Source organism: Salinivibrio sp. MA440, assembly GCF_001996265.1.
In the GTDB taxonomy this organism is placed as follows: Bacteria; Pseudomonadota; Gammaproteobacteria; order Enterobacterales; family Vibrionaceae; genus Salinivibrio; species Salinivibrio costicola.
This window is the reverse complement of record NZ_MUFI01000011.1, coordinates 1-56541: the sequence shown is the minus strand read 5'-3', so window position 1 is coordinate 56541 and position 56541 is coordinate 1. Positions and strand designations below refer to the sequence as shown.

The following is a 56541-nucleotide window of genomic DNA, read 5'->3' as shown; positions in this document are numbered from 1 at the left end:
ATTATTGGCGGCCTACCGGAGTATCGAAAAGTTTAGTCGTCAATCCGCGTTTAAAACATGGGTTTTCGCTATTTTAAAGAATAAAATCATAGATATACTGCGAAAAGGTCAGAGGGAAATCAGTGTAAGCCAACCTGTCAGTGATGAATCAGATGCATTCGATGAAGTGCTGTTCACTCAGCGCGGATATTGGCATACTGATGAGCGCCCAGAGCGATGGTCGACACCAATGGAGTCAGTAAAAGATGAGCAGTTCTGGCTGGTCTTTGAAACGTGTTTATATGCATTACCTGAAAACTTAGCGCGCGTTTTTATGATGAGAGAATTTGTCGAGCTAGAGAGTGATGAAATATGTCAAAATTTGGCGATCACCACGAGTAACTTGCACGTTTTACTGTATCGAGCACGACTAAGATTGCGAGAATGTTTAGAAAACAAATGGTTTCGAGGAGCACGGCAATGATGATGAACTGCCAACAAGCCACTCGCTTACTGTCTGACGCTTTGGATCGTGAGCTGACAATAAAAGAAAAAGCAGCGCTCACTGTTCATACATCGATGTGTTCGGGGTGCCGTCATTTTGGTAAGCAAATGGGCACAATCCGACAAATCAGTAAGCAGTTTGTCAATGGCGATAGTCCCGACAACAATCAAGACTCATAACCTCCCAACCTCCGCCGACAGTTCCCAGTTATCATTAGTCACATAATGTTTTGCCATATCTTATTCGTGACGCACGTATGAAAAACCATACAAATTATCTTATCTCTTCTACAGTAAACAATGATTACCAAAAATAATGTCAAAATATGTGTAAGAAACGGATAGGTATACACGACAAATCAGTAGAGACAAGGAAACAGTCGCAAGCCGTGATGAGATTATGACCATCACATTGCGCACTCTCTTTCTCTATCTTATTGATTCAAAGAAAATCGTTAAAGACAATGGAGAGATATGATGAACAAAGCCATAGTTTCAGCGTCACTAGTCACTGCTCTGAGTACCGCATTAGTCATGGCGGCAGCGCCTGCTGAGGCGTCGGGAATGAAAGACAAAGAAAAATGCTACGGCGTTGCCTTAAAGGGACAAAATGATTGCAAAGCCGGGCCAGGAACCTCATGTGCCGGTACATCAGTCAGAGATTATCAAGGCAATGCCTGGTCACTGGTGCCTAAAGGGACCTGTGAACAAACAGCTTCGAAAACGTCGCCAACAGGGTTTGGTCAGCTGGAATCCTTCGAAGAAAAGAACGCGTGATCACACGATGACTGCGACAACGCTATCCCGCCTACCTCTGTCTGTCGGGGTTGGTTTGAAACCTGAACATGTTCAAACCATCCTCGATACTCAGCCTGATATTGGATTTTTTGAAATCCATGCTGAGAACTATATGGTGGCTGGCGGGCCATTTCATCATCACCTCGAACAGATCTGCGCCCACTACCCGCTTTCGATTCACGGTGTGGGATTATCGATTGGCGGGGAAGACCCGTTGGATGACGCGCATCTAGAGCGGCTATCTACCTTAATTGAGCGCTATCAGCCAGCCGTTTTTTCTGAACACCTTGCTTGGTCTTCTCATCAAGGTACGTTTTTAAACGACTTACTGCCTGCCCCCTATCATCAAAAAACACTATCACGGGTTTGTGACCATATTGATCGTGTTCAAGAAAAGCTAGGTTGCAGAATGTTACTCGAAAATCCCGCCACCTATGTGGCGTTTTCTGACTCCACATTGGCTGAGGAAGACTTTATCGGCGACATTATCAAGCGCACGGGCTGTGGTTTACTGCTTGATGTCAATAATGCCTACATCTCTTGTGTGAACCACGGACACAACATGGCTTCGTATCTTCAAGCGTTACCCTTGCATGCAGTCGCGGAGATCCATCTTGCCGGTCATGCCGCGGATGTGGACTCGATAGGTGCCACGCTTTTAATTGATAGCCATGACGCTCCTATTAGCCAAGACGTGTGGCATTGGTACCGTTTTGTGATTGAACGCATCGGACCCACGCCGACCTTGATCGAGCGTGATAATAACATACCGCCATTTTCCGTCTTAGCGGCGGAAGCGAAACACGCACAATCTATGATGATGCAGACGCGGGAGAAGGCATGAGCATAAATCGACAAGCCCAATGGATGACTGATCTTTTCGCCTCAATGCCCTCGTGTCCAGAAGGATTAACAACATGGAATGGATCCGATCCCACACAGCGTTTTGCCGTCTATCGAAACAATGTCATTGTTTCCTTAACGGAGGCGCTTGCTGATAGCTTTCCAGTGGTTCAAGCGTTAGTCGGCGATGATTTTTTCTTTGCAATGGCTCGCGAGTTTATTCGCACACATCCACCAAGCTCGCCTGTTTTAGTGTGGTATGGTGCTGAACTTCCTGATTTTATCTATACTTTTCCGCCCGCGTCTAGTCTGCCTTATCTGGCTGACGTGGCACGGTTAGAGTGGATGAGAGTGGCGGCATGGCATGCCGAAGATGCTACCCCTATGGCACAGGAAGCGCTAGCAGCATGGCTTGCCAATGGTGATGCATTAGCGCAAACAACGATTGAACTACATCCTTCTTTATCGACTTTTCGCTCTCAGTATCCAGTCGCTTCTCTTTGGGCCGCGCATCAACATGAGACCGTCAATCTCTCTCACATTGATCTTGCAGTATCGGAAGCGGTTGTATTAATCAGACAAAATATGCGCGTAGACATTACACGCTTTGATCACCACACAGTTCGATTTATCTCACTGCTCAAAGAAGGGTTGTCCTTTGCTGATGCTGTGCAGCGGGTCGGTGAGCTTGAACTTTCTGACACCTTAGCGTGGCTGCTAAAAAATGAATGTATTGTCAATGTGCGACCTATGAGAGAGTGACTTATGTTATTAATCCTTGTGAGATGGATTCAATCATCCATCACCTTATTTACATGCATACCCAATACACTCATCGCGTTACTCGCGCGTTTTTCTATTGCGGCTATTTTTTGGAAATCAGGCCAAACGAAGATAGAAGGACTGTCGATTGACCTTATTGCTGGTGAGTTTGAATTAGGGTGGCCGCGTTATTCTGATTCATTGCTTGCTCTATTCCGCTATGAATATCAATTGCCACTCATTCCACCGGAGATCGCTGCCCCCATGGCCGCTTTTGCCGAGCATTTATTTCCACTGCTTATTTTAATAGGGCTTGCTACACGGTTTTCTGCATTGGCGTTACTTGGAATGACAGCGGTTATACAGGTATTTGTCTACCCAGATGCATACGCGACACATGGTGTATGGGCGGCCGTTTTGCTTTTTTTAATTGCGCATGGGCCAGGTCGCATTTCCGTTGATCACCTTTTGAAACGCTGGTTTGTTGCGAGGTAAAGCATGCGTATAAAGTTTTCGTACTTAGCCTTGCGAGCGTAGAAATCACCTGTAGTGGGCACTTACTAGGCCTGCTTCATTGAATCAGCTATTATTTCTCTACTACTGACATAACGAACAAGACAAACGTGGCCGTTAAGCTTCGTTAAGCTTCGTTAAGCACCTTGGTCATAAAGTGCAGTGCATGATCAACAGGATAGTCCGTCAATGTCATTTGGCACTGATAACCCTGCTTTTCATAGAAGGGTCTGGCTTGAAAGCTGAAGGTATCGACAAACGCCATTTTACAGCCTATGTCCTTGGCATATTCTTCCAGATTATCTAATAGATGGCTGCCGACATGACGATGGCGAAAAGCATCATCGACCCAAAGGTATTTAATCAATAGCCATTGGCCCCAGGTATTGGCAACAATGCCACCGATGCGCTCATCATTATCATTATAGGCGTAGCCGGCAAGCGTGCCCTCAGGGAGACCGGCTAAGAAGGGGGCGTTGCTTTGTTTTAGCCCCTGACGGATAGCGGTAATATCGTCATCACTCGGGCTTGCGTCCATGCGGTATTTCATTGTCGTCCATTTACTTACCAATCAGAAGATTGGGATAGTATGCCCTTTGTGTTTTCGCCAATCTGTGCCAAGGCGCACTCTATTTGGCTTTACTCTTCATCAATCGGCTTGGCAGCGACTGAGCACTGGGTGGTCACGGTCAGTTTAGGCCAATGGGTTAACCATTGTTTTTCTTCAATACGCTGCTGAAAAACCGCCCATGGCCTTGCCGGGTTATGGCTCAGCTTCAACTCGAACAGCGACTGAACCCCAAACGCGGCAATGATCTCACAGCGCTGATTCATATCGAGACGGACCGCAATGGCCGTTTCTTTTTCAGGCCAAAATCGCATGGCGTCCAGGGTGCCAGCATACGCGGGGTCTTGGTGCTTTTCGTGCATCCGTGCTTGGTTACGGACTTGCCAGGTAATCTCTGGCATGGTTTTTTGTAGTAACCCTTGAAGATATTGCTCACGCTCACGACTGGTATCGCTCGGATCATAGTAGATCACATCGATATCATTCAGCGCACTTGGCGGATATTTATGCATCGCATCCCAGACAAGGTTTCTCACAAACCCGGCGGCGATATAGCACTGAGGCAAATTGAGAGACTGAACACATCGTAATGCTCGCATCCTCATAGGATCTGCTTCAATTAAATCAATTAAGGCGCGACGATATATCTTCTGGCATAAAAAGAATTGATGCTGGTGGCGTTTACGGATCCGACGGCGCTTCATGGATTAATCACCGTGGCGGATGTGTTCATAAATTGAGCGTGATACATGGTAGTTGTACTGCCTGGCAATTTTTTGGGCCCAAAAAAGCTGTGGTAATTCAAATAGCACTAAACCAACCAAAATCAGAGCGAAATATGGCTGGCTCATCACTAAGCCAATAATGGCGATTACCAATAACGTACATTCTACGATAAACAACCGGTACTTTCGCAAGTAAAGATGATGGAATCCCCCTAAGAAAGCCCAATTGAGTACCGCATAGGTGTCTGGATCTTTCAGTTGTCTGGTTTGCTCGGCAAAATAGCGTTTTTTCTGGCTTGGGGTTAAGCCATTCACTTGATCACGCAGCAAGGCTTCCTGTGTTTTCAGCTCTTGCCATGGTTGCGTTATCCGCATCTAAGGCACCTCATCGTGAATTATTTCTACTGCATCGGGATCATTACAACGACGAATGCGCGCTAAGCCGAGTTGCCAGCCGCGAAGTGCGCCGTACTTTTCGATCGCTTGGCGCGTGTACTCCGAGCAGCTCGGCTCGAAATTACACGCAATATTGAACCGTTTCTTTGATCCACCTTTAGCTTGGTAACGATGGATTAAAGTAAGCGACAAATACTTGAGCATTAGCGACCTAGGGTGACAATCACAGCTTCACGTTGCCAAAATAGCATATAACGTTTCTTTTCAATCACTTGAAAAACAACCTGCCAGCCATCTTGCGCGTATTGATTGAGTTCAGCTTCGAGGCGTTGCAACGGCAAGCCACTTGAGCCCAGCAATAAGGTGCCGCAACCACCTTCAACAATATGAACGACTTTGTACTCGGTAAACTTGCTCATCAATATTCTCCCTCTCCGAAACAAAAATGCCGCCTTGAAGGCGGCATCAGAGATTACCAGATATTCACCCGCTGATCTTCGGGTAAATACATGCCATCACCTTCCTTAATATCAAAGGCTTCATAGAATGCAGGGACATTGCGCGGCGCACCGAGCACGCGATATTGCGGTGGCGCATGCGGACCCAGCGACACGCGCTCACGCAGGGCATCTTCACGCATCTTCATTTTCCAAATCTGCCCCCAGCTGAGGAAGAATCGCTGCTCGCCGGTATACCCGTCCATCACTGGAGACGATTCACCCTGCAACGATTTTTGATAGGCGCGGAAGGCGGTGGTCAAGCCGACTAAATCACCAATGTTCTCACCCAAAGACACTTTGCCGTCAATGAACAAGTCCGGCAATGGCTCAAACTGGCTAAATTGCTCGGCCAGCTTTTGGGTGCGTGCATCAAAGCGCGCCCGGTCCTCATCCGTCCACCAGTTTGATAGGTTGCCATCGCCATCATAACGCGAGCCCTGATCATCAAAACCGTGCCCCATTTCATGACCAATCACCGCGCCGATACCGCCATAGTTCACGGCATCATCCGCATTCATATCAAAAAACGGCGGCTGTAAGATCCCGGCGGGGAACACTATCTCGTTAGCAGTTGGGCTGTAATAGGCGTTGACCGTTTGCGGGGTCATACCCCACTCTTTGCGATCAACTGGCGCACCAATCCGCGACAGCATATCTTGATAGCCCCAGCGTGCGGCACGTTTGCTGTTGCCAACCAAGTCATCGACGTTAATAGTCAGCGCGCTGTAATCTTCCCATTGCTCTGGATAGCCGATTTTAGGCGTGAATTTACTCAGCTTATCCAATGCTTTCGCTTTGGTTTCATCGCTCATCCAGGCTAAGGACTCAATCGAGTCTTTAAACGCGGCACGCAAGTTATCAATCAAGGTTTCCATACGCGCTTTGGCTTCTGGCGGGAAATAACGCGCGACATATTCTTGGCCAAGCGCTTCACCCAGCACCCCTTCGGTGGCTTGCACGCCCCGCTTCCAACGGTCACGCTGCTCAGGAATACCGTTGAGGGTTTTGGAATAGAACGCAAATTGACGTTCAACCAACTCATGATTTAGGCGCGGTGCAAACGCATTGAGCGTGCGAATGGTTAGATAATCTTGCCACGCTTGCAAACTGGTTTGCTTAAACACCTGCCCTAGCGCCTCAAAATAAGACGGCATGCGCACCACTACTTCATTGGCTTTGTCGATGCCCGCGCGCTTGGCAAAGCGTGCATAATCAAACTCGCCCATCAACTGGTTGAGCGCCTCAATGGGCATTTTATTATAGGTTGCTTGCGCGTCACGGCGTTTAGCGCGTGTCCAATGCTGTTCAGCCAGCGTTTTTTCCAGCTGATAAATCCGATCCGCGCGTTGCGTGGCCTGATCGTAGCCCGCTAAGGTCAGCATATCTTCGAGATAGCGTTTATAAGCAGTGCGGATACGCTCAGCGTCCTCGGTGTCTCGGAAATAATAGTCTCTATCCGGCAAGCCCAACCCGCTTTGGCTCAGATACAGGGCGTTATAGTCAGGATTTTTCGCATCGGCCCACGCATAAAAACTAAACGGGATCCCAACGCCAACTTGTCGCAAATCGGCCATCGCGTAAATCAGCGCAGGCTTCGAGGAAATCGCCGCAATACGATCAAGCTCAGGTTTAATTGGCGTGACCCCTAGGGCATCAATTTTATCTTGGTCCATATAGCTAAGATAAAAATCACGCAGCTTTTGCTCGTTGGAGCCAGGCTTGAGATCATCACGCGCCACCAGCTCATCAATGATGCCTTTCAGACGCTTTTCATTCTCTTCCGCTAGGATACGGAACGCACCATAGCTGGACATATCACTGGGGATTTGGGTTTGGTCGTACCACGTGCCGTTCACGTGACGGAACAAGTCATCTTGCGGACGAACCGATCGATCAAAATCTTGTAGATACAGACCGGATTCGCGCTGTACTTCAGCGTGTGTGGTGTTAGCAGCGTACACCTGCCCAGGCACCAGGCTCATCACGCCTAGTGCAAACGCGACCCCCATCGCGGCTCGCTTAAATCGCACTCGGTTGACTGATTTATTTTTCATCATTCGTTTACCTAATTCCTTCCATAACATGGCTCAAGCGACGTAATCTTGCCGATTCCCGAAAAGACATGCGCTGTTCACGACATAAGGTCTCGATAGAGCACCACACAGTGATAATCACGCCCCTCGTCTTGCTCGGGTTCAAAATGGGTAATACGACAAAACCCTTGCTGATACCAGAATCGAAACGCGCGAATGTTCTCGGCATAAACATTCACCCCCATGCGTCGATAGTCCCCATAAGCTTGCACGGTTTCAATCACGCTCGCAACCGCTTCGCTGCCATAGCCATGCTTTTGATATCTTGGAGAAATAGTGAGCATGGGCAGCCAAACACTCTGTGTATCCGGCGCATTGAGCGAGATTTGCAGATAGCCGATATCTTTACCGTCATGGGTTTGAATGCGACGAAGATAAAAGGCGTCTTCCACATCAGGCGCCTTTTTCTCCGCACTGTCGGCAATCAATGATTGATAGGTGGATAACGACCAAGACTTAAACGTGGGATCTTGATATTGCAGATGCTGATTTTGCTCAAACAGTGCTTTAACGCGCTTTGCATCACTGTACTCAAACGCACTAAAACATAGGCGTTCAGACCGCCATGTTGCTGGGAACATGTTCCTATTCCTATTTTATCAGCGCATACATTGATTATTATCGCGCTACGTACCTTATCCAGACTGCATATTACTCGTTTCGCTGCCAGTGGTAATCCATTTGCTTGGCCACGCGCTGGGCTAAGTCCTCGCTGTGCAGATCAGCCACCAGCTGCAAACTCATATCAATACCCGCAGAAATACCCGCGGAGGTAAGATATTTTCCATCCCTCACCCAGCGCTTACCTGATACCACGCTTAATGGCGGATAGGCACGGCTGAGGTCGTCCATGTCTTCCCAATGTGTGATCACTTTTCGACCATCGAGTAGTCCGGCTTCTGCGAGTATGAACGCCCCCGTACAGACAGAGGCCATACATTGGGTGATCGCATCTTGTTGCTTCACCCAATCGATCACCGACGGGTTGGTGACTTGCTCATGGTGAACGCCGCCGACAACCAGCAGCAAATCTAGTGTGGGATGGTTGGCGAGATGATAATCCGGCACGACACGCAAACCGCCGCGCGCGAGCACAGGTGAGTCTTGTTCAGCAATCAGTCCAACCTGCCAACTGTCCGCGCCTAAACGTTTTGCAGTGCTAAACACTTCATAAGGCCCGGCAAAATCGAGCACCTCTGCGTGCTCATACACATAAATACCAATATTCATCGTTTGTCCTTACATCCATGTAAGTTTAAGATTCTACTAAGCACTCTGTTTTAAATACTTCTTCACCTTTTTTAAGGCCATTTGTCGTTTTAATGGCGAGAGATAATCGATAAAAAGGTTTCCAGATAAGTGGTCGATTTCATGCTGCATAACAATGGCAAGAAAATCATCGCGCTCTATCGTGATCGATTGACCATTGCGATCAAGGGCCGACACCACAACAGACGAGTATCGCTCGACATCTGCATAATAGCCGGGCACGGATAAACAACCCTCCTGACCAATGGCTTTGTCAACGCCAGATACAACCACCGGATTAATGAGCACTAAAGGGTCATCCCGGCGTTCAGAAATATCGATGACGACAATCGCCTCTTTACGACCCACTTGCGTGGCAGCCAATCCAATACCGTTGTCAGTGGCATACAACGTCTCAAGCATATCATCAATCAACGTCTGTACGGCGGTAATATCCGTGACTGGCTCTGCTTTTATGGCCAGCCTTGGATCTGGCGCGGTAATGATTTCTAACATACGGGCTATCTATTTCACAGGTTAAGGGTGAGGAGGAATAAACTTATCAAAGCGACTCTCCATACAGGCACTGATATCGGTGGTAATAAACTCCCCCTGATAATACAAACTGAAAATGGTGGCCGGTGAAGGACATGCTTGTGCTTGGCTCAATATCTCTAAATGATGCACTTCAAGCGGGATACCACGCTGCGCACAGCTTTGTTGTAGCGAGTTCAGCACATGGTATTCCGCATAAGGACAACGATGGGAGTAATACACCACACACCCTTCAGTTGATACGTTGGCGGTATGAACGGATTCTCTAAATTGCGGTATTTCAGCTGCATCATTCAACGGATAATACAACAGCACAAAGCCATTAGGGGCCTCATCCGCCACGTTGAAGCCTTGGCCTTTTAACCATTTTGTATCGCTCATAAAGTGGTATTTCTTTTTACCGACCACGGCGACTAGGCCTTGCTTATTTTGCTGTTTAGCCGCCTCAATGGCGTCAGCTAACAGTTGCTTGCCGTGTCCATGCCCTTTGTATTTCCCAGAGACCCAAAAGCAACCCAATGCCAGATAACCATCCGCTTGTATGGGCTGCCAAGCGGTCTCTGCTGGGCCATATTCGATAAAGACTTTGGCGCGTTCATCTAAACGGCGAAAACGGTACCCGTGCTGATACTCCTGCTTTAGCCACTGCTTTTTCGCCTGATAGCTGGCCTGGCACTTTTTATCCGAGAACGCGCAGCAGATATGCGCATCATCCAAGGATGCTAGGGTTAAGGTTAAGTAGGCCATATTCACCTCCACACAGGTGTATTGATGGTATACCTTTTAACCTACCTTAACCGCATGGATGATGACTCCGCCTTGGTCACAAAGCCATCAATCTTATGAGGACGTCGCTGCGAGGCGTGTTTTCTCTCGCACCGATAAAAAAAGCATACCGATGCTGGCACACATAGCCATAGCGATAACAAGCGACCAAGTCACCGAATAACCGAACGTGTCGATGACATAACCAATCAATACAAAGCTTGGCATCAGCAATAAGCTACGCAACGTGATCAATACCCCTTGAATACGACCGCGATGACTCGCCGGTGAGTTGTTGGCAAGATATACGCCTTCTTTGGTGAGGACCAACACCTCGCCAGCGGAAAGAAAAAACCACGCTAAAAAGTGAACGGGGATCGTGGGTGCCAACATCACAAGCCCATAACCCAGCACAAATAAGAGTCCTGAATAGGCCAACGCCATCGTCTCAGTATGTCCAGATGTCGCGCGAAGCAATAGCGGCGTGATGATCACCACCAACACGCACGCATACGTCATCAATTGACCAAAACGCACGGGCCCTTCTTGGCCAAATAAATGACTCAAATAAAGCGGGCTAGCCATTGTCATTTGATTCAATGCAAACCAAAGCATGCCACAAAACAAAGTGAACACAATGAGATAAGGACGTGATTTAAGCACCGACCACACACTGCCTTCTACCGCGCGCTCAAGGTCAGACTCAGACTCGGGGACGGCTTGCTCGGTCACATTGACCAAAAAGGCAACCACAAGAATACCCACCAAGACGGCAAGCCCGTTACCAAAGAAAATCCACTCAGTGTGCTGCCAAAACAAATAGCCCGCTAAGATGGGGCCAATCGCTGAACCCAAGTTATAGGCAAGGTAACTAAGCGACATCACCGCATCGCGATTGCCTGCGTGAGATAAATCGGCCACCAATGCATTACTGGCCGGCAACGCCACACCAATAAAAAAGTACGCGGCGAATAATAACGCCGGCACCATCACCGGGGCATCGGGTGCAAACCCGCACACCAGCAGCAAGATAGCGCCGACACATTCCCCCGCCACCATAGTGTTTTTATGGCCTACCCAATCAGAAAGCTTGCCACCAATAAAACTCCCCAGCAGATACAAGCCAGTAATACTCATCGCCAATGTACCCGCCAGCGACGCGGAGTAGCCGAGCTTATCGGTAAACAACAACACGAGGAAAGGAATAATAAAGTTGCCCATCCCGAGGATCATGCGGGCCAGTGCAACGTAGTAAATATTGCGGTGCAATCCTTTATACATCGCCACCGCAGAAATAATCTTGTTGATTGTCGTAATCGTTAAACGTCCGTGTTAAAAAATCAGCACATAATGTACATGATTGATAAATTTATAAAAACTCGTTATTCACTAACGACCAATGGTGCGGCATGAGCTCGCGCACAGTTTTAAAAACTAGCTGGTTATCTGGCGTAGAAATCGCGGTTTTTACACGATTATTGTGCCCAAAAGAGGCAAATACGTGGCTTGCGCTTTTCTGTTTTTCGAAAAAATAAAGCCTTTAATATGGTGGCTACGTTTCGACCTCTCCAGAGACACACCGATGGATGATAACGCTCGGCAATTGCTTGACCACCTATGCCTCGGCTATGACCAATTGGCCCAACGTCACCAGATGCGCGCTTTTCCAGAGCTCTCCACCGCTATCAAGCACCCACTCGGCTATTGTCTGGTTCACTGTCCGATCGGTAGTCAGCGATTATCGATTGTTTCGCTACAATTTGCCACCAGCGTTCGCGGCCAAGGGGTGCTGACGGCGTTTATCGACTATATTCAAGCGCATCCGCATCACTACCGCGGCATTGAAGTTGCCACCATTCAAAATCAAAGCTTAGCGAAACGGCTACTGGCATTGGGTTGGCGATATAAGTCTGCCCTAACCAAGCTATTTCGCGCCAACACCCCCACCTTGGTGCATGATTTCTAATCAAAATACGGAAGTTTTCGCTAAGTCGGGTTCCTATTATTGACAACTTTTTTTCTTTCGCAAGGTATTACAAGTAAGCGTCAAACCCAGTTCGTCAAGCGACGGTTACTTAAAGCAGACTTCCGCCCAACGCGCTAAGCCCGCGGTGACTGAGCCAAAGTAGTCGCTACTCACCACAGGAATGTTCGGCAGCTCTGCTTGGACAGCTTCCCGCAAGAAAGGTGAACGCGCCGAGCCACCTGTCATAAAAATCACGTCAGGCTTTACACCGGCCTGCGCGACCACATCGTGCACTAAGGCGATCATCTTACGTTTGGGCGCCTCAATCGCATCAATCATGTTATCGCGCGTTACATCAACGTCCACGCGCTCGGAGAACAGTTGAATGCCCGCTCGGTAAGCCGCTTGATCCGACAAGGCAATCTTTGTCTCTTCCGCACGACGGACAATGTTGTGACCTAACGACTCGTGATATACCTCAAGCAAACGGGCCAGTTTATGTGGCTCTTGCGCTTGCTTGTGCAGCCCTTTGAGCACCGCCAAGTTTTCAAACGCATAGAAATCGTTTTGCGCTTGTACGTTGTTAATCGCGATGGGGTTGGAAAACTGCGTAATCGGCATCTCAATGCCAGATTCCATCTTACTGCCCATCCCAAACGGGAACATCATTTGTTTGAATGCCAACGCAATATCTAGGTCATTGCCGCCAATACGCTGACCTTTGTGCGCTAACAAACTTGCACTACGATCGCTACTACCGCGCCATGATGGCCCCATCTCAATCAATGAACAGTCTGTGGTGCCCCCACCGATATCGACCACAAGAACGATTTGGTCTTCGCTCAGTGTCGCTTCATAGTCCAGGCCGGCAGCGACTGGTTCAAACTGAAATTCAACCTGTTTAAAGCCCGCCCGCTTAGCCGCATTGAGCAAAATACCTTCGGCTTGGCGATTTGCCACCTCGCCTCCACGGCCTTGAAAGTTAATCGGCCGACCGATCACCGCATCATGAATACTCTGTTGAGTTTGGTGTTCGGCTTGGGTTTTGATGTTATCCATCATTGCGCATACGAGGTCTTCAAAAAAGCGCAGTTGGGCATCACGTAAACCTGACGCGCCAAGGAAAGATTTAGGGGATTTCACGTAGTACATATCACGCGGATCATCGAGATAACGATCGAGCGCCGCTTGACCAAACGCCATGTCCTCCGCCTCAAGTTCAATGCTTTCCTCTCGGTTTACATGGATGGCGCGGCGTAACATCTGCTCGCCAATCGTATCTAGCGGCTTGATGCCCCGATGACGAAACAAATACTCAGACACTGATTCGCGCGTAGGTGCGGCAAGGGAGGAAGGAATAAACGTGCTGTCCCCTTCTAGACGCAACAGCGTCGGCTGACCGTTTTCAATCTTCGCCACCGAGCAATTTGCTGTACCATAGTCAAAGCCGATATACATAAATGCCTCTCACCGCAGAAAAAGTCGGCAATGCTACCTCAACCGTGGCGGGATTTCTAACATCCGTGTGCCCAAGCCAATCTGACTATCTGGGCCCGTGCCCCGCTATCCATTGTCATCTTGGTGAACCTGAATTACACCTTGTCGGCAAAATAGGCCATGACTTTTGCAGTCGTCATAAATTATTTTCCACCATCTCTTTGATGGTTCTTGCCTTAACAAAATGATCTAACTGATGGGTCTGTATCCACCAGGTTGCAGCTTCCATCAACTGCTCGGGATCGTCATTTTTGTTTTTGAAGAACGCATAAAATGACACACCGACATTCTCACCTTTCGCTTTGATTTTTTGCTCACATACCGCTAGGATTTTCGCTCTCATACGCGCCCACTTCTATCCTTAAATGAATAAGTTCTGTTCTAATTCTAAAAGGCGCTTTTTCAGTGACAGACCGCCACCATAGCCAATAAGCTCCCCTTGGGTGCCGATAACCCTATGGCAAGGAATAATAATCGCCAACGCATTTGCCCCGTTGGCATTGCCAACCGCACGTACTGCGGCTTCATTACCAATCGATACTGCCAACTCTTGATACGTCACCCTGTCACCGTATTGAATGTTGCTTAATGCATTCCATACCGACCGTTGAAAATCGGTACCCGCCAAAAGTAAAGGAAGGTCGAAAGTTTTTCGCTCACCCAAAAAATATTCCTCGAGTTGAGCTTGAGTAGCCACTAAAACATCATCGCTCTTTTCTACAAAATCAGCGTTAAGAATCCGTTTAATGCGCTCATCAACGGCACTTCTCATTTTGCGATACCGGAAGTCACACAAGCAAAGCTTACCTTGATACGAACCAAGGATAAATTCGGCATAAGGATGTTTATAATACTGGATATTTATTGTGTTCATTGTGTCTCTTATAAATGATTTATCCATACCAATATGGATACTTGTCTTATCTGTTTTAACTTCTACGTTAATTACCCCTAAGTGTTTCTAAAATTCTCACACCATCGCTTTTGCAGCCACTGTAACCACCAAAAATCGTGGGTATCTTATGGGCATTTCGCAGTTGAACCCACGAATCCCTAGTTGCTTAAGAAAAGAATGCATTTATGGTTGATATAATCAAACCCAATGCTGGTGCGAACAAACATAGAATTGCAAGAACGAATAGTACGAGAATACGTTTCCAAGACTTTGCTGCTTCTTGGGAAAATTTAACTGTCAACCAAGAATCCGAAGCAACTAACATTGTATCTTCCTGATTCTTTATATGCTTCTGTTTGTCATAAAGTGACATAGGCTAGACTCCACCTACCTACAGATGCTAGCACACGAGAGTCGGTGCTAGCTCCTTCTGTTTGTTATGTTTATTTTTCGTACAACTCTAAGGGTAAACCATCTGGGTCTTTAAAAAAGGTAAATCGTTTACCTGTAAATTCATCAACTCGAATTGGCTCAACATCAATTCCGTGTGATTGTAACTCGTTAGCTGTCGATTCCACCGAGTTAACAACAAACGCCAAATGCCTTAAACCTTGAGCTTCTGGGTTACTTAATCTGGACGGTGGCTCTGGAAAAGAAAACAGCTCAATTTGTCCACCATTTGGTAACGCTAAATCTAATTTGTATGAATCTCGGCTTTCTCGATAATTTTCGGCAAGGATCTTGAGACCTAATATTTCAGTATAAAATGACTTAGATCGTTGATAATCTGAGCAAATAATCGCTACATGATGAATACTTTCTAAATTCACAACATTCTCCGATTTGAACTTTATCCGAGTAAACATAACGCCCAATTAAGTTGTGAGCAACGCTGCCACCTTACCCAAACACTCCACCGGAAACACCAAACTGATTGAAACCGAAAGCGCCGAGCGTTGCGAATCAACTTGAATTTCTTGTTAGCCTTACTGTGTCAACGTAGCGATTATGCCCGCCCCTCCGATAATACATGAAAGTACAGCCCATAAAGTTGCTGGATGATATTTCCATAAATAACGGAAAGTACTGCTGTACTTCAACGAAAATTTATAGCCACGGGGCGTAAAGTTAAAAACCACGCAATCATCACTCTTAAGCAGGTCATTTTTGACAAAACCATTCAAAACAGTGCCTAAAACAGTTTGGTTAGTCTCCGCTAAGTTATGCTTGTCCTTAATCGTATTGATTAGTTCAACTAATTCTTCGCTAAGCTCTGGATACAGGTGGTGAGGGGTAAATGGATGGCTGTTTAAAGCACTATCATCCTTATGCCGAGAGTCATAGTTACTAAATAGAAACTTCAATATTGGCTTCGCATGCTCATGACTAACATTTACCGAATTTTTTCTTTGTTGCCAAACTACAATCCCCCTTGTAAGGCTAACATTGTATTAGTGCGCGTGCTCGATTTGTCAAAATCGTTATACGCCCTGTTTTATCCATAACGTCATGATACGCATGCAGTTTTTCCATCTATCTCATCAAGCTCTCTTCGGTGATAGTATGCATGCCGCCTATCCCGGTTGAGGTATTCACATTATCCCCGCGCTTGTACTTTTAACCGATTGATTATTCGTGTTTTTTATTTTTTCGCCTAGGGAAAGTGTGAATCAGTCATGAGAAAGCGTGCATCCATGTGGGTGCTTTTGTTGCGTTCCACGCTACCGCCCTTCGGTTGGCGGCGTCCAAAAGGCCATGTAAGGGACAGAAATATAAGAGTTAGCGTACCAGAGTGCAGAATAGCTGTTTAGGCATAATCGCCTAAAATGTTGGCGCAGTCAGGGTTTGGGGAGTTATGGGGGGGATATAAACGCAAAAAAGCCGCTGACTGAGCAGCGGCTTTTTAGTATGTGGCGGAGAGATAGGGATTTGAACCCTAGAAGGGCTATTAACCCTTGCCGGTTTTCAAGACCGGTGCTTTCAACCACTCAGCCATCTCTCCGGAACGGGGCGTATAGTAGAGGCTACTCAGTGCGATGTAAAGTGTGTTTTTACTTTCTCGCGCTTAAGTGCTGAAATTATCAGCAAACACCTATTTGAATAGGTTTCCCCTCTGCCACCCCGTTGCTTATTTAACCAAAACGACCATTGATATAGTCAGACGTCAGCTTATGCTCAGGATCATTAAACACTTTTTGTGTTGTGTTAACTTCGACCAAGCTACCAAGATGGAAATAAGCGGTGCGATCAGACACACGAGCTGCTTGCTGCATGGAATGCGTCACAATCACAATGCTGAAGTTCTTCTTCAAATCCGAGATCAGCTCTTCAATCACCCCAGTGGCAATCGGATCGAGGGCTGAACACGGCTCATCCATCAAAATAACTTCCGGTGCGACCGCAATAGTACGTGCAATACAAAGTCGCTGTTGCTGACCACCAGACAAGCCGGTTGCCGGCTGATCCAGACGATCTTTGACCTCATTCCACAAACCGGCACGTGTTAGCGATTGCTCCACCAGTTCATCCAAGTCAGTTTTACTGTCGACTAAGCCGTGAATACGCGGGCCATAAGCAACGTTGTCATACACGGATTTAGGAAACGGATTAGGACGTTGGAACACCATGCCGACTTGTGAGCGCAATTCGACAATTTCACTCTCACGGTGGTAAATGTCAGTGTCTCCCAAAATGATGTCCCCCGTCACCTCACAGCCCGGGATCGTATCATTCATACGATTTAAGCAACGCAAGAACGTCGATTTACCACAGCCTGATGGCCCAATCATCGCAAGCACTTCTTTCTCGCCGATATCAAGGCTCACATTTTTAATCGCCGGCTTAGACCCGTTGTCATAATTAACGAACACATTTCGTGCTGTCATGCGTGGCATATCAACAAACGGAATACCACAGGTTTCACTCGGTGCTTGTGTGCTTTGTGGTGCGGCTTCCACTACATCTTCAGTCATGGTTAGGTTGTTCATTGTTGTCGTCGTCATGATTCTCTCTCCCGACTTACCAGCGTCGCTCGAGACGCTTACGCATAATCACCGCACAGGCATTCATAAAGGCTAAGAATGCCAGCAGTACCATGATTGCGCCTGAGGTGTTTTCGACAAAGCCCTTTTCAGGATTCTCTGCCCATAAATAGATTTGCACGGGTAACGCTGTGGCCGCATCAAGCGGACCGGATGGCACATCAACGATAAACGCGATCATCCCGATCATCAGTAGCGGTGCCGTTTCTCCGAGTGCTTGTGCCATCCCGATAATGGTACCGGTTAACATGCCTGGCATCGCCAATGGCAAGACGTGGTGAAGCACCATTTGCATCTTAGATGCACCCACACCCAAAGCCGCATCACGTACCGAGGGCGGAACCGCTTTAATCGCCGAACGACTCGATATAATAATCGTCGGTAATGTCATGAGCGTGAGCACTAAGCCACCAACGACTGGCGCCGAGCGTGGCAGATCAGCAAAGTTCAAGAAAACAGCCAGACCCAGCAAGCCAAACACAATCGAGGGCACGGCTGCTAAGTTGTTAATGTTAATTTCAATAATTTCGGTAATGCGATTACGTGGCGCAAACTCTTCCAAGTAAATCGCGGCTGCTACACCAATCGGGAAACTCAACGCCAGTGTTACCAACAAGGTGTAGAAAGACCCAACAGTCGCGCCCCAAATGCCCGCTAATTCAGCATCACGGCTATCACCATTGGTGAAGAAGCGCGTGTTGAACACGGTGCGCACGCGATTATCATCCTCCAGTTGGTTAAACCAGTTTATGTGCTTGTCTTTAAACTGACGATTTGACTCTGGGAGTTTGCCGTCGATGTTGCCTTTGTTGAATTGGTTGACGTTATCACCCGCCAATGCCCAAATCTCAATCTTTTGTCCGACCAGATCGGGGTTTGCGGCAACACGGTCACGCAAATCATATTCCGCGCCCGTAGAGATAAAGCGAAATAGATCACGTTTATCGCCCCGCGAGGTCACCTCTGGCATCGCATTAAATATGGCCTTCGCCAATACCGAACGATAACTGAGGTACTCCAATGTTTCATCGTTCAGTGGTTTTCCCTCAATGCCCAAGCTTTGCTCACTGAGATCAACCGTTAAACGGATTTCGGTGGTGTAAAACGCCGTATACCCTTGGGAGACAATCGACCCAATCAGCAATACCAAAAAGGTGAAGGCGAGAAAAATCGATGTCATACCATACCAGCGGAAACGCTTTTCTTTTCCGCGACGTTTCGCAAGGCCTGCTTTTACCCTAGCACGCTTCTCTTGCGCAATTTTTTCGATTTTATCAGTCATATTGTTCTCGATATTTTTTCACGATGCGTAGCGCCACGAAGTTGAGCGCTAGCGTCACAACAAACAGCGTGAGGCCCAAAGCAAATGCAGCCAGCGTTTTAGGGCTATCGAACTCTTGGTCACCGACCAACAATGTCACGATTTGAACCGTGACTGTGGTCACCGATTCCAAGGGGTTCGCCGTTAAGTTAGACGATAATCCCGCCGCCATCACCACGATCATGGTTTCACCAATTGCGCGTGATACCGCCAGCAATAAACCACCGACAATGCCTGGTAACGCGGCAGGAATCACAACCTGACGCACGGTTTCAGAGGGGGTAGCGCCTAGCCCTAATGAACCATCACGCAGTGACTGAGGCACGGCGGATATCACATCATCGGACAGCGAGGAGACAAACGGAATGATCATAATGCCCATCACCGCACCAGCTGCGAGTGCACTTTCTGACGATGCACTGGTAAAGCCGATCGCATGAGCAACATCACGAATAAATGGCGCCGCAACTAACGCTGCGAAAAAGCCGTAAACCACTGTCGGGATCCCCGCAAGGATCTCTAAAATAGGCTTAACAATGCCGCGAACACGGGGCGACGCGTATTCGGCCAAGTAAATGGCACTCATCAACCCAACCGGTGCCGCGATACACATGGCGATGAATGAAATCATCAAAGTGCCGGTAAATAGCGGGATCGCACCAAAAGAACCACTCGAGGCTTGTTGATCTGCACGCAGTGCAATCTGTGGCGACCATTCGGTGCCAAAGATGAACTCGGTCACGGGGATCATTTGGAAAAATCGCATCGCTTCAAACAACACTGAGAGCACAATGCCGAATGTGGTTAAGATTGCGAGGGTTGAGCAGAACAATAAAAAGCCCTGCATCACGTTTTCGACCCGATTGCGGGCACGTAAACGCAGTCGTAGCGAGCGCCAGCCAAAGGCTAATCCCGCCAACGCAAGTGCAGTCATTGCGGTGAATCGTAATGTGGTCCCTAAATGGTTCAGGGTTTGATAATGGTCCGCCGCAGCCAACAAGACAGCATCGTCAGTTTGGGTGATGCCACGAGCAATATTACCGATTTGACTGTATAACAAATCCGCATTGCCGAACTGCGTGACGTACGTATCGGAAATTTGTGCCATCACCAAACTGTGGATCAAGTTCGGTTCTACCGCTTGCCACAACAATAAAAGAACCAGTGCCGGAATCGCCGCCAAAATGGCGACATATGAGCCGTAATAGTTAGGTCGAGAATGCAGTTTGCTCAAGCCACCAGCCATGTTGGCAAGCTTAATAGAACGCGTTCGAGCAATAAAAAAGCCGGAAATTGCAATAATAGCAATCACGGTCATCAGCATGGGTGTTGTCATTGTTCCTCCTGAACACGAATAAAGGGGGTACGTGACACGTACCACCCTTTCGTATTCACAATGCGCTTACAAGTTTGGTTTTAAATCGACGGCAGCACTGCGTACTTGTTGCCACTCGTTTTCACCCAGTGGAATAAGGCCACGGTCAGCGAGATATCCCATGCTGCCCATTGCTTCTTCTGAGGTGAACGCTTTCACATAATCGGTCAGGCCAGGAATCACGTTCTCATGCGCTTTTTTAACGTAGAAATACAGTGAACGTGATACGGGATACTCGCCGGTACCAATGGCATCAAATGTTGGCAGAACACCCGAGATTTTAGAGCCTTGTACTTTGTCTGCGTTTTGCTCAAGGAAGCTGTAACCGAAGATGCCAAGCGCATCTGGGTTTGCTTCAAGCTTTTGCACAATCAAGTTATCGTTTTCACCGGCTTCGATGAAAGCACCGTCTTCGCGCATGCCGTGACAAATCGCTTTGAATTTGTCTTCGTTACTGTCTTCAAGTGCTGCGACTTCGGGATACTCGGAGCAGCCCGCTTCCATGGCTAGCTCAACAAACGCATCACGTGTCCCTGATGTTGGTGGTGGACCTAGCACCTCGATTTTGGTGTTAGGCAGTGATGGGTTCACGTCTTTCCACGTGTCATTGGGGTTGTCGATAAAGTTGCCGTTAGCGTCTGGGACGGTTTTAGCGAGTGCGGTGTAGATATCTTTTAGGGTGAGATCATACTGTTGCGATACTTTCGAGTTTGCGATAGCGATACCGTCATAACCGACTTTGATTTCGACAATCTCGTCGACGCCATTTGACTGACAGCGTTCAATTTCCGAGCTTTTGATTTTACGTGATGCGTTAGTCACATCTGGGGTGTTTTCACCGACGCCCGCACAGAACAACTTAAGTCCACCGCCTGAGCCAGTCGATTCGATTTTTGGTACTGAATATTGCGACGTGCGACCGAAGCGCTCAGCAACAACAGTAGCAAAAGGGTAAACAGTAGAAGAGCCAACGATGCTAATGTAGTCACGGCTTGCAGCCGTTGCGCTACCTGAGGCCAGCACGGCCATTGATACTGTCGTCGCTGCAAAGAGAGCTTTAAGTTTCACATCAACCTCCAAGTCGATTATTTAAGTTAGTGCTGTGTAAATCAATTTATCTACACATAACGAAGAACTCGGTTAACGGGGAGACACATTAAGCGCACAAAGTGACAGTTCCTTTATGCAATGATGAAGGTTTGATGACAGCCAGAGGCATTGGTAGCACACTCAAAAGTTGCTCAAGGTGCGCTAGCGCTGCGCGCGGAAGTGGCTAGGATAGATGAAACATCGATAACATAGCAGCGAGATAACATCACAATTGAGATGTTAGCTGCGAACAATTTGGATAAAGAAGGCAATGACAGATGCTAACCACAATGAGGACACACGGTTGAACACTGATGCCAAGCCATTGGTACTCTTTTTGTGTGATGGAAAATACGGCGCGTCGTTAATGGCAGCCGCAATGATGAAAAGCAAAGCGAACAGTTTTTTTGATGTGCACTGTTATCACACAACGCAAACCATGAGCACCGATAAGGCCGCACAAGCGCTGATCCAGTTTCAAATATCGACTTACGATCTGGCGCCGGCGCCATTGGATGCGCTGACACTCGACTATGTCGATTATTTAATTGCTCTGAATCCCGCATCGGTACAATCGGGCCTGCCATTGCCAAGCTACGGCAAATTTATTCCCTGGGATGTGACCGAAAACAGCGACGCCGGGCTTGCTGCCGTTTTGCGTGCTATCAACCAAAATGTGAATTACTTTCTCTCTCTGTATTTATTTCGATAAAAAATGCGCCACTTAGGCGCATCTTTTGTTGTTAACACGGCTCTCACAATGAGCCTTGGCTTTTCGGTTTATAGTCTAAACGCTTGAGCCTGCTCACTCATACTCGCGTTTTCTTTTTCTAACCGCTCGTACGCTTGGCGCGTTTGCTCTGCCGTTTCAGCCAAAGACTCCGCCGCACGGTGAATTGCTGCAACGTTTTGGTTTAAATCAGCGGCGGCAGTGGTTTGTTCTTCGGTCGCCGTCGCAATCGCCCCTGTCATTTCTGACACCTGCTGCGTTGACGCATTGATGGTCTCAATCGCCTCTGCCGCGCGTTTGGCGTCATCCAATCCTTTTTGGGTTAATGTTTGGCTGTCACTCATCACCTGATAGGCCTGACGCGCTTTGGTTTGCAGCCCTTCGATGATTTGATTAATCTCATCGGTTGATGACTGCGTCTTGGTTGCCAAACCGCGCACTTCATCAGCGACCACAGCAAAACCGCGACCTGCTTCGCCGGCGCGCGCCGCTTCAATTGCCGCATTAAGGGCAAGTAAATTCGTTTGCTCGGCAATGGTACTAATCACCTCTGAGACCTTACCGATATTTTCACTGTCTGCGGTTAACGCTTCAATCACTTGCGACGCTTCGTTAACTTGATCTTTCGCGGCCACGCTTTGCTGGTAAGACTGTTCAAAGGTTTCTCGACCTTGCTGGGCATACTCGCGCGATTTATCAGTGTGCTCGGCCGCCGCGACCGTATTACTCGCCACTTCCCCAAATGTTGACTCCATTTGTGTCATAGCACTGGCGAGCTGTGATAGCTCACTACGCTGTTGCTCAACACTGTTGACCGTATCCGTCACCTGAGTCGAAAGCTCGTTACTGACCGTTTGTAGCCGCTGTGTGCCTTTTATCAGCGAACCAATTAAGTGGGTGATACTGCTTTGCATCTGATCGAATGTATTGGCGGCCTGTCCTAATTCATCACGGTTAAACTGAGCAAGATCGAGCCGTTGCGTCAGATCGCCACTTTCTACCCGCTGCATTTGCGTAACCAGTAAGGACAATGGTCCGCGGATACGGTTTTGGAGTAAAAGTGCAACGATAACCATCAACACGATCAGCGCGACAATTACCGCTATCCCTATGATAATCAGCTGTTCGATTTTCTTAGACTCTTGTGCTTTGATGGTATTGGCCTGTGCTTCTAGATCAGCTTGTAACGACGCTAGGTTATCCACTATTTGATCAAAAGGCGCTAACATTGGCCCAAGCATTTTGCGTCGAGCGTCGTCTATTCGCCCATTATCGATTAGACGAATATAATCATTTTGCATCTCGCGATAGCCATTCAAACGTGTCTCAATGGTGGTGACTTCATCGCTGTTGCTATCTCGAACCGTCAGCGTTTTCATATCCGTCAGCGCGCCACGTACCGATTCGTCATTGCGCTTAATTTTCACCAGGATGTCGCGATGCGCTTGTTTATCATCGGTTAGGCCATAATCGAGCGCAAAACGGCGGTAGGTTACCGTGTAATAGCGTAAATCTGACACCGTGCTGAGCAAACGCACATTGCGCTCGACAACGTCATTGAACTGGGTTTTAACTGAGCTAATTTCACTGAACAAATAGGTGCCACTCAGGGCGACTGCAATCCCGAGCGCAATAAACACCGTCCGCAAATACTGAATAATTGTCATAGATTCCCCATTACCCTTAAATACCATCACTAAATTAATTGTTTTTCTGCGCCAAGGGTAACGGATACGGCCAATAGTTGTAATAGGTTCAGCCAACTATGTAAAAACAAACCAACTAAAAAAGAACCAGCTTAAACGTATTAATTTGCAAAGAGCAGCAACGCATGAAAGGCCATCACACTAAGTGTGAGCCGATCGCGCATCGTTTGGTACCCCGCTGGCTGATCGTTTTTTTGTTGGCGATATCGAATCCACCGTTCGGTAAGCCACACTAAAAAGTAACCTGCCGTAAGCACGCTTACGGTCAGGGATAGAGGTGTCGCCCCTTTGACCAATGCGCCCCATGCAAGCAAGGCGAACACATTACTGAGTACCAACGCATACCGACTCAATGTAGGAGGTGTGTTATCCAGGCCGTTCCCCCACAACACGCCGGATAAAAAGCTTAAAATCACGGCACTGTAGGTAATAAACAATTGTTCGCCAGCTAAGCCAAAAACTGTCAGCCCAGTCCAACTGACCCCGAGGGCCCCCGCGAACGGTAATAGGCCAAGATAGCCTAAATTCAACATGGTGCGATCCGCTGACGATGAACGAACATCGGGTTGGGGCATTGTTTTACTCCTACTCATAAATCAGTTCAGCTAGTTTATACGGTATCACTGCCATGATGGCTGATAGCTCGTGTCGGTTTGCTGCTTTTCTCATCACTTTGTACTTCACTACCGTGATAAAAGCCTCTTTTTTTTGCAAAGAAAACGCACCTTGCGTAAATTGTTGCGCGTTTTGTTGTTTAAAAAGGAGTTACTCATGTCAGCACGAAGTACGTCGGATGCGAGCAATGCCAGCACATTGCAGCATCCGTTTGCCGATTGCGTCACCCAAACGGGGCCGTTTAAGGGCGTTCATAAAAATATGATGATCGCCGCTACCCTTCTGGTTTTCGTCTTCGTTTTTTTTACCGGGTTTAACACGCACCTAGCAGCCAGTGTGTTTGCTGCTGCTCGTGGATGGGTAGAGTCTACGTTCGGTTGGTATTACATGTTGGTGCTTGTTCTCTTATTGGCCGCCAGCTTCATTATTGCAGTCACCCGTTTTGGTAATATTCGTTTGGGTGACGACGACGATCGCCCCGAATTTAGTACTTTTTCGTGGCTATCGATGTTATTTTCCGCCGGTGTCGGTGTTGGCATATTGTTTTTTGGGGTAGCCGAACCCACGCTCTACTTTGATACAAGTGGTGCGTTCGGCTACCCCAACAACCCATATGCTGATATGGCAGGCGCAACCACCATGGGATTTGATCGCGCGGCCGCTGCTCTGCGTGTTACTTACTTTCACTGGGGCTTTCATGGCTGGGCCGTGTACGTCATTGTTGGCCTCGCGCTGGCGTATTTCTCGTTCCGTAAAAAACTGCCGCTCGCGCTGCGATCCACCATTTATCCGCTGATTGGCGATCGGATCTACGGCCCCATTGGCCATATCACCGACATCTTGGGTGTCCTGGGCTGCGTATTCGGTGTCGCCACCTCGCTCGGGTTAGGTGTCAGTCAGATCGCGGTGGGGCTCGATCGCTTATTTGGCATCGACCCGGGTGTCATGACTCAGGTTATCCTGATCGTTTTGATTTCCGTGGCCTCAATCATGTCGTCTCTGTCTGGCGTCGGCAAAGGGATCCGCATTATTTCCGAGTGGAACATTATCGTCTCGGCATTGGTAATCGCTTACTTCTTATTTGGCGGTCCAACCACCTGGTTGCTCCACGTCTTTGGTGCTTCACTCAGTGACTATTTGGTCGGTTTTATCCCAATGGGACTGTGGTTTCCTGAAACGCCAGGCCCAGCCGCATGGCAAAATGCCTGGACCATTTTCTACTGGGGTTGGTGGATTGGCTGGGCGCCCTTTATTGGCTTATTTATTGCCCGCATTTCTCGCGGACGTACCTTGCGTGAGTTTGTAGTTTGTGTGCTTTGCGCGCCAACGCTGATGATTTTTGCCTGGTTGGCCATTTTTGGCGGCAATGCGTTGCATCAAGAGCTTGTTGCTGAGACGGGTGTCGGTACAGCGGGAATCATTGATTTGGTGAATGGCTGGGACTTGCCTGCGGCATTGTTCGCCACAGCCGATGGCATTACCGGCGGCGGTATCTGGGGTTGGATACTGAACGCCATGATGATCTTTTTGCTGTTTAGCTGGTTTATTACCTCGTCCGATTCCAGCACCTTGGTGCTCACCACCATTCTGTCGATGGGCAATGATGATCCGCCGAAACGCTTCCGTGTTTTCTGGGGCACTATGATCGGCGCCGTCGCCGCGGTGCTTTTGGTCGCAGGCGGCTTAAGAGCCTTACAAACGGCCAACATGGTGACTGCATTACCTATCAGTGTATTGGTGATCTTAATGACCATCAGTGTGATGAAGTCTTTACTGGCAGAGCCGGTTGGCAAGCCCACCGCCTCGACGCCATCACAAGCGAATCACTAGACCGGTTTCATCGACCAACGAAAGCGCCACCTCATACGGTGGCGCTTTTTATTCGAGGTCGTCTTATTCGAGGTCGTCGTCGCTTTTATGGGTTCGTACCATCCACGGCCATCGCCAGCACACTGACCGGATGCAAGGCTTCCAACGGTGTGTTCTCTTCAATTTGCCATTTGCAGGTTTCACAATCGGTGATAGCAAAGTCGGCTTCTGCAGCTCTAATCTGAGCAAACAAACCACTACCGATGGCAATCGAGGTTTGATAGTTCTCGGTTTTAAAGCCATAGGTGCCTGCCAAACCACAACACTCGCTATCGAGCACAACCACGTCTAACCCGGGGATCATCCGCAATAGCTCAATGGTGAACATCGCATTGCCACTGCGCTCCAAGTGACAAGGAGTGTGATACACCACCCGTTTATTGATGGGTTTTAGCTTGGGCATCTCGCCATTCATTGCCGCTTTGAGTAAAAAACGGGTCACGAAGCTAATTTGTCCTGCCACATGCTGATTGTCGACGCCCAATACATGCGGATACTCTTCTTTGAGTGTCAGCGCACACGATGATGACGTCGCGATCACTGGGCGCTCGTCGGCAACAGAATCGGCAATCATCGCGGTATTGGCGGTGGCATTACGTCTTGCTTTATCATAAAAACCGTTAGCAATTAAGGGGACACCACAGCATTTGTGTTTCTCTAATAGCTGAACGCCATAGCCCATCGCATTCATTACTGTGACCAAGTCTTTGCCGAGCTGCGGATTGTTAAAATTCACATAACAACCGTGAAAATAGCTGACTTGTTTGGGGTATTCAGCTTGTGCCGCCGTTTGGCTTTTCATCCAGCGGCGGAAGGTACCAAAAGAATACTTAGGCAAGGATTTATGTTTATCTACCCCAATGGTGGCATGCATCACCGCTTTTACCGGTTTTAGATCCGTCATCGCATTCACAATCGGTGCCACCGGGTTCGCCAAGGTACCAAATAAATCGGTGTGGCTGAGCACGTAATCACGCATCAACTTAGGATTGATGTTTTTCTCGCCATGTTTACCCCGTGCCACGGCAATGATATCACCAATTTTCACCCCAGAGGGACAGGCGGTTTCGCAGCGTTTGCAGTTGGTGCATAGTTTGAGTAGGTCGTCATAATACTCTGGATTTTTGATCCGCAGACGCTCGCCGTCCGGCCCACACTCTTTGGGGCCCGGATACGCCGGATTCACTTTCGACACTGGGCAGTACACAGTGCAGACGGTACACTTGATACACTGGTCAAAACTGGTGGGCTGCGGTGCATGGTCGCGATATTCTCTCTGTTTAAGCCATTCAGTTAACATATGGCCTCCTTAGCGTTTGCCATCACGGCAAGTGCTCGTTGTGCCGCGGCGTAGCCTGTTGCAACCGCAACGCCTCCGCCGCAACCTTCAAATACGGGATCGTAACCACTGAGTACTGCCCCACATACAAACAAGTTTTGACAACGTTTTCCGCGCGCGGTAGGCCGCAGTTGGTTATCCGTGTTAATACCGAAGGCCATAAAAGGATGACTTTGCTGGCTGAAAAAGTCGTCATTGCGCCATTCGCTGCGGTCAGGGCTTTGTACCATATCTAACCCCAGTGTTGGCTCGCTAACTTGGGTGCGATCCGCATTCAAGCCGCGGCTAAAATAGCTTCCCGTCGCCAAGATCACTGCCTCTGCGGTTAACGGAATATCCTCTAACTGACGGGTATGTAATGCGGTGAGGCGGCCGCTGTCGTCAAACTCGCCGCTGGTGACTTGATCACCGCGCAGCAACATGCCACCTGCACTGGCAAACGCGCGCTGCAGCGCCTCTTCTATTCGAATCCCGAGTAACGAAGGCGGCATGGTGGGCACTTCATGGAAGCAACGATCGGTGCGCTGTTTAAGTGCATCCATACCCTGCTCGCCCGCGACGTTGGCAATGATAGCAGGCAAAATCACGAGCTCATCCGGTCCAGATTGCGCGATTAACTGGTCGCACAGGCTGTCAAAGGCGTTAGGCTCGGCCAGTAAGCGTGACAGATCAACCGAGCGCAATTCATTGCGGTTACGGCGCAAACGCTCCGCACCAGGAATCGAAAGCGTGATGGTGCGACTCGGGCAGGAGGCAAAATCACGCTGCGCGGTAATAGTGTCTTTGGCTAACGTCGGTTGCGCATCGCGATAGCCGTCAATGGCGGCAAAACAGAGACCCGAAAAACGGCGCGGGCCACGATGTTGATACACGTGCCCTTGCGATAACCACGTCGGACGCACGGTGCCCAGCGGCGTGATCCGGCCATGATTGGCGTTGTCTTCTTGATGATACAAACACACTTTTTGCGCACTGAGTTGCTGTTGGAACCAGGTTAACGAATCGGTGATCTCATCAAGGCTCACCTTGGCATAAGGGTGCTCAGGGTGCTGGCGGACCAATTTGGGAATCGCCTCAAACGGTTGGGTAACCGGCTCACCATTAGGAAAATGGCCCAGTACATCAATTGAACCCGAGGAAAAATGCAGTGCACTTTGTCCCGCACTGATCATTACCGTTTTTTTGCCGGCTTCCAATGCACGTATCGCTGCCGTATACCCAGCAATGCCACCGCCAATCACCGCAATATCATAGTGAATCATTGTGAGACCTCCTGATCGACAGCTTGAGTGGACACTTGCTCATTCATTTCCGTTTTTGATTCCTCGCTCGACGACTTAGGCACATCACCGGCGCCAAATAATCCTTGATAAATCCAGTAACTAAATTCGGCTTCGCGTAAAGCGTCCCCCCAGAAGATAGGCTTGACGCCCTTCCAGCGCTCTTCAAGAAAGTCCACCAGCAGCCCAGCACTCGCTTGCCCATCTAATCCTCCGCACTCACTGAATAAGCTGGCGGCGCGATAACTGCACAACTCGCCCTGACACGGCCCCATTCCAAGACGGGTGCGACGGCGTAAATCAGTGATGTTTTTTGCATCCAACGATTGAATGGCATAATTCACCTCGCCTTTGGTCACCATTTCGCATTCGCAAATCACCGCTTGGCTGTCGTCACTTTCATCCAAGAAATGGCTGACGCGTTCGCCATGGCGATAATAGGCGGATTGATAGACGGGTTTGACCAAGCTTGCACTGGCTTTGCTGATCCCTTTGGAGGGCTCAGAGCCCGGTAGCGGCCGTGTCGCGGTTTGGCAGGCATTGCGGTTACCCAGTTTTTCAGCCACCAAATCTGTGGCTTGCTCGGCCATCAGTCGATAGGTCATGAGTTTGCCACCGGTAATGGTGATCAAACCGTCAAGGCCATCGCGCGCTTGGTGGTCAAGCAACACGATGCCGCGGCTGATATTACGACCACTGCCATCATCGTCCACCGAGACCAACGGGCGTACGCCTGCATAAGCCCGTAACACCCGAGTATTGGCCATGATGGGAGCCAGCTTGGCGCCCTCGCGCATCAGCACATCCACTTCTTGTGGCGTCACCGCCAACTTATCAATTTGGTCGTACTCAATATGCTCGGACGTCGTACCAATTAAGGAAATAGTATCGCCAGGCACCAAGATGTCCGCATCGGCCGGTTTGCGACAGCGGTTGATCACCCGATTATTAATACGGTAATCGAGGATCAGCAGTGAGCCCTTGGCAGGAAACATTTTGATGTTGAGATCGGCATACTCACAGATAGTCTGGCCCCAAATCCCTGCCGCATTGATCACTTGCTGGGCCATAATCGAAAAGCGCTCACCCGTAAGAGTGTGGATACAATGAACCCCTTGTACCGTCGCGCCTTGGCGAATTAATCCAGTGACTTGGGTATGATTAAATACCTTGCCGCCATGCTCTTTACCGTCTAACACATTTGCCGCACACAAACGAAAAGGGTCAACCGTGCCATCGGGCACTTGCACGGCGCCTATCATCGCCGGGTTAGCATTGGGCTCTAGAGCGAGCGCCTCATGCGGTGTGAGTTTTCGTGTCGGAATACCGGCTTTATCACAACTGGCGATAAAGGTGTCTTGGTAGGCCAGATCGTCTTCCGGCAAGGTAATAAACAGCCCCTTGGTATCTTCCACGCAATGACGCGCCACGGATTTAAGAATGGTGTTTTCTTGGATGCATTCGCGTGCCGACTCGGTATCCGTGACCGCGTAACGAGCCCCAGAGTGCAACAATCCATGGTTGCGACCCGAAGTGCCTGCCGCAATATCGTCACGTTCGAGCAAAATGCACGAGATGCCGCGAAGCGCACAATCGCGCATGATGCCAGTGCCGGTCGCACCGCCACCAATGATGACCACATCCGTTTCAATATAATGGCGAGTTGGCATGGGGCCTCCTTGTTACTTTATCGTAACCAGAGTGTGGCATTTCCCGTGCAACAATGACGGCGACAACATCACACTATGCGCGAAAGCGAAAAGGAAACTGCGGCTTGTTTGATTTAGGACAAACTTTTCAGTGGCGGATAGCGCGCGAATGGTGACACGGCAAATGAGCACTACAAGAAACCAGGCCACGTTTATCCGCCACTTGAGGAAAACACCTAGGGATAGCATGGTCGTGAAAAAGAAGACAAAGAAGACAGAGAAGACAAAGGCGCCATGTTCGAAAACGCGCATTGTTAATACATTGTGTATTTATTGGCTATTGTTGCCCGACCTCAAACGTTGTCGAGTCATGGTGGCGCGATAACACAGTGCCACCACGAAGCATAATCCCGCCGGAAACAACAAGGCCGTAAAGTGGAAATGCGCAAATAACGCCGCCCCTACCACGCCGCCAACAATAAACCCCGACGCAATCAGTAAAAACAGCATCAGTTTACGCTTATCAACGCGGTTACCGCGCAGCTTGCCGCCCAACATTAAGCCTAAATCGGTGACAATACCGGTTAAATGGGTTGAGCGTACAATCGCACCACTATAGGTGGTCGCCATCGCATTTTGCAGGCCACAAGCCGCCGATGCCGCCAGTTGACCAATGGCAAGGCCGCGCGACAAAAAATAAAACGCCACCACAATTAACCCGGCTTCAACAAAGAGTGCCGAGTCATAATGGCGGCCCAGCTTTAGCGTGCTGCCATGCAATAAGCAGCCGGACACCGCAGCACCAAGGAAAAAGGCCAACAATAAGCCACCCAGCTGAACAACGTGCATCCACTGGCCCGCAAACAGCCCCGAGCCAAATTGCGTCGCAGTGCCTGATACGTGTGAGACGGCTTGGTGTTCAAAGCCCAACAAGCCGATCGCATTGATGGTGCCGGCGATCAGTGCCAACACGAACGCCCCGGATTCAACCCACCGAGGCAAACGGGTAATCATTGGCTTTCCTTGCGTTAGTTAGTCGATGACGATGCTGGCGGGTCGAGCCTATCAAGTTGGTTATGACGGATCATCGCTTGCAACTCTTCCACATAGGCCTGCCCACGCTCAGAGTAGCGCCCTAACCCATTGGCGAGCACCGCGCCTGAAAGCGTTTTGTTTTGCTCTCGCAGACGGGCGCGGATCTCGCGTAGTCCTTGATATGCGGCATGGGTATTAAGGTTGTTGATATAGCTTTCTACCGAGGCTTGTGGCCCTTCAAACGCAGCCACTTCATGGGTTTTGCCTTCCGTTCGCTGCTTAGGCACCAGACCACACCCTTTGCTGAAACACCACTGCCCAAAGTAGTTATTGCCTTCACGTGCAAACCGCGAGGTGCCCCACGCACTCTCATTGGCTGCCTGCGCTAACACCAGCGACGGCGGAATGATATCCACTCGTTGGATCAGCGCCATCCAATTCGCTTCCTGGCTAACATCAAAGTCTGCTAACTCGTACTGATTCGCCAGCGCTTGGACGCGTTTTGTTTCTCGGCTACTTAACGCATTTTTACGCGCATGCCATGCCAACAATGCGGTACGATCGGCCCGTATTTGGCTATTAATCATATTGACAACGGGCGTGAAGTAATCAAAAAACGCCTGCTTGCGCTCTGCCCCCGCGGCAAAAGATTGGAAATCAGGAACAAGGGGAGCTTTGGGCTGCTGAAGCGAGATCAAAATGGTGATAGCCACAGCAACAATAGCCATGCCAATCAAGACAAAGTTACGATGTTTCATGATGCTCCTGATGTTGTCGATGTGAGCGGTATTATACGCGAAATACCCGTTGGCGACGAATACCGCCCTCTCAACGTCATACTGGCAGTGCCACATCTATGTTAACAGGGAAAAATCACCCGAAAGCACGCCCCACCTAAATCACTATGGTCAACCTCAACATGGCCGCCGTGACGAGTGACAATTTGTTTAACGATCGCAAGCCCTAAACCATAGCCGGAACGCTTTTTATCGCGGGAACGATCCGCACTGTAAAAGGCATCAAAAATAAACGGCCAGTGTGACGATTCGACCCCCTCACCATCATCGTGTACCGCGATCACCAGCTGAGTGTCCTCACAATAGACACGCACGGCTATTTGACTGGTCGCATACTTCTCCGCATTACCGATTAAGTTTGTGATCACTCGCTTGAGCAGGTGAGGGTCGGCCTTAACACTGGGCAAATCTTGTGGTGCATCCAAACTCACGGACTTAGTGCTCAGCGCTTGCCAACGCGGCCATTCATCGTGTAGCCACATCGATGTATTCAATCTCTCCGGGCTAAAAGGTGTATTGGGGTGCTCGACACGAGCCAAATAAAGAAGCTCATCAATCAACCCTACCATTTCGTCGGTATCTTCGACGATACTGACGATTTTCTGTTGCTGCTTGGGGCTCAGTTGGCTCTCACTCAACAATTCAGCTTGCCATTGGATCCTAAATAAAGGAGAGCGCAATTCGTGCGCAACCGCATTGGTTAGCGCTCGACGACTACTGACCAAACTAGCAATTCTATCGGCCATATGATTAAAGGTCGCGTTTAAACTACCCACGGTATACTGACTCTTTGTTGACGCCCGCGCTTCTAGATTTCCGTTGGCAAATTGGAGAGCCGCTTGCTCGAGTGACCGTACTCTGCGGCTGAGAAACCGCACCATGAAAAAGCTATAGAGGGCGAAACCAAAAAAGAGAAAAACAAACAGCAGATCTTCATTAAACTCAATTGCCCCGTGTAACTCAGAATCTACCGCGTTTCGTAAGCTATAGATTTGCTCCTTATCGGCGAGACGGAACCATAAGGTTTCGTTTTTATCGTCAAACACCGCGGAAGGATCGAGTTGGTGGGAAAATGCCACATTCAAATGAGACGGAATCGTGCCAAGCTTGTGTACGGATAATGAATATTCGACGTTATTGGCATAATCCTTTAGCGCGTCTAAAGCCTCTTGTGTTCCGGCCTGTGACTCAATCAACGCTACCATATCAACGACACTTTCAGCCTGTCGCTTAGCCAAGGTTACTTCATAGTTTTCCGTCAGTTCATACACGAGGTATTCGTAGGTTAATGAACTCACCATAAAAATGACGATCAGCCCAAAGAAGAACTCTAAATATATCCGACGCATTGCTCACCACTCATACAGACTTCTACTACGCACTTACCATGCATCAGGCACAAACAAGTAACCTTTTCCACGCACTGTGATAATTTTCTTGGGGTTGGAGGATGTATCACCCAGCTTTTTTCTCAAGGTCACAATTTTATTATCTATAGTTCGGTCAACACCGTCATACTCAATACCTCGTAACGCACGCGTTATCGTCTCTCGTGTGTGCACCTCGTCAGGTTGACTGGCCAGGTGCCAAAGCAATGCAAATTCACTGTCTGTTAATGCGATAGGCTCATCATTTAATGAACAGTAGCGTCTTGCCTCATTGAGCGCCAACACACCATAATTAAGAACACTGGGTTTGGATACGAGCACTGCAACGTCGTCTCTAAGCTGGCGTAGTTGCACTCTTACCCGAGCCATCAGCACCCGAGGCTTAATCGGTTTACTGATAAAATCGTCCGCGCCCACCTCTAGGGCTGCCACATGGTCAAAATCATCATCACTCGCGGTTAGCATCACAATTCTTCCTCTAAACCCATCACGGATTTGTCGGCAAATTGTCAGTCCATCGTCACCGGGTAGCATTAGATCGAGTAGAACCAGGTCAGGTTGTGCGGACAAAATGTATTCATCCGCTCCTGTCCCTTCAGCAAGTGCCGTGACGCGATAATCTTGTGAATCAAAATACTCTGTCAGCATTTCTCGCATTTTGGGATCATCTTCGACAACCACTAAGTGCAGTTTCTCTTCCATTAATCTTGACCTAGAAAAATAAACAAACCAAAAGCCTTGGTATCAATCATTAAAAATTCAGTGATTCTGCAGGCGTAGCTATCACGACAGTCATACGACAAACCATGACACTCTGCAGATACATTACCGCGCTCGTCAGCCGTAAAGTACCACTCAAACGTTCCCCCTTTAAGCGAACGTTCTCAAAAGCAATGACTATAAGTCATACGTTCTTAAAAAACACCTACGACGAATAATAGGTTATTTACAATGAAAAAATTAGCACCTTTCGCTTTACTGATTCTCGCGCCAGCGGCTTATGCCTCTTCTTATATGGGGATGGAATTTGGGGCTGGTAGCGCTGATGTGAGTGGCTTAGATAGCAGCGAGTTCAAAAGTGATCTCGAGGACCGAGGAACCGTCAAGCTGTATGGCGGTAAGTATATCACTGACTCAGTACGCACCTACGGCTACTGGCAGTCGGGCGCGTCGAGTAAATCGACCGTGAAAGCAGCAGATGAAGAGCTGTCGTTGGAAAATACTGATTATCAGTTCGGTATGGGCGTTGACTATATCCACGAGTTCACTGACAATTTGTACGGTATTGCTGGTGGTACGCTAGGCTACCAACGCAGCAAGCTAGAAATTAAGTACAAAGATTCTCAGGGGACTGACAACTACAACCTCAGAGACTCTGGCCTAGCGAGCGACATCAATCTCGGACTTGGATATCGTTTTGACTCCGGTATAGCTTTGGAAGGCGGCCATAAATACGGCTTAACGAAGCAAAAGTATGCGGAAGATATCTCCTTCAAGAACCCAAGTGTGTTTTATCTCGACGTTAACTATAAATTCTAACAAACGATCATAGGCGATAGTTGGCTAAACTTACCCGGACAGACCGTTTAAGGTAAGACAAAGACACTATCTCGACCTCTTATCCAAATAGGCATCCACTCAGTGGGTGCCTATTCTTCTTTCAGACGTTTAGTGCGTTGTTTTTCGCCCCCGCACTCTCACCTGTTCTGGCGGTGCAAACAAGCACTGCCATCGTTGCCGCAGGGTCAGATCTGGCTGCGTGGCATCGCGCCACATTTGTTGCCATTCTGAAAAGGTCACCACCAGAGGATTGAAACTGTTCACTGGCTTGGGGATTCCATAGCGCACCGGTTCAGATTCCGGCTCGAAGGTGCCAAATAATTTGTCCCAAATGATCAAAATGCCCGCGTAGTTTTTGTCGATGTACTGAGGATTTACGCCATGATGAACGCGATGATGAGACGGGGTATTAAAAATCCATTCCACAGGCCCCAGTGTCTTTATCCATTGAGTATGGACAAAAAACTGTAACCCTAAATTCAGTAGTACAACAAACACCACCCATTGTGGCGGAAATCCGATCACCACCAGCGGCAGCCAAAACAGCCACATCCCTGCTAGCGGGTACATTAAGCTTTGGCGAAACGCCGTGCTAAAGTTCATCCGCTCTGAGCTATGGTGCACCACGTGCGCCGCCCACATCCAGCGCACACGATGGCTAGCACGGTGAAACCAGTAATAACAAAAATCCTGCGCGACCATCAGTAATAAAAACAGACTTACCGACATTTCAATATCGAACAGCCGCCAGCCAAACCACCATAAATAGACCTTAGCAATCAGTAACCCGGTCAGTAAATCTGCAGCTTGATGCAACCCCGCCAAGGTAAAATTGCAAAGCACTTCCGGCACGTAATAACGGGCGTTGTCGCCCAATTTCCCGCGGCGCAGCGCCACCCAGTACTCTCCCAACATGCATAAGAAAAACACGGGAGCCAGCACAAGCAGTAGCCATTCGGGATGAGCAATCAGTTCGGTCACGGGGCCTTTATCGCACGGTACAATTTATTAACATATTAGGGGGTTCTGCCCTACCTGTAAGGAAAAACATCACCAAGCTGTTAATTTGCGCACACATTGCAATGCGGTGGGCATTCTCAGTGAGTGGAGAAAAAAGCGCCGAAACGGCGCCCTTCGCTGGTGTCAGCGGTTTAGTTTTAATCGTCGCCGTAGTATTGCACGCCGAGCTTAATTCGCTCGCGTCCTTGCGCTAGGCGGTGTTTATTCGTATCCCGCAGCGAATAAATACACCCGCAGTATTCCTGCTGGTAAAAACGCTCGCGCTTGCTGATTTCTATCATTCGCTGACTACCGCCTTGCTTGCGCCAGTTGTAATCCCAGTAGCTTACATCTGGATATGGGGCGGCTGCGCGATGGCCACAATCATTAATTTGCTGCATGTTCTTCCAGCGCGAGATACCCAGTGAACTACTGATAAACCGGAAACCATGTTCGGCGGCATATAACGCTGTACGCTCGAACCGCATATCAAAGCACATGGTACATCGGATGCCGCGCTCGGGTTCAAACTCCATCCCCTTTGCTCTGGCGTACCAGTTATCGGTGTCGTAATCCATATCGATAAACGGCACGTCATGATCTTCTGCAAAGCGAATATTCTCCTGCTTGCGAATTTCGTATTCTTTAACAGGATGTATGTTGGGATTATAAAAAAAGATACTGTAGCGGATCCCGCTTGCTTGTATAGCTTCCATCACCTCTCCCGAACAAGGGGCACAACAAGAGTGAAGGAGTAACTGGTCGTTGTCGCGATCAAAGTCAGGCGGCAAAGGCAACGGCGTACGTGTAAATTCAGGCATGGCAATTCCGTGTTCACAATGCAAAAAATAAAACACCAATATTCATATATTTGCGTATGTAACGGATTCTAGCACGCCATCGCCCAAATTTGCAGACGTTGTGATTTTCGAGCGGTGTTTTGCGCTTATTTATGATGAACTTTACATCACTTACTCGGGCGGGTGTGAACAGACTTCGGAAAGAGAGGGTTAAAATAGATACAAAAAAGCCGCTGATTTTTCAGCGGCTTTTTTAGATTTGGCGGAGGGACAGGGATTTGAACCCTGGAAGGGCTATTAACCCTTGCCGGTTTTCAAGACCGGTGCTTTCAACCGCTCAGCCATCCCTCCGAACAGTTTTGTATACTAATGATGCCCTAGTGCAATGTAAAGTACTGCAACACTATTTTTTGTTTAAGTGATGGATATTCATCCATTACTGACATGACGCGRCTTCACATTCGGTGAACAAGTTGGTACAACGTGCATATACTCTCCATTGAGAGCTCGCATGTTACTAACTCAGGAACCGACATGACCTTAGACAGCTTTCTCGCCAAAGTCACACAAACACCCGATATGGTAATGTTTGATGAGACGATGGCGGTGATAGATGCACATTACGACTACGCGCCCACGCGATTTACTAACGGTAATCTCGCCAATAAAGCTGGACAAAATACAGGCTCTTGCAAAGTGCTCGCGTTTTGCCGGCTGCATGAGTTAACAGAAGCGCAAACGCTCGCGTGTTTCGGAGGGTACTACCGCGAGGACGTGTTGAGCCATCCCTCTGGGACTGATCATAAAAATATTCGTAATTTTATGGTAACCGGATGGAAAGGTGTGTCGTTTGACAAAATGCCCTTAAAAGCAAAAACGCGAACGCATTCTTAAATGACGTCTGATCAAAAACGGCGACCCGCGGTCGCCGTTTGCCTATGACGCCATACTTGATCGAACGCTAGCTAGTATGCTGACGCGGCAGAAATATCTCCCCCATCATACAACGTACGCTACCGCCGCCAATTGTCTCTATTGTTGTGACATCGATAGGAACCAGTTTCCCAAACTGGCGTAATGTACGCTTTTGCGCTTCTGTAAAAGCACTGTAAGCAGACAACGACATCACAATCACCGATTCGCCATGTCGATTTCGCAATTGCAAGATATTGCCACAAAGCTGATTCATTTGTGATTCACTGATCGAAACGAGCGTTTTGTCTTCGCTCAGTGTATTGCAGACCAAATCCCGCTGCCCGGCCTCTATTACCTCATCACAAACCACGGCAAACGCTTCGCCCACAGCCATCATCACATTAGTATGATAAACCGGATTGCCATCGCTCATCTCGGTGTTGAAGCTCACGACTTGTCGCATGCCCACCTTTGCTGCCCATTCGGTCAATAAAATACTGTCACAACGGTGTGAAAGTGCCGCATAAACACGCTGGTTAAGGTGATCGATAACCATTGCGCCTGTGCTTTCGAGAAACGCCTCTTCTTTATCATGACATTTGACCTTATGCACATGATTAACGTCATAGCCGGCACGATCCAATGCTGCCATTAAACGCTCTGGCTTTACCTCCAACTGACGGTTTGGGCATGCCATAGGGTAAAGATAAAGCTCACCACTGGGCAAGGTGCTAAACCAGTTATTCGGGAAGACGGCATCCGGTGTCGCCGGATCCGAGTCAGGGTATTCCATCACCACTACATCAATACCATGGCGACGCAAAATCATCACCATGTTATTAAACTCTGCCATGGCGCGCGTTTTTACTTCCTCGTCGGGCAATGAGGGAGCGTGTTGAAAACCATTGTCCTCACTGGTTTGTGCATTAAACTTAAAATGAAGCGGGGGCACCATCAACACGGCCGACGCTGCGTGGGGATGGGATAGCGGATATTGGGTATCGTAGCTCGCTAAAAACGCCATAAGCAAACCTTCTAAAACAACATGACTTAAAGAGTATAGATGGGCTATGGGGTACGCGATCAGTTTTAAACGCGCAACAGCCTCACCCAGTGGAATGAATAACCGCAGGAAAATATCATTGAAACAAGTTTTTTACAAATAGGGTTTTTACACCCCGGTTTATACAAATCATTTTTTTACAAATCCAGGTGAATCCGCACATTGCAGGGCGGAAGTTTAGTTAACTACACTATTAAAATAAACAGGGAGAACAAAGCATGAAACCAGCGCAGCCAACTCGCCACGAAGATAAGCGTCTTCACGCCTTATATGATCTAGGGATATTAGATACGGGCCGTGAAGATCGATTTGAGCGAATTGTGCGTGTCGCTGCCTACGTATCTGATTGCCCGGTGGTTGCGATTAGCCTGGTTGATGAAGATCGCCAATGGTTTAAAGCCAAACGTGGGTTAGCCGTTAATCAGACTGGGCGCAGTGAGTCCATTTGTGGGCATGCTATTCATCAACTCGAACCATTTATCATTGAGGACACGCTTAATGATCGTCGATTTGATGATAACCCATTGGTAACCGGCCCTCCTAACATCCGTTTTTATGCTGGATTCCCTTTTAGTCTTGATAGCGAGCACTTGCTTGGTACCCTCTGTGTCATCGACCACAAGCCTCGTCAGCTCACTGACGCCTGTGAGCGCGCGCTGTCAGATCTCGCGCGAATCGTGGAACATGAGCTGGTCATGACTCAACAAAATGTGATCGACCCTTTGACAAGCGTATTTAATCGCCGTGGCTTTTACCGAGAAGTAACCAGCTATTTGACCGATGAGATGGTGATCGAAGATCAACATACTTTGCTGCACTTTGACGTCCGTCAGCTACAAGGCATAAATCGGCACTATGGCAAGCATGCGGGTGATGGCGTCCTGAGAGCATTTGCCGCCTGTTTAAGGGATGTCTTTGATGATACAGGCTGGATAGGACGTTTAGAAGGCTGTGAATTCGCCGTATTATTGATTCAACAAGACGTTGACGCCGTCGAAGCCCAATTAGATCGATTTTACCTAAGGCTCTGCCGGCGTTTATCGTCAGAACGTTATCCGTTTGTCTATTCGGTCGGCCTCGCCCACTTCACCCAGATCGATGAAACAGTGACATTAGAAACCATGTTATTAGACGCAACGAACGACACTCGGACATACCCTGTGCCTTCGGAAACACGTGATATTGGATAACGCTAACAAAATAGATGAGAAAAACGATGAGGAGATTGGAGCGACATACGAGGTTCGAACTCGTGACCTCGACCTTGGCAAGGTCGCGCTCTACCAGCTGAGCTAATGTCGCTTATTCAATCAAGCGCCTAAAAGCGCTTAGAAAATTGGTTGCGGGAGGCTGATTTAACGCGCCGTGCAACGGCACCGACCGGAGGTCGTATTGACTTTAACCAACTGTTAAATGCTTTTCGTCAACCTAAAATTGGTTGCGGGAGGCGGATTCGAACCACCGACCTTCGGGTTATGAGCCCGACGAGCTACCAGACTGCTCCATCCCGCGTCCGTAACATCAATCATGCTTGATGTGGGCAAAACTTGGAGCGACATACGAGGTTCGAACTCGTGACCTCGACCTTGGCAAGGTCGCGCTCTACCAGCTGAGCTAATGTCGCCTATGCAATTAAGCGTTGCATCACGCTTTGTAAAAATTGGTTGCGGGAGSYGGATTYGAACCAMCGACCTTCGGGTTATGAGCCCGACGAGCTACCAAACTGCTCCATCCCGCGTCCGATTTTACTGTGCACCTAGAGGAACTTGGAGGCGCGTCCCGGAGTCGAACCGAGGTACACGGATTTGCAATCCGCTGCATAGCCACTCTGCCAACGCGCCTTTGTTTTGTTTCCGTCTCTGCGGTACGGGGAGGCATTCTACGGATAAACGTGATCGAGTCAACACTTATTATTTAATAAAAGTTTCAGATGGCTGTTTTACAAACAAAAGCGTCAAACTTCGACCAATCCGCTGTTATTTTCAGCATTTATTACTGCCATTCCCTATTCGTTGCTAAAAATCTCACGCGTCTTTCCTAAAAATTTCACGCGATCGCATGGACGAGGCGTAATTCGATAGTGACTTGTTCACCTCAATGCATCAGCTTGCTTTACTTAGCCTCTTCACTGTTTAACCAACGAAACGTCAGGTTGATTCGCTCACCCAGCGGCTTTTGCGTTTTGGGCACACTATGTTGCCAGTGGGTTTGCGTCTCGCCTGCCATCACTAACAGTGAGCCATGATCGAGTAAAAACTCACGCTTTAGCTGTCGCTTGGGGTGACGGAATAAAAACCGACGACTCGCGCCCAGACTCACCGAGGCAATGGTCGGCTGCCTCCCCAATTCCAATTCATCGTCTCTATGCCAGCCCATGTAATCGCTACCATCTCGATAGAGATTGAGCAAGACGGTATTGAAACGGGCGTGGGTGGCGGCTTCAACACGCGCTTTCAAATCCAGTAACTCTGGTGTCCAAGGGCGGGGAGATAATGTGAGTCCACTGTAGGTATAAGCATGATCACCATACCAAGCTAATAAGCGCGGCTGCATCACGGTCCGCCCAAACATCGAAATAGGAAGTTGCTGCCAAGCCGCTTGTTCGCGAAGCGATGTAAAAAACGCGTCCGCTTGATTGCTCGCTAGCCAGTTTGGGGACCAATAGACGTCAGCTTGGGGCATAGCCACACCTTGCTGCGGATCAAACGTCGTGTCGGTAAAAAAACATTGTTGCTGTGGGGGGCGTGCCATACACAATTGTCACCTCGGTTCTCATATGGCATTCAGTATGGCTGTGGTTAACGAATTGGATCAACACGTCGGCCACTCATGCCATTTAACCGATACCAACCCGCAATACTAAACCGTTGCCTTTTGGCCGGGAGCACTTCATGGGGAAACGCTTCGGATAAAAAAGTGACCAGCCGTCCCGCTTTGGGCCACAGCGTTTGGCGATGCGACCCATCAGGGTTGTAAATCACGATTTCACCACCGTCTTGCTCAGACCAATCGTGGTTTAGATAGAGTACCGTCGTGACTTTACGATTTGATCGTCCCTCAAACGCATCATAATGTTTGGCATAAAAATCACCGGGATTGTACTTAGCAAAATGCGCCTCGTACTCAAACAACCCCAAGAATAAATGCCGATTGAAGGCGTACTGCAAATTCGCCATTTTATCCAAAAGCGTATCGATAGCGGGCGCCGTATCACGTTCTAACCAATAGATTTTGTCGCGACGAATTTGGGTATTGGTATGCTGTTTACGCTCTCGGCCGATTGCCGCTTGATTCCACTGAGCGGGTAAGCATGCCTGCAAATCGCTAACCGCTTGCGCCGATAAAAAATCGTCACAAACACTAAGGCCATGAGTCGCAATATCATCGATGATGGTCAGTTCGTTCAAATACTTATCTCCGCCGCCAATTAGAACGGTTACCTTACTGCCTTTTGACTGGGGGGCAACCTATTTTCTTTATCGTGACGATAAGGACTATTTATCGAACCGTCTGTGTCATCACCCATATCACTCACCTTGTATTCGGCGCGAGTTTAGGGGGCGAGCACGGCATTATGCTACTGTTTAGCGGAACCTTTAAAAAGGCCGAGATTGATCAAGAAAAGGCTTTTATACAGAGTCTGGGTGCAATATTATGCGCTCGACGTGTACTCGGCCAGTTAGCCATTGAAGGACCATGATAATGAAGAAAATCACTCACGGAATCACCGCAACAGCACTTGCACTCACGACGGTATTCGCAAGCGGCGTCCATGCTGAAGATAAGGTGCTTAATCTTTATAATTGGGCAGAGTATATGCCCATGGATGTCATTGAAGCGTTTGAAGAAAAATACCAGGTTGATGTGAACTACTCGACATTCGAGAGTAACGAATCCATGTATGCCAAGCTTAAGCTGCTAAACAGTGAAGGCTATGATCTGGCGTTTGCCTCAACCTATTTTATTGAGCGCATGATCAACGAGGATATGCTCGCTAAAATTGATAAAAGCCAGATTGGTCATTTTGACCAGTTACGCCCAGGCTTGCTCGGCCAATCATTTGATCCAAAGAATGACTACTCGCTTCCTTATGTTTTTGGTGTCACGGGTATTAGCTACCACAGCGATTACATCGACGGTAGCAAAGTGACAAAATGGGCAGATTTATGGCGCGACGATTTTCGTGGCCAAGTCATGCTGCTGAATGATGTGCGTGACGTGTTTGGGATGGCGTTAAAAGCCCAGGGCCATAGCATTAACAGCACCGATGAAGCGGAAATTAAGCAAGCCTATCAGTCCCTGCGCGATCTGCGTGATAACGTGGTGGTTTATAACTCCGATGCGCCACACGTCCCGTTTATTACAGGCGAAGTCAATATTGGTCAGCAATGGAATGGCAATGCCCATATGGCTCAACAAGAGATCGATGGGATTGAGTTTGTCTATCCACAAGAGGGCGCGATATTATGGATGGATAATTTTATTATCCCGAAAAACGCTGAGCACAAAACCTTGGCGCACCAGTTTATCGACTTTATGTATCAGCCTGAAAACCAAGCAAAATTAGTCGAAGAGTTTGGCTACCCCGCCCCCAACACTGGCGCCGCGGAGTATTTAGATGCCGATCTACGAGAAAACAAAACGATTTTCCCGTCTGATGAAGCCGTCAATAACGGTGAATTTACTGATGATGTTGGTGAAGCGGTGAAGATCTACCAAAAATACTGGCAAATGCTGAAAAGCTAAACAGCGACGCTTTTCGAGCTTACGCTAACCGTAGCCCTCGCTGATAGAGGGCCTTTGATGATAAGGATGTTGCCTGATGATTGATTTTCGTTCTGACACAGTGACTCAGCCTGACGAGGCGATGCGAACGGCGATGGCGAATGCCCCCGTCGGCGACGACGTGTATCGCGATGATCCTAGCGTCAATACACTAGAAGAGTGGGCCGCTTCACGCCATGGCTTTGACGCTGCCCTCTTTACTGCCTCAGGAACCCAAGCCAACCTACTGGCCTTAATGGCCCATTGTGAGCGTGGTGATGAATATTTATGTGGTCAACAGGCCCATAATTATAAGTATGAAGCCGGAGGCGCCGCCGTATTAGGCTCGATTCAGCCCCAACCGATAGACAATGCCCCAGACGGCAGCCTTCCCTTTGATAAGCTCGCGGCTGCAATCAAGCCAAACGATTTCCATTTTGCGCGAACGAAACTCTTAAGCTTAGAAAATACCATCGGCGGTAAAGTTTTACCTTTATCCTACCTGGCCGAGGCGCGCATTTTTTGTGATCACCACAAGCTGCAATTACACCTCGATGGCGCGCGCGTTTACAATGCGGCAGTCGCGTTAGGCGTCGATATCACCGCCATCAGTTGTCACTTTGATTCAATGACCATTTGTTTATCCAAAGGACTTGGCGCCCCCGTTGGCTCTCTTCTTCTTGGTTCTCAAGCCTTTATCAATAAAGCAAGGCGTATACGGAAAATGCTTGGTGGGGGGATGCGCCAAGCGGGGATCTTAGCGGTTGCCGGTCAGAAAGCACTCAATGAAAATGTTGACCGCCTGGCTCAAGATCATGCCAATGCGCAGTACTTAGCGAGTGAATTGCATCAACTTGAAGGCTTTTCAACTGACGCTTATCAGGTCCAAACCAATATCGTCTATGTCGATATCGCCGATACGATCGAGCGTACACGGCTTCAAATGCGGCTGATTGAGAAGGATATTCGCGTCACATTCAGTGGTCATCCCGCTCGTTTGGTGACCCATAAAGACATCAGCCGTGAGGATATCAATACCCTTATTCGTGCGATAGCCGACTCTCTTTAGCCGCTATCATCGAAGCGCTGACCTTCTTCCTTCGCGATAAAATCGATAAAAAGCGGGCGCATTAGCCCGTTTTTTGTTTATAAAATAACCAGCCAATGTAAAACTGTGACCCTATCATCGCTTTCTCCACCAAAGTCACTAAAACAATCACTTACAGTCGCTACACTAAAATCAGTAATGATTAAACGCCAATACGGGGACAGCCATGGCTCTCACTCAGCTCACCAGCGATCGCTTGTATCGTGAATCTAGCTTGAAACACAGCGACATTACGTCAACCAAGCATCTTGCGCCACTTGACGAAATTGTCGGTCAAGATCGTGCTCGCCACGCCGTTGAATTCGCGATGTCAATTAAAGAGAAAGGTTACAACATTTACGCCATCGGTCAGAACGGACTCGGTAAACGCACCATGATGATGCGCTACCTTAACCAGCACTGGCAGACTGATTCACCCGTTTATGATTGGTGCTATGTTGCGAATTTCCAAGAAGCACGTTCACCACAAGTCCTAAAACTCCCCGCGGGAAAAGGTAGTGAATTAAAAAAGCATATTGAACAGCTCATGGGTAAGCTCGCCAATGCCCTGCCAATGGCGTTTGATAATGAAATGTACTACCAACGTGCGGAAACATTAAAAAATCAACTCACTGAGCGGCAACAAACGATTCTGCAAGGCTTAAGTGAAACCGCAGAGAAAAACAGTGTTAGTCTTTCTATCACGCCACAAGGGGATTATCAGTTCGTTGCCCTTAACGGTGAGGAGCCACATACTGAAGACACCTTTGATGCTTTATCACAAGATGAACAGATGGCCTTCGGTAAAGTGATTGATAAGCTTGAGACTGAATTACGCGGCGTTGTTCGCCAATTGGGTGAATGGGAGTCAGAATACGCAGACAAACAAAAAGCGCTTGATGAAGACATTGGCCAAGAAGTGATTGCCACCCATATCGCGCCACTGAAAAAGACGTTCGCAGAGCTGCCCGAGATCATCACTTTTCTCGAGGCAATGCAGGCCGACATGCTGGAACACCTTGATATTTTTTTAGAAGACAGCGAAGAGCAAGCGGCACTCGCCTACGCGGCGTTAGATAAAAAGCTCCCTCGCCGTTATCAAGTCAATGTATTAGTTAGCCAACACGACGCGCAAGCCCCCATCGTGGTCGAAGACAGCCCCAGCTATCACAATTTATTTGGCTATGTTGAAAACGCCACCTTTAAAGGCACGGTCTTCACTGACTTTTCTCTCATTCGCGCCGGCAGTTTCCATCGCGCCAATGGCGGTGTGTTGATGATGGATGCCATCAAAGTGCTCGAAAAACCTTACGTATGGGAAGGCATTAAACGTGCCTTGAGCAGTCGTCAGCTCAGCGTCAGTGCGCTAGAGCGAGAGGTAACCCTCAGCGGAACCGTGTCACTCGATCCAGCCCCCATTCCACTTGATCTCAAAATTGTTTTATTTGGCGATTATCAAACGTATCAGCTTTTACAACGCTACGATGCAGAATTCAGTGAGCTGTTCCGAGTCACAGCAGATTTTGAAGATGACATGCCGCGAACAGAGAGTACTGAGCACCAATACGCCAAATTTATTTCCAGCATTATCCATGATGGCAACCTGTTACACTGTAGCCGCAGTGCTATCGCTCGTATTATCGAGCACAGTGCACGACAAGCGGAGGATCAAAACCGTTTGTCGCTTCATTCAGCTGACATCGCTAACTTATTGCGCGAGTCCAATTACTGGGCCACGCAAGCAAAAGCGAATACCGTTGGCGCGCTGCATGTTGAAAAAGCCCTTGCCAGTCGAAACATGCGGGTAAGCCGCTTACGAGACAGCATGATGCAGAATGTAGAAAACGGGGTAACGTTGATCAACACCCAGGGAACGGCTCTCGGACAGATTAACGGCCTGTCAGTGCTCAGCACCTCTGACTACAGCTTTGGTTTACCTAATCGTATTACCGCGACCACCGCGTTTGGCGAAGGTGAAGTACTCGATATAGAGCGTAGTGTAAAACTAGGCGGGCGTATTCACTCAAAAGGGGTAATGATTTTATCCGCGTATCTTGCCACGCTTTTGGGTAAAACCGATAAGATCCCGCTTAAAACGCATCTGACCTTTGAACAATCGTATGGCGGCGTCGACGGTGATAGCGCCTCCATGGCGGAATTTTGTGCGATTTTCTCGGCAATGACTGAGGTGCCACTGCGCCAAGATATCGCCATCACAGGATCCATGAACCAATTTGGCGAAGCACAACCGATTGGCGGTGTGAATGAAAAAATCGAAGGCTTCTTTGACGTCTGCACACTCAAAGGGCCAAACCACCAACAAGGGGTAATTATTCCTGCCACCAATATTCAGAATCTGATGTTGCGCAAAGATGTGGTGCTGGCAGTTGAAAAAGGCGAATTTCATATTTATGCCGTTTCGCACGTCAGTGAAGCACTCTCACTTTTATCAGGAGAGAAAGCGGGATTCGGTCCCGAGGGTAAAGCCCCCAACGGACTATTGACCATCGCGATGGATAAACTGAACAATCAACGCGATGCACATCGTACTTCCGCAAGTTAAAGATAGCGGCCAACACTGGCCGCTTTTTTCTTCTTAACTCACATCAGGATCGTCACTTCTCATTGTGGCAGCAATCACGTTATTGACTTTCACCATAGCTTGATCCGACGCAAAAAAAATGGCGACCTTTGCGCGTAATATGCAATGAAAACCATTCTTATTTGGATCTCGCATTATGAAACTGTCAACGCTTGGTCGCGGTCAGTCCGCGCGTATTACCAGTGTCCATCATGTGCCCGCTGTTATCCGTCACCGCCTTGCTGTTATGGGATTAATCCCGGGCACCGCGGTGGAGCTGGTTCGGCGAGCACCGCTTGGAGACCCATTACAAATCCGGCTCGATAACGAACAACTCGTCGTTCGTCGTGACGTTGCCAAATTGATTGATGTGGAGACACTGTAATGGAAAAAAAACGCATTCTTCTTGCCGGTAACCCAAACTGCGGCAAAACCACATTATTTAATGCGTTAACCGGCTCTCGCCAAAAAGTCGGTAACTGGGCTGGCGTCACGGTTGATAAGAAAGTCGGCCAGCTCACGTTCAATCAAACAGCGAACAACAATACAGAGTGTGAAATTACCGATTTACCCGGTCTATACGCGCTAAATGCAGGCTTTGATGCCAGCCTAGACGAACAAATCGCGACGTATTCAATTGATAGCCGCGACTGTGATGCGATCATTAATGTGCTAGACGCCAATAGTCTTGAAAGAGGGCTGTACCTTACCTTGCAATTACGCGAGCGCGGCGTCCCGATGATAGTGCTGATCAATAAGATGGATCGGTTAGATCGCAACGGACAACAGCTCGATATCGGGAAGCTACAAGAATGGCTTGGTTGTCCCGTGCTTACCGTTACCGCATGCCAAGCCGACAGTGTGGCGACTTTCTGCCATCAGCTCGCCCATATGATGATGGAACTTCCGCATTGCGACGCCATGCAGTTAAACTATGGTGAGCATATCGAGGCATGGATCCAATCTCATCTTGGCGCCCCGTTTGCAGGCTCGGCAGCGGCACAAGTGAATCAACGCGCCCATTTGCTTGAGTGCCTAGAGCGAGATCGTTTGCCCGATGGCAATGATACGTCCCTACAAGCGTTATTTTCCCAGGCTTGCCAATCGCTGGCCGGACAAGATACCGACATTCTTATCGCCGATACACGCTACAGCTATATTCGCGATCTGGTACATGACACACGACGCGAGCACCGCCATTTAAGCCGCAATAAAACCGAAAAACTCGACAAGGTGATCCTCAATCCTTTTTTATCGCTGCCTATTTTGCTTGCCGTACTCTATGCCATGTTCGTATTTGCCATCAATATTGGCGGCGCCTTTATCGACTTTTTTGATATCGCCACTGGCGCTGTTTTAGTGGATGGCACCCATCAACTATTAGATGGCATATTGCCCGAAGCGATAGTGACACTCGTTGCAGATGGTGTGGGTGGTGGTATTCAAACCGTGGCGACCTTTATCCCGGTGATTGCTGGGCTGTATCTTTTTCTCACCGTTCTAGAAAGCACCGGTTACATGGCGCGCGCCGCCTTTTTGCTCGATGGTTTGATGCAAAAAATTGGCTTACCGGGTAAAGCATTTGTCCCCCTGATCCTCGGCTTTGGCTGTACAGTGCCTGCCGTCATGGCAACGCGCACTCTTGAGCAAATTCATGAGCGCAAAACCGCCGCAGCAATGGCCACCTTTATGTCCTGTGGTGCACGGCTCCCCGTTTACGCCTTGTTTGCCGCAGCGTTCTTCCCGCAAAACGGACAAAACCTAGTATTTGCGCTCTACTTACTTGGGATTGCAGCGGCCGTGCTCACTGGTTTGATTTTGCGCCACACCCTTTATCCAGGCCAGAGTGAAAGTCTGTTAATGACACTACCGGACTACGAGCTCCCCCGTATGCGCCACGTGTTGAGTCATACCTGGCAAAAGCTGCGCCGTTTCGTATTGGGGGCAGGTAAAACCATCGTCATTGTGGTAACCCTCTTAACTTTCTTTAACTCTCTCGGTACCGATGGCAGCTTTGGCCATGAAGATAGCAAGACATCCGTGTTATCGAAAGCGGCTCAAGTCGTCACCCCTGCTCTCTCACCCATTGGTATCGAAGAAGATAATTGGCCAGCCACTGTCGGCTTAGTGACCGGACTATTCGCCAAAGAAGCAGTGGTTGGTACCTTAAATAACCTCTATGCCCCAACCAATGCAGAACAAGACGAAGGCTCGATCAGTGATGCGCTTGTTGACGCCGTTCAAAGCATTCCCGAAAACTTATTTGGCATTGATTACAGCGATCCATTCGCGATGAGCGTGGGAGAGATAGAAAACACCGAAGCCGCTGCGCAAGAGCAAGCAGTGAGTATGGCAACGTTTGACAATTTACACCGCCAATTCACGACGACGGCCAGTGTTATGGCTTATCTGATAGTGATCCTACTGTATACGCCCTGTGTTGCCGCGATAGGAGCCTATACCCGTGAGTTTGGCCGTCGATTTGCGCTATTTATCGCGGGATGGTCAATGCTCTTAGCTGTCAGTGGTGCCACCCTGTGCTTTCAAGTCAGTCAAATCGGCGTGGCGACCACTCAGGCGACAGTTTATATTGTCAGCCTTTCTGCCCTACTGATTACCGTGATCGGCGTAATGCGTTATGTTGGTCGCCATCCTCATTGGTTTAAGGAGACCTATTATGATCCTGCAAAAGCTCAAAGCCAGTGTCACTCAGGCGGGTGTCATTAGTCGAGAAGCGCTTGCAAAAGAGTATGGCCTCAGTCCCGACGGTGTTGAGGCCATGATGGAGACTTGGATCAGGCGGGGCACGATCATCCGCCAATGTACTTGTCACAATCAGCAAGAGGTTCAATACCGTTTAGCGCATCATAACGAAATACAATGCTTGAGTATGGTATAGCGAGACATACAAAAACGGCGACCATTAAGGTCGCCGTTTTACTTTGTAATGGTGCCCCGGGCCGGACTTGAACCGGCACAACGCGAACGTCGAGGGATTTTAAATCCCTTGTGTCTACCAATTCCACCACCAGGGCACGCAATTTTTTTCAGCCGCTTACGCCACTGTTTCTAATTTGGAGCGACATACGAGGTTCGAACTCGTGACCTCGACCTTGGCAAGGTCGCGCTCTACCAGCTGAGCTAATGTCGCCTTGGTTGCGGGAGGCGGATTTGAACCACCGACCTTCGGGTTATGAGCCCGACGAGCTACCAAACTGCTCCATCCCGCGTCCGTATTGTACTAGCCAGAGTTCTATGGAGGCGCGTCCCGGAGTCGAACCGAGGTCCACGGATTTGCAATCCGCTGCATAGCCACTCTGCCAACGCGCCTTCGCGCTTCACCTCTCGGCTAAGTGGTTTGAATTCTACATAAGTTTTTCTGGCTGTCACGTACAAATTGTCGTTTTTAGGTTTAACCGTCGATTATTTATCCAAACATCACATTAACACCCTTTTATTGATCACAATTCGTCCGAAACATGAAGATAAACACGATGAAAATACCGCAATAAAAAAGTCGTCGATCCGCAGATCGGCACGCGCGCCTTAAAAAGGAGATCAAACAGCAGATAACAGGCGCTCACGTTCATCTTCTTCAATCAGTTTCCAATGCCGGCCTTGTTGCGCCCCTGCCAATTTCCAAAGCAAACATAAATCAAGATCGTTACCATGCGTCACTTGCAAACGACGAAAAATCTCTTCCGGCGCCATGCTGTAAAATGTGGAAATATCTTCTACCCCCGACTTTTTCAACATCCGCTCTATCGTCAAACGCAGGTTAGGGAGATCGCGCAAACGACGGTGATGTCCCCCAGCTTTATATGCTCTATCATTCAGCGCATGATCGCGCGACGCCTTAACCAACACCGCCAGTTCAACATCGTCCTCAATAAAGAGTGCGGTCACATCATAATAATTCACAACCGCAGACGAGCTTTTCTTCACGTGAACAAACTTTTTGCACCCTTTATCAACCAACGCATCAGTTACTATGCCGCCACCACGCAGATAAAATCGCTTATCGGTGAGTAGCGCAAACATCGCATCCTGATGGAAAAACCCAGTACCACCAAACATTGAGCGCTGCTCCATCTCGCCGAAAGTGTTTAAAAAACATGTCACTTGGGTTTTTAATTGCTTTTTCATCAAGGGCTCCTCCTATTAGCAAGTGATTAATAATGGCAATAGCATTTTTGACTGATAAATTAATTATTTTGCATGTTTATTTGCGCAAAGAAGAGTGCATCAAATTGATATGAAATACTATGCATTTGATCACTCATCCCCATAAAGACCACTTTAATATTGTGGAATATGTCGCATTTATGACAGGTATTTTCATCAGCTTAAAAAAGTCTTCAATTAAGAAAGCTTTATCCATTGCACTACAGTGCGCTAAATTAGGAGTAAGCCAGTCATGAGTAGGGAGCCGGTATGTCGATACACCCTTTGCTGATTGAAACCAATCATTTATTACCAGGTGGCGTAAACACGTATATTGTGTCTGAGGCTTTCTACTTAGACGCACTCCCACAAGCAGGCGAGCCACCGCGATTACTTGTGGCCATGATAGATATGGACGAAATCAGCCCTCAGATTCCGTCGACTCCGCGTCCTTCCACGATTTCCCCGATTGTGACACTTTGCCAAGTGGCTGATTTTAATCGCCATGATCCCCAGCAGATCGCACTGACATTACAGGGCATTGAAAGTGTCAAGGTGGAGGCTATCGAACGAGGAGAAAGGGATATTGACTTGGCACGGCATACTCCGTTGCCGATATGGCGACGTCAAACCGTTCCTGAGCCCTATCACTATCTGAGTGACAAGCTAAAACAATACTACCGTTCCAATCCTGGGTTGCATGACCATTTTCAGCTGACCCAATATGACGACATAGGTTGGGTCTGTTTACGCTGGTTAGAGCTGCTTCCCATTGAAGTTAAGCAAAAACAATTGTTACTTTCACAGCCTAACGCCTTATTCGTTGCCGAATTTATTGATAAACTATTGCGTTATCCGCTTACCGACCCTGAATAGGCGCGAGTTTGCTGTTTAAACCATCACCAAAGACGCCATCAGGCGCACTGATTCGATCAAAGGCGGTTCTATTTTGCTTTTGGCCGCATTACCATGCCGTCTGGTGACAAACACTATCGGGACTTATGGATCATCTGTCATTTTTCTGGGTCTCACCGGATCGCGATAAATATTTGCGCTCCCTCGAGACCGAATTTTATAAACGCGCTGTCGAAACCGTTCGCGTTAACCGCCTCTCTCTTCCCCCTTTACCGGACGCCATTCTGTCCATACAGCACGCCAGCAAGCAGCCTGAAACCACGATGCGAGATATTGCTAACTTGTTGATGGAAGATCCTAGCTTGTGCGGCGCGGTACTCAAAGCGGCAAATTCCGCCCTTTTTGCGCCGAGGGCAACTGGACAATGCAAAGATGTTCAAACCGCCGTTTCACGTCTAGGGGTCGACCGTGTTTTAGGTATTATTACCGCAGCGGCCATTCACCAATTGAAAAGCGATGCGACGTTTTCTCGCGACTGCAACGCGCTTTTGAAGCAAAGTGCACAGAAGTCGCGTGAATTTGCCGCGGCAATGGCGTTAGTGACCCAAACTATCAGACATTATTGTGATGAGCCGCTATCGGTCGAACCAGAAAAAGCACTGATTGTCGGTTTACTGGCCGACATCGGTTTATACAGTGTGATTGGTGAATTCCAGCGCTTTATTCATGAAGGTCACTACCTTCAATTTGATATTGCCGAGCAAGTCTTTTTTGCGCTCGCCGGCGATTGTAGCCGGTTAGTCCTGAAGCAATGGGCATTCGATCGCGATTTTATTGAAGTGGCTATCAATAACAAGCTTTACACCAAACCGCGTCCTGATATCACCTATCTTGATGTGGCAAGAATGGCGAACCACTTATTGATGTTTCGCAACCACGATGACGCGATTGAAGAGCATGAAGTAGAAATGACTGCGCCAGGCGCCGAGGCGTTATACGAACTCTCCAATCTGGATGATCGCGAGTTTTCACGTCAACTCAACCGTGTTATCGACGCCACGAGCATCTAGTAGGATGCAAACGTTTGATGCAAACGTCTCATACTAAACCCGCTGCATACTCCCTCCGCTAGCAAGTAACTAGAGTGGCTCTGATGTTGAAGGCGCAAGTCACTCTGGTCTGATTTTATTGACCTGCCTATTAACTGATTGATAACCTCGAAGTCCCTTTCTTAACACCGAGCATCATCTAATGTTTTCAGGGATGTTATTTATCTTCGCGCCACTTATCGTTGGCTACTTGATCCCACTCAAGCAGCCCCGCCATGTTCATACCGTGAATACGCTGACGATGCGATTGGTCATGGTTATCCTGGTGTTAATGGGGCTTAGCCTCGCGGGCTTAGACAACCTCGGCCAACATATCTCCACCATTTTGCATTTTGCCGCCACTTTCTTCATTTGTATTGGCGCCGCTAACCTTTTAGCGCTGCCGATTCTCGATAAATGGATGCCGACACAAACGCAAGGCCACCAATATAAGCTGACGTTACGTGGCATGATGTCTGAATCTGGAAAACTGATCGGCGCGGTCGCCACAGGTTTAATCGTTGGTCTACTGTGGCAACAAGATCTCTCTTGGGTCGACGCCGCCAGTGAAGGTATTTTGTTATTGTTGCTATTACTGATTGGCATCCAGCTACGCAATAGCGGCATGACGCTAAAACAAATCATCCTCAATAAGCGTGGTTTGATGATTGCCGCACTGGTGGTGGCAACGTCTTTACCTGGGGGGTTACTGGCAGCTTGGTGGTTGGGTATTCCTTATCACCATGGTTTAGCGATGGCCTCTGGGTTTGGCTGGTATTCTTTAGCCGGCATTTTAATGGGCGATGGCTTAGGCCCTGTCTATGGTGGCGCCTCGTTTATTCTCGAGTTGGGACGCGAGCTTGTAGCGATTATGATGATTCCAATATTGATTCGTCGCTATCCACTTACCGCCATTGGCTACGGCGGCGCAACCGCGATGGACTTTACTCTGCCAATCATTCAAAGCACCGGGGGTATCCGCTGTGTGCCGATTGCCATTGTCAGCGGGTTTATTCTCAGCCTCCTGGTTCCCGTCCTTATGCTCTTTTTTCTTTCTTTAGGCGGTTAATCACCCAGCCAGTTGGATCAAAAAAGGGGTAGCACCCGGCTACCCCTTTTGCAAAATGGATAATGGTAGCGCTTATTGCGCGCGCATCCAGTTGTCCATTTCAGTTCGTAGGTTGTCTGACTTAGTACCAAAGATAGCTTGTACACCACCTGATACTTTTACAACACCCGCTGCGCCAAGCTGCTTCAACTTCGCTTCGTCAACAATGTCAGTATCCGCCACAGAGACGCGCAGACGTGTGATACATGCGTCTAAAGCAGTAATGTTGTCTTTACCACCGAAAGCTGCGACCAAGTCACCCGCTAGTTCAGAGCCTGTCGCTGTCGATACATCCGCCACGGCTTCGTCTTCACGACCTGGGGTTTTCAGGTCAAGGGCGCGAATCACCACGCGGAAGACAATGTAATACAGCACACCATAACCAAGACCAAGTAGTACCAGAGTAGTCACGTTTTCAGCACGTGGCATCTGTACGATAAAGTCAATGAAACCGTTCGAGAAGGTATGACCGTGAACCACACCCAGTGCGTTCGTCAGCACATAAGCAGCACCCGCCATGATGGCGTGAATACCGTAAAGTACCGGTGCGATGAACAGGAACGAGAACTCAATGGGTTCAGTGATACCGGTCAGGAACGACGTCAGAGCGGCCGATGCCATGATACCCATGATTTTGGCACGGTTCTCTGGCTTCGCTGAGTGAGCGATAGCAAACGCAGCGGCGGGTAGACCGAACATTTTGAACAAGTAACCACCGGCTAACTGACCAAAGCCGTTACCTGCTTCACGCGTTACGTCGTTAGCGGTCAAGAAACACGTCATGATACCGTTGACTTGCTCACCGGCGTTGTTAACACAGCTACCTGCTTCATAGAAGAAAGGCACGTTCCAGATGTGGTGCAGACCAAATGGGATCAATGCACGCTCTACCACACCGTAGATACCAAAGGCGGTAACAGGGTTTTGCTCTGCGGCCCAGTGAGAGAAGGTAGCGATCGCACCACCGATTGGCGGCCAGATCACAGACAGGATCACACCCAGAGCAATCGAAATAAAGCCGGTGATAATAGGCACAGAGCGTTTGCCGGCAAAGAAGCCGAGATAGTCTGGCAGCTGAATCGTGTAGAAGCGATTAAACGTCCACGCTGCAACACCACCCGCGAGAATACCACCAAGCACACCTGTCTTGATCGTATCTACACCCATAACGGGTGCCATCACATCTAGCGTAGCCACCATAATGCCGTAACCGACAATCGCAGATAGGCCCGATACACCGTCGTTATTGGTGAAGCCAAGTGCCACACCTACCGCGAACAGCAAGGCCATTTGACCAAACACCGAGCCACCCGCTTGTTCCATCATGTGAGAAATGATGTCTGGCATCCAGCTAAAGTTGGCCGCACCAACACCTAATAGTATACCTGCAACCGGTAGCACAGATACTGGAAGCATCAGCGCCTTACCGACTTTTTGCAGATTAGCAAAGAGGTTTTTTGACATAGTTCTTGCTCCTAACAAGGACGTTTAACAATTGTGTCTCTAAAGACAGACCTTTCGATTCCCCCCGCAAGAGGTCACACGATACAACAGGTGCCCAGAGAACAAACGATTTGTGATTATTGAACTCACCCAAACTATAAGGGGGGAATCAGTACCTTGCCTATCCGTAACGACTTTACTGATTAAAAAGTAAATATAGATCACAAACCGAACGGGTGACAAAAACAACAAAAATAAACGTAAGATAATGAT

57 protein-coding genes, 11 tRNA genes and 1 pseudogene (1 of these 69 only partly in view) are annotated in these 56541 nt (G+C 48.6%); 21 read left to right on the top strand and 48 right to left on the bottom strand.

Features of this window, described 5'->3' with window-relative positions:
• The 6 genes from BZG80_RS05445 to BZG80_RS05420 form a co-directional block, all read left to right on the top strand.
• Positions 1 to 463: the 3' portion of a sigma-70 family RNA polymerase sigma factor gene (locus BZG80_RS05445; protein ID WP_077678911.1), read on the top strand. 155 nt of this gene lie to the left of the window's left edge; the window shows 463 of its 618 coding nt (coding positions 156–618); its start codon lies beyond the left edge, outside the window; its stop codon occupies positions 461 to 463.
• Positions 460 to 663 (top strand): zf-HC2 domain-containing protein, encoded by a 204-nt coding sequence (locus BZG80_RS05440; protein WP_198532923.1) that lies wholly within the window; start codon positions 460 to 462, stop codon positions 661 to 663. The genes BZG80_RS05445 and BZG80_RS05440 overlap by 4 nt, the downstream gene beginning before the upstream one ends.
• A 297-nt stretch (positions 664 to 960) precedes the next feature.
• Positions 961 to 1260, top strand: coding sequence for a BufA1 family periplasmic bufferin-type metallophore (locus BZG80_RS05435; RefSeq protein ID WP_108742892.1), 300 nt, complete (start codon positions 961 to 963; stop codon positions 1258 to 1260).
• 7 nt (positions 1261 to 1267) lie between these two features.
• Positions 1268 to 2125 carry an MNIO family bufferin maturase gene (gene bufB, locus BZG80_RS05430; protein ID WP_077678910.1) on the top strand — a complete coding sequence of 286 codons (858 nt, stop codon included), beginning with the start codon at positions 1268 to 1270 and terminating at the stop codon, positions 2123 to 2125.
• Positions 2122 to 2886 (top strand): HvfC/BufC N-terminal domain-containing protein, encoded by a 765-nt coding sequence (locus tag BZG80_RS05425; protein ID WP_077678909.1) that lies wholly within the window; start codon positions 2122 to 2124, stop codon positions 2884 to 2886. The genes bufB and BZG80_RS05425 overlap by 4 nt, the downstream gene beginning before the upstream one ends.
• Positions 2887 to 2889: 3 nt before the next feature.
• Positions 2890 to 3381, top strand: coding sequence for a DoxX family protein (locus tag BZG80_RS05420; protein ID WP_077678908.1), 492 nt, complete (start codon positions 2890 to 2892; stop codon positions 3379 to 3381).
• A 145-nt stretch (positions 3382 to 3526) separates the two neighbouring features.
• Here the strand turns inward: BZG80_RS05420 and BZG80_RS05415 are convergent, their stop codons facing one another.
• From BZG80_RS05415 to BZG80_RS16070, 12 genes and pseudogenes are all read right to left on the bottom strand, one after another.
• Positions 3527 to 3949 carry a GNAT family N-acetyltransferase gene (locus BZG80_RS05415; protein ID WP_077678907.1) on the bottom strand — a complete coding sequence of 141 codons (423 nt, stop codon included), beginning with the start codon at positions 3947 to 3949 and terminating at the stop codon, positions 3527 to 3529.
• Positions 3950 to 4038: 89 nt separating this feature from the next.
• Positions 4039 to 4572, bottom strand: coding sequence for a nucleotidyltransferase family protein (locus tag BZG80_RS05410; RefSeq protein WP_242413584.1), 534 nt, complete (start codon positions 4570 to 4572; stop codon positions 4039 to 4041).
• A 102-nt stretch (positions 4573 to 4674) separates the two neighbouring features.
• Positions 4675 to 5067, bottom strand: coding sequence for a hypothetical protein (locus BZG80_RS05405; protein WP_077678905.1), 393 nt, complete (start codon positions 5065 to 5067; stop codon positions 4675 to 4677).
• Positions 5068 to 5292 carry a membrane protein insertion efficiency factor YidD gene (gene yidD, locus BZG80_RS05400; RefSeq protein WP_077461263.1) on the bottom strand — a complete coding sequence of 75 codons (225 nt, stop codon included), beginning with the start codon at positions 5290 to 5292 and terminating at the stop codon, positions 5068 to 5070.
• Positions 5292 to 5507, bottom strand: coding sequence for a DUF4177 domain-containing protein (locus BZG80_RS05395; protein ID WP_021022754.1), 216 nt, complete (start codon positions 5505 to 5507; stop codon positions 5292 to 5294). Before BZG80_RS05395 ends, yidD begins: the two co-directional genes overlap by 1 nt.
• A gap of 53 nt (positions 5508 to 5560) precedes the next feature.
• A complete protein-coding gene (locus BZG80_RS05390) occupies positions 5561 to 7645 on the bottom strand; it encodes a M13 family metallopeptidase (protein ID WP_198532922.1) in 2085 nt (694 codons plus the stop codon).
• A gap of 74 nt (positions 7646 to 7719) precedes the next feature.
• Positions 7720 to 8262 (bottom strand): GNAT family N-acetyltransferase, encoded by a 543-nt coding sequence (locus BZG80_RS05385; protein WP_077678904.1) that lies wholly within the window; start codon positions 8260 to 8262, stop codon positions 7720 to 7722.
• A gap of 70 nt (positions 8263 to 8332) precedes the next feature.
• Positions 8333 to 8911 carry a DJ-1/PfpI family protein gene (locus tag BZG80_RS05380; protein WP_077678903.1) on the bottom strand — a complete coding sequence of 193 codons (579 nt, stop codon included), beginning with the start codon at positions 8909 to 8911 and terminating at the stop codon, positions 8333 to 8335.
• Between the two features lie 36 nt (positions 8912 to 8947).
• On the bottom strand, positions 8948 to 9445 hold the full coding sequence (gene def / locus BZG80_RS05375; protein ID WP_069362669.1) for a peptide deformylase: 498 nt from the start codon (positions 9443 to 9445) through the stop codon (positions 8948 to 8950).
• Positions 9446 to 9466: 21 nt separating this feature from the next.
• Complete coding sequence (locus BZG80_RS05370) at positions 9467 to 10231, bottom strand: N-acetyltransferase (protein WP_077678902.1); 765 nt, start codon at positions 10229 to 10231, stop codon at positions 9467 to 9469.
• 93 nt (positions 10232 to 10324) lie between these two features.
• A complete protein-coding gene (locus BZG80_RS05365; protein ID WP_077678901.1) occupies positions 10325 to 11530 on the bottom strand; it encodes an MFS transporter in 1206 nt (401 codons plus the stop codon).
• An 88-nt stretch (positions 11531 to 11618) separates the two neighbouring features.
• Positions 11619 to 11720 (bottom strand): annotated as a pseudogene (locus tag BZG80_RS16070) (cytidine deaminase); the annotation flags it as partial.
• Between the two features lie 111 nt (positions 11721 to 11831).
• On the opposite strand from BZG80_RS16070, the gene BZG80_RS05355 reads away from it, so the two are divergent.
• A complete protein-coding gene (locus BZG80_RS05355; RefSeq protein ID WP_077678900.1) occupies positions 11832 to 12215 on the top strand; it encodes a hypothetical protein in 384 nt (127 codons plus the stop codon).
• Positions 12216 to 12320: 105 nt separating this feature from the next.
• Here the strand turns inward: BZG80_RS05355 and yegD are convergent, their stop codons facing one another.
• From yegD to BZG80_RS05300, 10 genes are all read right to left on the bottom strand, one after another.
• Positions 12321 to 13673, bottom strand: coding sequence for a molecular chaperone (yegD, locus tag BZG80_RS05350; RefSeq protein WP_077678899.1), 1353 nt, complete (start codon positions 13671 to 13673; stop codon positions 12321 to 12323).
• A gap of 175 nt (positions 13674 to 13848) precedes the next feature.
• Entirely contained in the window at positions 13849 to 14055 is a 207-nt protein-coding gene (locus tag BZG80_RS05345; protein WP_077678898.1) for a DUF6500 family protein, read from the bottom strand.
• A gap of 18 nt (positions 14056 to 14073) precedes the next feature.
• Positions 14074 to 14586, bottom strand: coding sequence for a methylated-DNA--[protein]-cysteine S-methyltransferase (locus tag BZG80_RS05340; protein ID WP_077678897.1), 513 nt, complete (start codon positions 14584 to 14586; stop codon positions 14074 to 14076).
• A 464-nt stretch (positions 14587 to 15050) separates the two neighbouring features.
• Positions 15051 to 15437: an SMU1112c/YaeR family gloxylase I-like metalloprotein gene (gloA2, locus tag BZG80_RS05330; protein ID WP_040904977.1), complete on the bottom strand. Its 387-nt coding sequence runs from the start codon at positions 15435 to 15437 to the stop codon at positions 15051 to 15053.
• A 156-nt stretch (positions 15438 to 15593) separates the two neighbouring features.
• Positions 15594 to 15971, bottom strand: a complete 378-nt coding sequence (locus BZG80_RS05325; protein WP_241833861.1) for a hypothetical protein — start codon at positions 15969 to 15971, stop codon at positions 15594 to 15596.
• 547 nt (positions 15972 to 16518) lie between these two features.
• Positions 16519 to 16609 (bottom strand) — tRNA-Ser (locus BZG80_RS05320).
• A gap of 130 nt (positions 16610 to 16739) precedes the next feature.
• The gene (pstB, locus tag BZG80_RS05315) at positions 16740 to 17492 is read right to left on the bottom strand and encodes a phosphate ABC transporter ATP-binding protein PstB (RefSeq protein ID WP_443216191.1); all 753 of its coding nucleotides are present in this window, start codon (positions 17490 to 17492) and stop codon (positions 16740 to 16742) included.
• Positions 17493 to 17625: 133 nt separating this feature from the next.
• Positions 17626 to 18930, bottom strand: coding sequence for a phosphate ABC transporter permease PstA (pstA, locus tag BZG80_RS05310; RefSeq protein ID WP_077576674.1), 1305 nt, complete (start codon positions 18928 to 18930; stop codon positions 17626 to 17628).
• Positions 18923 to 20305: a phosphate ABC transporter permease subunit PstC gene (gene pstC, locus BZG80_RS05305; protein ID WP_021023114.1), complete on the bottom strand. Its 1383-nt coding sequence runs from the start codon at positions 20303 to 20305 to the stop codon at positions 18923 to 18925. The genes pstA and pstC overlap by 8 nt, the downstream gene beginning before the upstream one ends.
• Before the next feature lie 66 nt (positions 20306 to 20371).
• On the bottom strand, positions 20372 to 21412 hold the full coding sequence (locus BZG80_RS05300; RefSeq protein ID WP_077461247.1) for a substrate-binding domain-containing protein: 1041 nt from the start codon (positions 21410 to 21412) through the stop codon (positions 20372 to 20374).
• Between the two features lie 292 nt (positions 21413 to 21704).
• On the opposite strand from BZG80_RS05300, the gene BZG80_RS05295 reads away from it, so the two are divergent.
• Positions 21705 to 22145 carry a hypothetical protein gene (locus tag BZG80_RS05295; protein WP_021023116.1) on the top strand — a complete coding sequence of 147 codons (441 nt, stop codon included), beginning with the start codon at positions 21705 to 21707 and terminating at the stop codon, positions 22143 to 22145.
• A 68-nt stretch (positions 22146 to 22213) separates the two neighbouring features.
• Here BZG80_RS05295 and BZG80_RS05290 read toward each other — a convergent pair whose 3' ends face one another.
• The gene (locus BZG80_RS05290) at positions 22214 to 23830 is read right to left on the bottom strand and encodes a methyl-accepting chemotaxis protein (protein ID WP_198532921.1); all 1617 of its coding nucleotides are present in this window, start codon (positions 23828 to 23830) and stop codon (positions 22214 to 22216) included.
• 140 nt (positions 23831 to 23970) lie between these two features.
• On the bottom strand, positions 23971 to 24444 hold the full coding sequence (locus BZG80_RS05285; protein ID WP_241833860.1) for a DUF3429 domain-containing protein: 474 nt from the start codon (positions 24442 to 24444) through the stop codon (positions 23971 to 23973).
• Positions 24445 to 24640: 196 nt separating this feature from the next.
• Between BZG80_RS05285 and BZG80_RS05280 the strand changes: the two genes are divergently transcribed.
• Positions 24641 to 26314, top strand: coding sequence for a BCCT family transporter (locus BZG80_RS05280; RefSeq protein ID WP_077678894.1), 1674 nt, complete (start codon positions 24641 to 24643; stop codon positions 26312 to 26314).
• Between the two features lie 85 nt (positions 26315 to 26399).
• Here the strand turns inward: BZG80_RS05280 and glpC are convergent, their stop codons facing one another.
• From glpC to BZG80_RS05240, 7 genes are all read right to left on the bottom strand, one after another.
• On the bottom strand, positions 26400 to 27653 hold the full coding sequence (gene glpC / locus BZG80_RS05275) for an anaerobic glycerol-3-phosphate dehydrogenase subunit GlpC (RefSeq protein ID WP_077678893.1): 1254 nt from the start codon (positions 27651 to 27653) through the stop codon (positions 26400 to 26402).
• Complete coding sequence (gene glpB, locus BZG80_RS05270; RefSeq protein ID WP_077678892.1) at positions 27647 to 28954, bottom strand: glycerol-3-phosphate dehydrogenase subunit GlpB; 1308 nt, start codon at positions 28952 to 28954, stop codon at positions 27647 to 27649. Before glpB ends, glpC begins: the two co-directional genes overlap by 7 nt.
• On the bottom strand, positions 28951 to 30642 hold the full coding sequence (gene glpA / locus BZG80_RS05265; RefSeq protein WP_077486923.1) for an anaerobic glycerol-3-phosphate dehydrogenase subunit A: 1692 nt from the start codon (positions 30640 to 30642) through the stop codon (positions 28951 to 28953). Before glpA ends, glpB begins: the two co-directional genes overlap by 4 nt.
• A 309-nt stretch (positions 30643 to 30951) precedes the next feature.
• Entirely contained in the window at positions 30952 to 31635 is a 684-nt protein-coding gene (locus BZG80_RS05255) for a YoaK family protein (protein WP_077646627.1), read from the bottom strand.
• Positions 31636 to 31649: 14 nt separating this feature from the next.
• The gene (locus BZG80_RS05250; protein ID WP_077678890.1) at positions 31650 to 32414 is read right to left on the bottom strand and encodes a glucosaminidase domain-containing protein; all 765 of its coding nucleotides are present in this window, start codon (positions 32412 to 32414) and stop codon (positions 31650 to 31652) included.
• Between the two features lie 101 nt (positions 32415 to 32515).
• The gene (locus tag BZG80_RS05245; protein ID WP_077678889.1) at positions 32516 to 33802 is read right to left on the bottom strand and encodes an ATP-binding protein; all 1287 of its coding nucleotides are present in this window, start codon (positions 33800 to 33802) and stop codon (positions 32516 to 32518) included.
• Positions 33803 to 33835: 33 nt separating this feature from the next.
• Positions 33836 to 34543 carry a response regulator gene (locus BZG80_RS05240; RefSeq protein ID WP_077678888.1) on the bottom strand — a complete coding sequence of 236 codons (708 nt, stop codon included), beginning with the start codon at positions 34541 to 34543 and terminating at the stop codon, positions 33836 to 33838.
• Between the two features lie 249 nt (positions 34544 to 34792).
• Between BZG80_RS05240 and BZG80_RS05235 the strand changes: the two genes are divergently transcribed.
• Entirely contained in the window at positions 34793 to 35380 is a 588-nt protein-coding gene (locus tag BZG80_RS05235; RefSeq protein ID WP_077678887.1) for an outer membrane beta-barrel protein, read from the top strand.
• Between the two features lie 129 nt (positions 35381 to 35509).
• On the opposite strand, the gene BZG80_RS05230 is transcribed toward BZG80_RS05235, so the two are convergent.
• The 3 genes from BZG80_RS05230 to BZG80_RS05220 form a co-directional block, all read right to left on the bottom strand.
• Entirely contained in the window at positions 35510 to 36382 is an 873-nt protein-coding gene (locus tag BZG80_RS05230; protein WP_241833859.1) for a sterol desaturase family protein, read from the bottom strand.
• A gap of 176 nt (positions 36383 to 36558) precedes the next feature.
• Entirely contained in the window at positions 36559 to 37221 is a 663-nt protein-coding gene (locus tag BZG80_RS05225; RefSeq protein ID WP_021023127.1) for an epoxyqueuosine reductase QueH, read from the bottom strand.
• Between the two features lie 239 nt (positions 37222 to 37460).
• Positions 37461 to 37551: transfer RNA gene (locus BZG80_RS05220), tRNA-Ser, on the bottom strand.
• Between the two features lie 183 nt (positions 37552 to 37734).
• On the opposite strand from BZG80_RS05220, the gene BZG80_RS05215 reads away from it, so the two are divergent.
• On the top strand, positions 37735 to 38094 hold the full coding sequence (locus BZG80_RS05215; protein ID WP_021023128.1) for a HopJ type III effector protein: 360 nt from the start codon (positions 37735 to 37737) through the stop codon (positions 38092 to 38094).
• 67 nt (positions 38095 to 38161) lie between these two features.
• On the opposite strand, the gene BZG80_RS05210 is transcribed toward BZG80_RS05215, so the two are convergent.
• Positions 38162 to 39139 carry an arginine deiminase-related protein gene (locus tag BZG80_RS05210; RefSeq protein ID WP_077461233.1) on the bottom strand — a complete coding sequence of 326 codons (978 nt, stop codon included), beginning with the start codon at positions 39137 to 39139 and terminating at the stop codon, positions 38162 to 38164.
• A 257-nt stretch (positions 39140 to 39396) separates the two neighbouring features.
• Between BZG80_RS05210 and BZG80_RS05205 the strand changes: the two genes are divergently transcribed.
• On the top strand, positions 39397 to 40368 hold the full coding sequence (locus tag BZG80_RS05205; protein WP_077461232.1) for a sensor domain-containing diguanylate cyclase: 972 nt from the start codon (positions 39397 to 39399) through the stop codon (positions 40366 to 40368).
• Positions 40369 to 40404: 36 nt separating this feature from the next.
• Here BZG80_RS05205 and BZG80_RS05200 read toward each other — a convergent pair.
• The 7 genes from BZG80_RS05200 to BZG80_RS05170 all read right to left on the bottom strand — a co-directional run bounded on the left by BZG80_RS05200 (position 40405) and on the right by BZG80_RS05170 (position 42585).
• Positions 40405 to 40480, bottom strand: a tRNA-Gly gene (locus BZG80_RS05200).
• 133 nt (positions 40481 to 40613) lie between these two features.
• Positions 40614 to 40690, bottom strand: a tRNA-Met gene (locus BZG80_RS05195).
• Between the two features lie 36 nt (positions 40691 to 40726).
• Positions 40727 to 40802: transfer RNA gene (locus tag BZG80_RS05190), tRNA-Gly, on the bottom strand.
• A gap of 37 nt (positions 40803 to 40839) precedes the next feature.
• Positions 40840 to 40916: transfer RNA gene (locus BZG80_RS05185), tRNA-Met, on the bottom strand.
• 29 nt (positions 40917 to 40945) lie between these two features.
• Positions 40946 to 41019, bottom strand: a tRNA-Cys gene (locus BZG80_RS05180).
• A 271-nt stretch (positions 41020 to 41290) separates the two neighbouring features.
• A complete protein-coding gene (locus BZG80_RS05175) occupies positions 41291 to 41860 on the bottom strand; it encodes an alpha-ketoglutarate-dependent dioxygenase AlkB family protein (RefSeq protein ID WP_051109683.1) in 570 nt (189 codons plus the stop codon).
• A 116-nt stretch (positions 41861 to 41976) separates the two neighbouring features.
• Complete coding sequence (locus BZG80_RS05170; RefSeq protein ID WP_021023132.1) at positions 41977 to 42585, bottom strand: 2OG-Fe(II) oxygenase; 609 nt, start codon at positions 42583 to 42585, stop codon at positions 41977 to 41979.
• A 295-nt stretch (positions 42586 to 42880) separates the two neighbouring features.
• On the opposite strand from BZG80_RS05170, the gene BZG80_RS05165 reads away from it, so the two are divergent.
• The 6 genes from BZG80_RS05165 to BZG80_RS05140 all read left to right on the top strand — a co-directional run bounded on the left by BZG80_RS05165 (position 42881) and on the right by BZG80_RS05140 (position 50509).
• Positions 42881 to 43924 carry an ABC transporter substrate-binding protein gene (locus BZG80_RS05165; protein WP_077660238.1) on the top strand — a complete coding sequence of 348 codons (1044 nt, stop codon included), beginning with the start codon at positions 42881 to 42883 and terminating at the stop codon, positions 43922 to 43924.
• 76 nt (positions 43925 to 44000) lie between these two features.
• On the top strand, positions 44001 to 45011 hold the full coding sequence (ltaE, locus tag BZG80_RS05160; RefSeq protein WP_077678886.1) for a low-specificity L-threonine aldolase: 1011 nt from the start codon (positions 44001 to 44003) through the stop codon (positions 45009 to 45011).
• Between the two features lie 205 nt (positions 45012 to 45216).
• Entirely contained in the window at positions 45217 to 47592 is a 2376-nt protein-coding gene (locus BZG80_RS05155) for a Lon protease family protein (protein ID WP_077669567.1), read from the top strand.
• Between the two features lie 175 nt (positions 47593 to 47767).
• On the top strand, positions 47768 to 47995 hold the full coding sequence (locus tag BZG80_RS05150; RefSeq protein WP_021023136.1) for a FeoA family protein: 228 nt from the start codon (positions 47768 to 47770) through the stop codon (positions 47993 to 47995).
• Positions 47995 to 50337 (top strand): ferrous iron transport protein B, encoded by a 2343-nt coding sequence (gene feoB / locus BZG80_RS05145; protein ID WP_077678885.1) that lies wholly within the window; start codon positions 47995 to 47997, stop codon positions 50335 to 50337. The genes BZG80_RS05150 and feoB overlap by 1 nt, the downstream gene beginning before the upstream one ends.
• Positions 50288 to 50509: a FeoC-like transcriptional regulator gene (locus BZG80_RS05140; RefSeq protein ID WP_158011528.1), complete on the top strand. Its 222-nt coding sequence runs from the start codon at positions 50288 to 50290 to the stop codon at positions 50507 to 50509. Before feoB ends, BZG80_RS05140 begins: the two co-directional genes overlap by 50 nt.
• A 49-nt stretch (positions 50510 to 50558) precedes the next feature.
• On the opposite strand, the gene BZG80_RS05135 is transcribed toward BZG80_RS05140, so the two are convergent.
• The 5 genes from BZG80_RS05135 to BZG80_RS05115 form a co-directional block, all read right to left on the bottom strand.
• Positions 50559 to 50645, bottom strand: a tRNA-Leu gene (locus BZG80_RS05135).
• A 40-nt stretch (positions 50646 to 50685) separates the two neighbouring features.
• Positions 50686 to 50761 (bottom strand) — tRNA-Gly (locus BZG80_RS05130).
• Positions 50762 to 50763: 2 nt separating this feature from the next.
• Positions 50764 to 50840, bottom strand: a tRNA-Met gene (locus BZG80_RS05125).
• Between the two features lie 26 nt (positions 50841 to 50866).
• A tRNA-Cys gene (locus BZG80_RS05120) sits at positions 50867 to 50940 on the bottom strand.
• A gap of 228 nt (positions 50941 to 51168) precedes the next feature.
• Complete coding sequence (locus BZG80_RS05115) at positions 51169 to 51756, bottom strand: TfoX/Sxy family DNA transformation protein (protein ID WP_077461225.1); 588 nt, start codon at positions 51754 to 51756, stop codon at positions 51169 to 51171.
• Between the two features lie 288 nt (positions 51757 to 52044).
• Between BZG80_RS05115 and BZG80_RS05110 the strand changes: the two genes are divergently transcribed.
• From BZG80_RS05110 to BZG80_RS05100, 3 genes are all read left to right on the top strand, one after another.
• Positions 52045 to 52650 (top strand): LON peptidase substrate-binding domain-containing protein, encoded by a 606-nt coding sequence (locus tag BZG80_RS05110; protein WP_077678883.1) that lies wholly within the window; start codon positions 52045 to 52047, stop codon positions 52648 to 52650.
• 125 nt (positions 52651 to 52775) lie between these two features.
• A complete protein-coding gene (locus tag BZG80_RS05105; protein WP_077461223.1) occupies positions 52776 to 53699 on the top strand; it encodes an HDOD domain-containing protein in 924 nt (307 codons plus the stop codon).
• Between the two features lie 181 nt (positions 53700 to 53880).
• On the top strand, positions 53881 to 54786 hold the full coding sequence (locus tag BZG80_RS05100; protein WP_021023143.1) for a lysine exporter LysO family protein: 906 nt from the start codon (positions 53881 to 53883) through the stop codon (positions 54784 to 54786).
• 72 nt (positions 54787 to 54858) lie between these two features.
• On the opposite strand, the gene ptsG is transcribed toward BZG80_RS05100, so the two are convergent.
• On the bottom strand, positions 54859 to 56289 hold the full coding sequence (ptsG, locus tag BZG80_RS05095) for a PTS glucose transporter subunit IIBC (RefSeq protein WP_077461222.1): 1431 nt from the start codon (positions 56287 to 56289) through the stop codon (positions 54859 to 54861).
• Between the last annotated feature and the right edge of the window lie 252 nt (positions 56290 to 56541).

Excerpts from the sequence above, each read along its gene's own strand:
- BZG80_RS05440 (WP_198532923.1), top strand. The coding sequence starts at position 460 with ATGATGATGAACTGCCAACAAGCCACTCGCTTACTGTCTGACGCTTTG.
- BZG80_RS05435 (WP_108742892.1), top strand. The coding sequence starts at position 961 with ATGAACAAAGCCATAGTTTCAGCGTCACTAGTCACTGCTCTGAGTACC.
- bufB (WP_077678910.1), top strand. The coding sequence starts at position 1,268 with ATGACTGCGACAACGCTATCCCGCCTACCTCTGTCTGTCGGGGTTGGT.
- BZG80_RS05425 (WP_077678909.1), top strand. The coding sequence starts at position 2,122 with ATGAGCATAAATCGACAAGCCCAATGGATGACTGATCTTTTCGCCTCA.
- BZG80_RS05420 (WP_077678908.1), top strand. The coding sequence starts at position 2,890 with ATGTTATTAATCCTTGTGAGATGGATTCAATCATCCATCACCTTATTT.
- BZG80_RS05415 (WP_077678907.1), bottom strand. The coding sequence starts at position 3,949 with ATGAAATACCGCATGGACGCAAGCCCGAGTGATGACGATATTACCGCT.
- BZG80_RS05410 (WP_242413584.1), bottom strand. The coding sequence starts at position 4,572 with ATGAGGATGCGAGCATTACGATGTGTTCAGTCTCTCAATTTGCCTCAG.
- BZG80_RS05405 (WP_077678905.1), bottom strand. The coding sequence starts at position 5,067 with ATGCGGATAACGCAACCATGGCAAGAGCTGAAAACACAGGAAGCCTTG.
- yidD (WP_077461263.1), bottom strand. The coding sequence starts at position 5,292 with ATGCTCAAGTATTTGTCGCTTACTTTAATCCATCGTTACCAAGCTAAA.
- BZG80_RS05395 (WP_021022754.1), bottom strand. The coding sequence starts at position 5,507 with ATGAGCAAGTTTACCGAGTACAAAGTCGTTCATATTGTTGAAGGTGGT.
- BZG80_RS05390 (WP_198532922.1), bottom strand. The coding sequence starts at position 7,645 with ATGATGAAAAATAAATCAGTCAACCGAGTGCGATTTAAGCGAGCCGCG.
- BZG80_RS05385 (WP_077678904.1), bottom strand. The coding sequence starts at position 8,262 with ATGTTCCCAGCAACATGGCGGTCTGAACGCCTATGTTTTAGTGCGTTT.
- BZG80_RS05380 (WP_077678903.1), bottom strand. The coding sequence starts at position 8,911 with ATGAATATTGGTATTTATGTGTATGAGCACGCAGAGGTGCTCGATTTT.
- def (WP_069362669.1), bottom strand. The coding sequence starts at position 9,445 with ATGTTAGAAATCATTACCGCGCCAGATCCAAGGCTGGCCATAAAAGCA.
- BZG80_RS05370 (WP_077678902.1), bottom strand. The coding sequence starts at position 10,231 with ATGGCCTACTTAACCTTAACCCTAGCATCCTTGGATGATGCGCATATC.
- BZG80_RS05365 (WP_077678901.1), bottom strand. The coding sequence starts at position 11,530 with ATGTATAAAGGATTGCACCGCAATATTTACTACGTTGCACTGGCCCGC.
- BZG80_RS05355 (WP_077678900.1), top strand. The coding sequence starts at position 11,832 with ATGGATGATAACGCTCGGCAATTGCTTGACCACCTATGCCTCGGCTAT.
- yegD (WP_077678899.1), bottom strand. The coding sequence starts at position 13,673 with ATGTATATCGGCTTTGACTATGGTACAGCAAATTGCTCGGTGGCGAAG.
- BZG80_RS05345 (WP_077678898.1), bottom strand. The coding sequence starts at position 14,055 with ATGAGAGCGAAAATCCTAGCGGTATGTGAGCAAAAAATCAAAGCGAAA.
- BZG80_RS05340 (WP_077678897.1), bottom strand. The coding sequence starts at position 14,586 with ATGAACACAATAAATATCCAGTATTATAAACATCCTTATGCCGAATTT.
- pstB (WP_443216191.1), bottom strand. The coding sequence starts at position 17,492 with ATGACAGCACGAAATGTGTTCGTTAATTATGACAACGGGTCTAAGCCG.
- pstA (WP_077576674.1), bottom strand. The coding sequence starts at position 18,930 with ATGACTGATAAAATCGAAAAAATTGCGCAAGAGAAGCGTGCTAGGGTA.
- pstC (WP_021023114.1), bottom strand. The coding sequence starts at position 20,305 with ATGACAACACCCATGCTGATGACCGTGATTGCTATTATTGCAATTTCC.
- BZG80_RS05295 (WP_021023116.1), top strand. The coding sequence starts at position 21,705 with ATGACAGATGCTAACCACAATGAGGACACACGGTTGAACACTGATGCC.
- BZG80_RS05290 (WP_198532921.1), bottom strand. The coding sequence starts at position 23,830 with ATGACAATTATTCAGTATTTGCGGACGGTGTTTATTGCGCTCGGGATT.
- BZG80_RS05285 (WP_241833860.1), bottom strand. The coding sequence starts at position 24,444 with ATGCCCCAACCCGATGTTCGTTCATCGTCAGCGGATCGCACCATGTTG.
- BZG80_RS05280 (WP_077678894.1), top strand. The coding sequence starts at position 24,641 with ATGTCAGCACGAAGTACGTCGGATGCGAGCAATGCCAGCACATTGCAG.
- glpC (WP_077678893.1), bottom strand. The coding sequence starts at position 27,653 with ATGTTAACTGAATGGCTTAAACAGAGAGAATATCGCGACCATGCACCG.
- glpB (WP_077678892.1), bottom strand. The coding sequence starts at position 28,954 with ATGATTCACTATGATATTGCGGTGATTGGCGGTGGCATTGCTGGGTAT.
- glpA (WP_077486923.1), bottom strand. The coding sequence starts at position 30,642 with ATGCCAACTCGCCATTATATTGAAACGGATGTGGTCATCATTGGTGGC.
- BZG80_RS05255 (WP_077646627.1), bottom strand. The coding sequence starts at position 31,635 with ATGATTACCCGTTTGCCTCGGTGGGTTGAATCCGGGGCGTTCGTGTTG.
- BZG80_RS05250 (WP_077678890.1), bottom strand. The coding sequence starts at position 32,414 with ATGAAACATCGTAACTTTGTCTTGATTGGCATGGCTATTGTTGCTGTG.
- BZG80_RS05245 (WP_077678889.1), bottom strand. The coding sequence starts at position 33,802 with ATGCGTCGGATATATTTAGAGTTCTTCTTTGGGCTGATCGTCATTTTT.
- BZG80_RS05240 (WP_077678888.1), bottom strand. The coding sequence starts at position 34,543 with ATGGAAGAGAAACTGCACTTAGTGGTTGTCGAAGATGATCCCAAAATG.
- BZG80_RS05235 (WP_077678887.1), top strand. The coding sequence starts at position 34,793 with ATGAAAAAATTAGCACCTTTCGCTTTACTGATTCTCGCGCCAGCGGCT.
- BZG80_RS05225 (WP_021023127.1), bottom strand. The coding sequence starts at position 37,221 with ATGCCTGAATTTACACGTACGCCGTTGCCTTTGCCGCCTGACTTTGAT.
- BZG80_RS05215 (WP_021023128.1), top strand. The coding sequence starts at position 37,735 with ATGACCTTAGACAGCTTTCTCGCCAAAGTCACACAAACACCCGATATG.
- BZG80_RS05210 (WP_077461233.1), bottom strand. The coding sequence starts at position 39,139 with ATGGCGTTTTTAGCGAGCTACGATACCCAATATCCGCTATCCCATCCC.
- BZG80_RS05205 (WP_077461232.1), top strand. The coding sequence starts at position 39,397 with ATGAAACCAGCGCAGCCAACTCGCCACGAAGATAAGCGTCTTCACGCC.
- BZG80_RS05175 (WP_051109683.1), bottom strand. The coding sequence starts at position 41,860 with ATGCCCCAAGCTGACGTCTATTGGTCCCCAAACTGGCTAGCGAGCAAT.
- BZG80_RS05165 (WP_077660238.1), top strand. The coding sequence starts at position 42,881 with ATGAAGAAAATCACTCACGGAATCACCGCAACAGCACTTGCACTCACG.
- ltaE (WP_077678886.1), top strand. The coding sequence starts at position 44,001 with ATGATTGATTTTCGTTCTGACACAGTGACTCAGCCTGACGAGGCGATG.
- BZG80_RS05155 (WP_077669567.1), top strand. The coding sequence starts at position 45,217 with ATGGCTCTCACTCAGCTCACCAGCGATCGCTTGTATCGTGAATCTAGC.
- BZG80_RS05150 (WP_021023136.1), top strand. The coding sequence starts at position 47,768 with ATGAAACTGTCAACGCTTGGTCGCGGTCAGTCCGCGCGTATTACCAGT.
- feoB (WP_077678885.1), top strand. The coding sequence starts at position 47,995 with ATGGAAAAAAAACGCATTCTTCTTGCCGGTAACCCAAACTGCGGCAAA.
- BZG80_RS05140 (WP_158011528.1), top strand. The coding sequence starts at position 50,288 with ATGATCCTGCAAAAGCTCAAAGCCAGTGTCACTCAGGCGGGTGTCATT.
- BZG80_RS05115 (WP_077461225.1), bottom strand. The coding sequence starts at position 51,756 with ATGAAAAAGCAATTAAAAACCCAAGTGACATGTTTTTTAAACACTTTC.
- BZG80_RS05110 (WP_077678883.1), top strand. The coding sequence starts at position 52,045 with ATGTCGATACACCCTTTGCTGATTGAAACCAATCATTTATTACCAGGT.
- BZG80_RS05105 (WP_077461223.1), top strand. The coding sequence starts at position 52,776 with ATGGATCATCTGTCATTTTTCTGGGTCTCACCGGATCGCGATAAATAT.
- BZG80_RS05100 (WP_021023143.1), top strand. The coding sequence starts at position 53,881 with ATGTTTTCAGGGATGTTATTTATCTTCGCGCCACTTATCGTTGGCTAC.
- ptsG (WP_077461222.1), bottom strand. The coding sequence starts at position 56,289 with ATGTCAAAAAACCTCTTTGCTAATCTGCAAAAAGTCGGTAAGGCGCTG.